Here is a 44,676-nt window from a genome sequence, read left to right as displayed (position 1 = left end):
TATCTAGTTTTGAGAGAATAATTTCAAAAAAACTCTTGCATTTTTGAAAATACATAGTATAATGATCTTTGTCACTAAATTGTCTGGTGATGATGGCGAAGAGGTCACACCCGTTCCCATGCCGAACACGGAAGTTAAGCTCTTCAGCGCCGATGGTAGTTGGGGGTTTCCCCCTGCGAGAGTAGGACGTCGCCAGGCAGACATCATTCCGCAGTAGCTCAGTGGTAGAGCTATCGGCTGTTAACCGATCGGTCGCAGGTTCGAATCCTGCCTGCGGAGCCATATGATTGGAGAGCTGTCCGAGTGGTCGAAGGAGCACGATTGGAAATCGTGTAGGCGGCCAACGCCGTCTCAAGGGTTCGAATCCCTTGCTCTCCGCCACTTTCAAATATATGGCCCGTTGGTCAAGTGGTTAAGACACCGCCCTTTCACGGCGGTAACACGGGTTCGAATCCCGTACGGGTCACCATTATTTTTTGGACAGCACGCTAAAAAGCATAAGGTTTGCACCGGAGCTTTTTAAAGGAAGTCATGCTAAGATCGCAATGTCCTGTTGCAACGCATGCACTTGTACGTCCTGTATTTCGGAGGATTAGCTCAGCTGGGAGAGCATCTGCCTTACAAGCAGAGGGTCGGCGGTTCGATCCCGTCATCCTCCACCATATCTACTAATATAAAACATTATCGCGGGGTGGAGCAGTTCGGTAGCTCGTCGGGCTCATAACCCGAAGGTCGCAGGTTCAAATCCTGCCCCCGCAACCAAAGTATTGGTCCGGTAGTTCAGTTGGTTAGAATGCCTGCCTGTCACGCAGGAGGTCGCGGGTTCGAGTCCCGTCCGGACCGCCATTTAAATAAAGGCTCGGTAGCTCAGTTGGTAGAGCAACGGACTGAAAATCCGTGTGTCGGCGGTTCGATTCCGTCCCGAGCCACCATTTGCCGGTCTAGCTCAATTGGTAGAGCAACTGACTTGTAATCAGTAGGTTGGGGGTTCAAGTCCTCTGGCCGGCACTGTTCTGGAGGGGTAGCGAAGTGGCTAAACGCGGCGGACTGTAAATCCGCTCCCTCAGGGTTCGGCGGTTCGAATCCGTCCCCCTCCACCATTTCTATAGGGGCATAGTTTAACGGTAGAACAGAGGTCTCCAAAACCTCCGGTGTGGGTTCGATTCCTACTGCCCCTGCCAATTACGTATTGAAACGTATGGCGGTTGTGGCGAAGTGGTTAACGCACCAGATTGTGGCTCTGGCACTCGTGGGTTCGATTCCCATCAACCGCCCTTTATGATCATATTGGGCTATAGCCAAGCGGTAAGGCAACGGACTTTGACTCCGTCATGCGCTGGTTCGAATCCAGCTAGCCCAGTTTTTCATCTTTTATCAATAAGTTGAATATGTTAAAATGAGTTCATGATTAAAATGCGGAAGTAGTTCAGTGGTAGAACACCACCTTGCCAAGGTGGGGGTCGCGGGTTCGAATCCCGTCTTCCGCTCCAATTTCTTAAAATGATGGCGGCATAGCCAAGTGGTAAGGCAGAGGTCTGCAAAACCTTTATCCCCGGTTCGAATCCGGGTGTCGCCTTAGTGCCCTTGCCGGGGTGGTGGAATTGGCAGACACACAGGACTTAAAATCCTGCGGTAGGTGACTACCGTGCCGGTTCAAGTCCGGCCCTCGGCACCATAGCTCACACATGCCGGTGTGGCGGAATTGGCAGACGCGCACGACTCAAAATCGTGTTCCTTCGGGAGTGTCGGTTCGACCCCGACCACCGGTATCACAAAACATCGTATTGCCAAGCGATGAAAGAGCGTTCCCTACAAAAGGAACGCTCTTTTTGTTAATTCCTCATCAAAGCAGAAAGCTATCAAAATAAACACAATGATCAAATGTTGTCCGCACTCTAACTCTTCATTCATCGCCATTGAAATTTATCCAATCAAATGATCACATTTAGTGAGAATGAGGCACCTTGTCATCGACAAGGTGCTTTTCTTTATGAAATGATATGTCCCGATCCTCCGATCGCCTTTTTACGTTTTGTTTACAAGTTGATCAAACTTTAGCGACATCTGCCCGCTATATTGAATACAGCTAGATCTCATCCAAATATAGACAAAGGAACTATGGAACACGTAAAGGATTAATTTTTTGAGGAGGAATACAGTTGTCGATTAGCATTAAACTGCCTGACGGGTCTGTCAGAGAATTTGAGGGGGAAGCAAGTATTGAAGATGTTGCTGCTTCCATTAGCTGTGGTCTGGAACATGCGGTTGCAGGTAAATTAAACGGAAAGCTTGTAGATTTATCAACTCCGCTTCAGGACGGTGCACTCGTTGAAATTGTCACCCGGGACTCAGCCGAAGGACAGAAGATCGTGCGTGAAAAATCGCGGGGGACAGGGCGTATTGTGGCACTTGACGCAGCACGGGGACTGGCGGTCATCGGGATGTATTTGCAGCACTTCGCCTTGAACGAAACGAACGGTTCGATCGTTTCCGGGAATACGACGCTTCTATTTGTTCTTTGCGGAGGAATCTCCTATTCGATCATGGCCGGGCGCATGATGGACAGAGGAATGGAGCCGGTCGCATTTCGGACGCGGATGCTTGCCCGCGCGGTATTTATCGATATTATAGGATATTTGCTCATCATGCTGAATACTCCGTTCGGGGTGATTTTGCCGGCTTATGCTGCACTTTTTGTGCTGGCGTTGGTGCTGGTTCGCCGTTCGACGCGTGTGCTCGTTACGACAGCAGCAGCTCTGATTATAGTGAGCCCGCCGCTGATGATTCTCGGAGGAAGCGTCTTGTCGGGAGCTTTCTTACTTAGTGATATTGCAGGCGGCCCGCTGTCCGCGCTCGCACTTGCACCCGCTTTCGTCGCCGGTATGGCGATCGGGCGCTTTGATCTTACCAAGATGCGTACTGCACTCTGGCTCGTGGGCAGCGGCGCAATCATGCTTATCGTCTCAAAGGTATTGGGCACTTTCGTTCTTCCAGGCCTGAGCCGTTCCTTCGAAGAGTGGCTCGTAAGTGTTCAAGGCACCGCCGCCGCTGAGCCGGATCAGTATGCAATCTGGCCGCACAACGTGGAACCGCCGGTGTGGCACAATCTTCTTGCGATAGCTCCGCACAGTGCGTCAACGTTCCAGACACTGCTGGGGCTTGGGGCCGCATTTCTGGTGCTTGGATTGGTATGTCTCGTGCCGCAGAAGACCTCTGCCGTGTTAAAGCCGTTCGCGGGAGTCGGACGCGTAGCGTTGACGATGTATGCAGCTCAGTTTGTTGTCATATGGGCTCTTGAAATCTCGGGGGCCGAGTATGATATCGGGGCAATTCCATTCGGTGATCTGCTCGTCGCGGCCGTGACGACGGTGACGGGGTGGCTTATTGCACGGTTTCCTACCGGTCCGCTCGAGACAGCGATGCGACGCTTTGACCGGGCATTCAGCGCCTTGGGACCCGTCACAGGGCCGACGCCACCGAGGTAGGCGGTCTTTAACATTTTGTCTGAAGGAACCGTCTGAGCAGGTAGCTCCTTCAGGCTTTTAGCCTATCGGGAATTCCGAAATATATCGGAGTATGCGGTGGATGAGTTCATGCTGAATCAGAGTGCGAGGAAGTTGTAGAACCCAAAGTTCTACAGGCTTATGTTATTCATCAATGAAATGCAGCTAGAACCCCTCATCCTTGTATCGGTTTTTCTCTTATCAAATTTGCAATTTGAAAATATCATGAAATGGGGATGGCATTCTTCTATGTTTAAAAAATCGTTCACAAAGCGTTATCTGATATTGGTTTTATCGCTTGCGATGTTGCTGGGAGCGATAACTCCAGGCGTTGCAATGGCGCAGGCGACCAAGGGGGCGGCGTCCGGCCAGCAGACAAAAGCAAAGACGCCAAATCCAAAGAAGGTTAAAACATCTCAAAAGATGAAACTGGACAAACATGTTGCTTCAATGACAGAGAAACGAACGCTTCATGCTACATTCAAGCTTCCGCAAGGTGTTGACGTGAAAAGCTTAAGCTGGACGTATGACGGCAAACCGCTGTCTCAATGGAAAAAATATAAGGACCGTGATTACACCGGTGCACCTTTCATTACTGTCAGCCATGTAAAAGTGACCAACGGAAAGGTTCATGCTAACATCAACTTCGATCTTCCATATGATACAGACAATCTGGCAGAGCCGCGATTGCAGCGTCCGCTTTACGCATCGCTGATGGGCACATATGATTTGGCAGCAACAGTGAACGGACGAGCAGTTGCCCATGCTCCCGTAAAATTGACGCCATATGACAGCTTCCACACTTACGATGAGCTGAAACCGGAAATCGATTCCATCACAGCAAAAGCGGCGCAAAAAAATAACAGATATATCAAAACGACTTCCATTGGAAAATCGGTCGAAGGCCGTGATATCTATTTGACAGTACTGGCCAAGGATAAAGCCTCTGTCGATAAGTATCAGAAGGTGACTCACCCTGCCATGCTGACTGACCCGAAGAAGTTGCAGGCCGACATTAAATCTGGCGCATTTGGCGACTATAAGGTGCCGATCTGGTTGAACAATATTCATCCGAATGAAGCGCCTGGAGTCGACGCGATCATGAATTATTTTAAGTCAATGGCATTGGATAAGAGCATTACGTATGATACAGTCCTGCCGAATGGCAAGAAAAGCAAGACAACATTGAATATAGACGATGCATTGAAAAATGTTTTCTTCCTGTTCGTTTATACTGACAATCCGGATGGCCGGGTTCATACAACACGTTCTAATGCCGAGGATTTCGATTTGAACCGGGATAATTCATACCAAACCCAGCCTGAAACGCGAAGTGTCACGGAACAAATCGCGAAGTGGTCGCCGCTGTCATTTCTGGATATGCACGGGTTCGATTCCAACTTCCTGATTGAGCCCTCTACTCCGCCTCATAACCCGAACGTTGAGTATGATCTTTTGATTGATCACATGGTGGAACAGGCAAAGGCTATGGGGGAGGCAGGGATTGCAAATACGAAGTACGACTACTATCACATCCCTTATGAAGAACATCGGAAAACTGCAGAAGATCCGAATTATGTGTCAAAAGGCACGGCTTCGGGATGGGATGATGCATCTGCAGCATATACAGCTGCATTTGCCATGTATCACGGTGCGATGGGGCACACGCTGGAAATACCTGAGTCGAATGAAGAGTCTACCAAAGCCCTTTATTATAGTTCTGCGGCAGCTACAAAATATGTAGCAGGGAAAAAAGAAGAACTGTTTCTGAACCAATTAAAAATATTTGAGCGCGGGGTGGACAATATCGATGACCGTGCTGTCGATCATTACTTGGTCAATGCCAAAAATGAAGAGATCGGCCGCCCGCGGCAGGGCAATCAAAACTTCTTCCCGGAATATTACGTACTGCCGGTCGATAAAAGAATTCAAAAGAATGCGTTGGAAATCTATAAAATGGTTGAGTACTTTCTTCGCAACGGAGTTAAGGTTGAACGTTCAACAAAAGCGGTAACCGTTAACGGGAAAACTTATCCGGCGGGATCATTTGTTGTAAACATGCATCAGGCCAATCGCGGCCTCGCAAACCTGGTCTTGTACGATGGAATAGATGTATCTGATTATGAAATGATAGCCGGTGAGTTTATTCAAAACTTCCATGATATGCGGGGATTTGACCGTTATGTGATTCGAGAAGCAGGAGTGTTTAAAGGCAAGACTTCTCCGGTCACATCCGCAGCGGTTCCGGGGACTCAAATGCCAAAACGCTCCGAGCATGTTCTGATCCGGAACACAAACAATGATGCAATAAAGGCAGTCAACGAGTTACTGGCAGCCGGCAAGACCGTTACGATGCTCACCAAGGGCGGATCAGGATATAAAGCAGGTGACTTCGTGGTTGCCTACAACGACCTGAATCCATTGGCCTCGAAGTACTATCTCGACGTGAGCACATTCAGCAATACGAAGCCAAGCGGCAAAGTTCTCAAGGCTTCTACTGTAGGAGCTCTTGGTGAAGCGGCTTATGTACTGAAAAACCTGGGCTTTAAAGTCACATCAGAACAGTCGGGCGCAGATGTGCTTGTCAATACGTTCGACTCTTCTAAATATGTTAATAAAGGAAAGCCTTACATTGCATTTGGAAATATGGGTATGACGAATGTTCGGAAGTGGATCCCTGGATTTTCTTTTAAAGGACCTGAATGGGAGAGATACGAAGGCGTCTTCTTGGCAAATGTCATGCAAGATCATGCCATTACAGCCCCTTACAATAAACAGGAATACTTCTACACAGTCACTGGCTCTTATATTACCGCTGTTCCTAAAACGGCAAAAGTGCTTGCAGTGATCGCTGATGAAGCCCATTTCTTTAAGGCAGGCTGGTGGCCGGGACATGATGCTGCCAAAGGGAAGATCATGGCTTTCACGTACAAAGGGAACAACAAGAATTTGACTGTTTTCGCTAACGATTTAACTAATGACGATCATTCGCAGCATCAATACCGGTTGTTGGCGAATTCGATTTTCAATGCCGCTCCGGGAAAAACTGAAAATGCTCCATCATCAAAACGATGAGAGGCTGGAAAGCTGAAGTGCAAGCGGCTGCTGCAGGGGAGGCGTCTCGTCTGCAGCCGGAAAGACAAGCTTTGAAACGAACATTGAATCATCGTTAGCAGTGCCATGTTTTATAGATCAGACTGCCTTTCTTTTGAAGGGCAGTTTTTTCGTGTCTGACGGGTCTTCGTCGAATGCTTTGCTTCTAGTCAAAGGGTCGGAGGTTTCCGTAAGTGCCTGCTTTTCATGTGCGACCATATGCTTCCAGCCTTTCTTGAATCCTTCCCATTTTTTTATGCAGAAACTTAAGGTTAAAAAAGACGATAAGTGTTCCGGATATGGCTGATAAGATCATTGCAGGAAAACTGAATTTTTCTATCTCTGCGGCAGCGGTCAGCAGATAGCAACAAAATGGCAGCATAAAGATCGATGTTAATATGCCGGGTACATAATGTTTAAATGTAAACCATAAGACGATGTGAACAAGGAAATGAACAGTAAAAGCAAAAAAGAAACCAAACCAGACGATATATTGATTAAAATAAATACTGATGACAGTTACACCAACAGCTAGTATAAATTCTTCGAGCACAGCGCAAACAAAAGAAGCGGTTTTGGCATGTCCGAATGGAGCTTTTTTCAGTTGTTTCAGTTTGCTTCGATATCTTTTGCTCCATGCCTCGACCATCACCATCTCTTCAAAATCATGCAGTATAAATAATGCTGGCAGCAGCCAGGAAATCAATTGCATCTTATCCATTTACATTCCCCCTCTTATGTGCCACAATTGTGCCACTTCGTGATGAGCAAAGTCAATAAGACAACGATAAGTGCTACATCGCAATAAAAAGTGAGACAGGAGCGAGAGCATGAATCGAATCCCCTCAAGAACAGCTCAGCAATCTAAAGACTGGCTGACCCTTTCACTGCTGGAGCTAATGAAGGAAAAAAACTTTTCAGACATTACCATTACGGAGATAGCGGAAAAAGCACAGCTTGACAGAAGAACGTTTTATCGGCATTTCCGTTCAAAAAAAGATATATTAGACCGCTATTTTGAGCAGCTTTGCAGTGAATATTCCGATTACATCATTCAGGAACAACATATTGACTTATCCAGTCTTGGGCGTGCATATTTCACCTTTTGGAGCCGGCATGCCGACTTTTTGCAAGCCCTTCATCAGAATCATTTGTTTTATTTGGTCGTTGAGAAATATAATGAACTACTCCCTGGTCTTCATGAAAAGTTTATAGAAGACACCTTTCATTTTAAAAATCAAATCAGTTTGGAGTACGGGCTTGCATTTAGTGCGGGGGGTTTTTGGAATATCCTTTCGAGGTGGTTTGAGAGAGGCCGGAAAGAATCGCCTGAAGAAATGAGTGATATTCTTCAAGGGATCGTAGATTCATTTGCTAAGCGATAAATGAACTTGGCCGCCCGCTTTCGTGCGACCATTATTGTGTTCTCTCCCAGGCGCCGACCTTGAATTTCTGCTTGCGCTTATGACCAATCTCCGGTACCGTTAATGCAAAGAACATTGTGATATAGAGAACAGGAGTTGAGGCCGTTGATGAATACGGTGAAGATCAGAGGGGTGACCATCGGAGAAGGAGCCCCGAAAATTTGCGTGCCGCTCGTCGGAAAAACGCTGGAACAATTGAAAGAAGAAGCTGCTTTTCTGCAGTCTGCTGATCCTGATCTTGCCGAGTGGCGGGCGGATTTTTTTGAGAGTGTGGAAGACGTTGAAAAAGTGAAAGAGGCGCTGGCCGACATCCGCGCGATATTGAAAGACATTCCGCTGATCTTTACGTTCCGCAGCAAAGAAGAAGGGGGCGAAAAAGAAGTCAGCAAGGAATTTTATTGTTCTTTAAATCATGCCGTTGTCAAAACAGGGCTGGCAGATGTGATTGATGTCGAGCTGTTCAATGAAGAGCAGGATGTTAAAAAACTGGTAGAAGCGGCTCATATGCATCGTGTCTTCGTCATTATGTCCAACCACGATTTCGAAAAGACGCCAAAAGCGGAAGAGATCGTGTCCCGTCTGCGCAGAGCGCAGGAACTGGGCGCCGATTTGCCCAAGATCGCAGTGATGCCTGAAACACCGGCAGATGTGCTGACATTGCTTGAGGCGACTCATACGATGTACGAGCGATACGCGGATCGCCCGATCATTACGATGTCAATGGCCGGAAAAGGCGTGATCAGCCGGCTGGCCGGAGAGGTGTTTGGGTCGGCGATGACTTTCGGGGCGGCAAAAAAGGCGTCCGCACCCGGCCAAATCGCGGCGGAAGATCTGAAACAGATACTTGACGTACTGCATCAAAATTTATGAATAAAAGAAGGAGCCGCTGCGGCTCCTTCTCCTTTTATCCGGCGTGCTGCTCAATGATCGCTTGAAGCGATGTTTTCAGCTTTTCTGTATGTTTCAGCTCTGCTTCGGCAAAATGAACGCGGACGAGCTGTTCGCCTTCGTTGTACATTTCCTCCAGCCATCCCCGCAACCCTCTGGCGCGGCGGTCGACTTCGATGATGACGTCCAAACCGTTATCTTCCAGAAGAAAAATAAGCTCTAATTCGTCAAACAGGCGGCGGTATTTTTGCGAGACCGGAACGAATTCGAATTCCTGAACGAAAGGCATCCGCCTTTTAAAGTATGGAGCATATTCACAATCCGCCTCTTGAAGCCTGAATCCGAGGTCTCCCATAGCTTCCAGCACAGATTCGATCCACGGGTGCGGTTTGACGGCAATCGGGTCTTTATCCGATTTATCGATGCCGCCTTGAATGTCCAGGTCTGTAAATAAGAAAACGCGCGTCTCTTTCATCGTCATCGGCGTATCAAGCGGCAGGATGAATGAAAAAGGAAAACGCCGCTCTTCCCCCGGACTGATGGTGAATGCTTCCGTTACCCGGCGGGATTCTATGGTGACGGTTTTCCGCTCTTTTTTATCATCCTTTACGATGGCGTATTCCGTCTCCAGCAATAATTCGATGTACCTGATGTGCTGTTCGGCGTTGCCGCCTTTTACATGAACGCTTCCGTTCACTTTCTCTCCCGGCAGAAATTCATTTTTTCCAAAATCGTATTGACCTTTGCCGCCCCGATGCCTGCGCTTGCCGCAAGCTTTTTAAACAGTGACATGTTTTGATCTTCTCCCTTTCCTGAAATAAAAGCAACTTTTATACGCCGTTTATAGTCAAAAGGATTCATTTATTTCTGAATCGTTTTAACTTTTCTTTTCACTGACAAATCGATGTGTTACCATAAGAAACGAATGTAATAGCTTTACTAGGGGTGCCCTGTCGAGGGCTGAGAGAGAAACAATCCGTTTCTTAACCCTTTGGACCTGATCTGGTTCGTACCAGCGTGGGGAAGTAAAAAGGTGTTTGCAGATGCCGGGCGATGTAATGCGGCCATCTGTCGATATTTTACTGACTGTAAACCAGGTTCATGAATATGTGCCTGGTTTTTTTGTGCTGGTGCTGTTCTGGAGTTTTGTCCTGATCATTTTGAAAGAGGGGAAGGATCAAAACATGAAACATGAGTCAGTGCAGCAAGCAAATATCCCGATTATGTCAAGCTTTTCAGGAAGCCGGAAGGTATATGTCGGGGGATCGCGGCCAGACATTCGAGTGCCGATGCGGGAAATCGCCCTGAGCGCTACGACGGGGTCATTCGGCGAAGAAGAAAATCTGCCCGTCCGCGTGTATGACACAAGCGGCCCTTATACCGACGCAAATGAAACAGTCGATATTCGGAAAGGGTTAAAGCCTTTGCGGGCGGATTGGATCAAAGAGCGCGGAGATACCGAGGAATACGAGGGGAGAGAAGTGAAGCCTGAAGATAACGGCTTTAAAAAACAGCATCACGCGAATCACAGCTATCCAGGGTTAAAAAGAAAACCGCTTCGCGCCAAGCCAGGAAAAAATGTCACTCAGCTTCATTATGCGAGAAAGGGAATCATCACGCCTGAAATGGAATTCATCGCGATCCGCGAGCATGTGTCTCCGGAATTCGTCCGGGAAGAAGTGGCCAGCGGCCGGGCGATTATTCCGTCAAACATCAACCATCCGGAAAGCGAACCGATGATTATCGGCCGCAACTTCCACGTCAAAATCAATGCCAACATCGGCAATTCCGCTGTCACCTCTTCGATTGAAGAAGAAGTGGAGAAAATGACATGGGCGATCCGCTGGGGAGCAGACACGATGATGGACTTGTCCACAGGCAAGGATATCCATACGACAAGGGAATGGATCATCCGCAACTGTCCCGTCCCCGTCGGTACTGTGCCGATTTATCAGGCTCTTGAAAAAGTAAACGGAGCGGCCGAAGATTTGACATGGGAGATTTACCGTGACACATTGATCGAACAGGCTGAGCAAGGCGTCGATTATTTTACGATTCACGCCGGCGTCCTTCTCCGGTATGTGCCGCTAACGGCGAAGCGCGTCACCGGAATCGTATCCCGCGGCGGGGCCATCATGGCGCAGTGGTGTCTGGCGCACCATGAAGAAAGCTTTTTGTACACGCATTTTGAAGAGATTTGCGAGATTATGAAAACGTACGATATCGCATTTTCGCTGGGGGACGGCCTTCGTCCGGGCTCGATTGCGGATGCGAATGATGAGGCGTAATTTGCCGAATTGGAAACGCTCGGCGAGCTGACGGAGATCGCCTGGAAGCACGATGTTCAGGTGATGATCGAAGGGCCGGGGCATGTGCCGATGAATAAAATCAAAGAAAACGTCGACAAGCAAATGGAGATATGCAAGGAAGCGCCGTTTTATACGCTGGGGCCGCTGACAACCGATATTGCGCCGGGCTATGATCATATTACGTCTGCGATCGGAGCGGCGATGATCGGCTGGTACGGCACGGCTATGCTTTGTTATGTGACGCCGAAAGAGCATTTGGGACTGCCGAATAAAGACGATGTCCGCGAAGGCGTCATTACATACAAAATCGCGGCTCATGCGGCTGATCTCGCTAAAGGCCATCCCGGCGCGCAAATCCGCGATGATGCGCTGTCAAAGGCGCGCTTTGAATTCCGCTGGCGCGACCAGTTCAACCTGTCGCTCGATCCGGAAAGAGCGCTAGAATACCATGATGAAACCTTGCCGGCTGAAGGTGCGAAAACGGCGCATTTTTGTTCGATGTGCGGGCCGAAGTTTTGCAGCATGAGAATTTCCCAGGATATTCGCGACTATGCCAAGGAAAACAATCTTGATGAAGAGGCGGCCGTTGAAAAAGGAATGCAAGAGAAGGCGAAGGAATTTAAAAAAGCAGGCGGCAAGATTTACAGTTAATACGGGCGGGTGCAGCAGATGAAAGGGGAACCTTTCGTCTGTTTTTTTATAAAATAGGGTTGACAGGTCAGAATAATATGAATTAGTATGTTATGTAATATTTCGGAACATTCCATCAGCGCTGATCGGTCAACCGAAGGCTCTTATCCCAATTTGGGATAAGAGCTTTTTATTTTCATAATGACAAAGAAAGGGGAACAAGATGTCTTTATCAATCCGTGTTAATGAAAAAGCATTTGCAAACGGCGGCCGTAAAACGAGCGTGCTTCAAGACGTGAAGCTTGCGGTCGAAAACGGCGAATTCCTGACTGTCATCGGACCAAGCGGGTGCGGAAAAAGTACGCTCCTAAAAATCGTTGCGGGCCTTGACGGGAATTATGAAGGGCGAATCAGCATGAACGGCAGAGAAATCAAGAGCCCGGGGATTCAGCAAGGCTTTATTTTTCAGGAGCATCGGCTTTTTCCGTGGATGACGGTTGAGCAAAATATCGCCGCAGATTTAAGCCTCAAAGAACCATCGGTACGCAAGAAAGTGGATGAATTGATTGAAACGGTACGGCTGAAAGGCGCGGAGAAACTGTATCCGCGCGAGCTGTCCGGCGGAATGTCGCAAAGGGTCGCGATTGCCAGGGCACTCTTGCGGGAGCCCGAGATTTTGCTGCTTGATGAACCTTTCGGCGCCTTGGACGCCTTTACGAGAAAGCATCTGCAGGATGTGCTGGCAGACATTTGGAGAGAGAAGAAAATGACGATGATCCTGGTCACCCATGATATCGACGAATCCGTTTATTTAGCCAACCGGATCGCGGTCTTTACCGCAAAGCCGGGGAGAATTCATAAACTGATTCCGGTTGATCTGCCATTTCCGCGCAGCAGAACATCGCCCGTTTTTCAATCGATCAGGCAAAAAGTGCTGAAAGAATTTGAGAAAACGGAAGAATTCAGCTTTCAAGAAGGTTCGGGGATTTAAGCAGAAAGGAGCGGAAACGGATGAAAAAATGGCCGTTGTATGTGCTGGGCTGCCTGCTGCTGCTTGCGGGCTGTTCAGCAGCAGGATCAAACGGAAGCGGCAAGGATTTGAAAGTGATTAACATCGGGGTGCAGCAAAGCTTGAGTCCGCTGCTGCTCGCAAAAGAAAAAGGCTGGTTTGAAAAAGAGTTTGCCAAAGAAGGAATCAAAGTGAAATGGACGGAGTTTCAAAGCGGTCCGCCGCAGTTTGAAGGAATCGCCGCAGACAAACTCGACTTTTCCCAGGTCGGCAATTCACCGGTGATCGCAGGACAGGCGGCAGGCATCGATTTTAAGGAAATCGGCCTTTCGCAAGACGGCTTAAAAGCGAACGGCATCCTTGTGAAAAAAGGAAGCGGCATCAATGACATCAAGGATTTGAAAGGAAAAAAGGTGGCGGTGGCAAAAGGAAGCAGCGGATTCGATTTTCTTTATAAAGTGATCGACAAGGCCGGTCTGAAGCCTTCCGACGTGAACATCATCCAGCTTCAGCCTGATGAGGCTATGCCTGCATTTGACAGCGGGGCGATTGACGCGTGGTCGATTTGGGAGCCGTTTTTGTCCCTTAAAACGATCAAAAGCGATGCCGAGATTTTGGTTGACGGGGAGCAAATTGACCGGTATTCTCCGGGTTTTACGCTTGTACGGAGCGAATTTGCCGAACAGCATCCGGAAGAGGTCGTCCGTTTTTTGAAGGTGTACGACAAAGCCGTGAAGTGGCAGAAAGCCCATAAAAAAGAAGCGGTTGAAGCGTATTCGAAAATCAAAGGCATCGACAAAGAGGTCGTAGAAAACGTGCTTGATAACACCGAACCGTTAAACGAACCGATCACAGACCGCATCATTCAAACGCAGCAGGAAACTGCCGATTTTCAATACGAGTTAAAAGCGATCAACAAACAGATTGATGTAAAAGAAGTGGTTGACAACTCGTTTATGAAAAAAGCGCTCAAAGGAGGAGACGACGAATGAGGGCTGTTTCATCAAACACCCCTGCAGTCGGGCCGAAACCAGCCGCCAAACATAAGCCGGCCGCTTTTCGGCTGGCCTGGGGAAAAGGATTTGTATTGCCCGTCATCATCATTTTATTATGGCAGCTTGTCGGGTCATTGGAGCTCATCTCAAAGACCGTGCTACCGGCGCCTTTTGACATATTGCTGACCTTCCGCGACCTTATCGCGTCGGGAGAATTCTTCGCTCATTTAGGCATCAGCATTCAGCGCGCCGCGCTCGGCTTTTTCCTGGGAGCCGGACTCGGGCTCCTATTCGGGCTTATCATCGGATTCTCCAAAATAGCCGAGGACTATCTCGATCCTTCTCTGCAAATGCTGAGGACCGTTCCGCATCTCGCCGTCACGCCGCTGTTTATCTTATGGTTCGGCTTTGATGAGCTGTCAAAGGTGCTGCTGATCGCTCTTGGCGCCTTCTTCCCGGTGTATATCAATACATTTTCGGGGATCATGGGCGTCGATTCAAAGCTGTTCGATGTGGCGAGGGTATTGGAGTTTCATTGGCTGAAACAGGTGACAAAGCTCATTCTCCCTGCATCGCTTCCGAACATCCTTTTAGGAATCCGCCTGTCGCTCGGCGTATCGTGGCTCGGCCTAGTCGTTGCCGAGCTGATGGGATCAAGCGCTGGAATCGGCTATATGATCATGGATGCCAGACAGTTTTCGCAAACCGATAAGGTGTTTGTCGGGATTTTGATTTTCGCAGCCGTCGGAAAGTTGACGGATTCATTTGTCAGAGTGTTGGAGAGAAAGTGCTTGGGCTGGAGAAACAGCTACCAAGGAAATCAAAAGTAAAGGGGAGATCGGTTTGGAAATCTTATGGTTTATTCCAACTCATGGTGATGGACGTTATCTCGGCACAAACACGGGGGGAAGGGCCGCTGACCATACGTATTTCGAACAGGTGGCCCAGGCGGCTGACAGGCTTGGATATACGGGGGTTCTTTTGCCGACGGGAAAATCGTGCGAAGACCCGTGGATTACGGCTGCCGCTTTAGCTGCGGTCACGAAAAACCTGAAATTTTTGGTCGCCGTCAGGCCGGGTTTAATGCAGCCGTCGGTTGCCGCGCGGATGTCTTCCACATTCGACCGCCTTGCAGACGGCAGGCTCCTCATCAACGTGGTCGCCGGCGGGGACCCGTATGAATTGGCGGGAGACGGCCTGTTTATCAGCCATGATGAGCGGTATGAAGCGGCAAATGAATTTCTCGACATCTGGCGTTCGCTTTTAAAAGGCGGGACCGTCAGCTACAGAGGGAAGCACTTGAAGACCGAAAACGGCAGGCTCCTCTTCCCGCCGGTTCAAGAGCCGCATCCGCCGATCTATTTTGGCGGATCTTCAAAAGCGGGCCAGGAGACCGCCGCCAGACACGCAGATGTCTATTTAACATGGGGAGAGCCTCCGCATCTCGTTAAAGAAAAAATTGAATCCGTCAAAAAGCTGGCTGAAAAAGAAGGAAGAACCGTCCGTTTCGGTATCAGGCTGCATGTCATCGTCCGTGAAACGGAAAAAGAGGCGTGGCAGGCAGCGAATCAACTGATCAGCCGTCTTGATGACGACACGATTGCTGCCGCCCAAAACGCGATGAAGCGGATGGATTCATCAGGGCAAAAGAGAATGGTTCAGCTTCATCAAGGAAAGAGAAGCCAGCTGGAAATCAGCCCGAATCTTTGGGCCGGCATCGGACTTGTCAGAGGCGGGGCCGGCACGGCGCTTGTCGGCGATCCGGAAACGGTCGCCCGCCGGATAAAAGAATATGCCGACCTCGGGATCGAGTCGTTTATCTTCTCGGGCTATCCCCATCTTGAAGAAGCGTATCATTTTGCCGAAAAGGTCTTTCCTCTCCTTCCGTTTCGGACGAAACTTGAAAGAGAAGCATCAGGCGAAGTCATCGGAAATGACCGCTTTCCGTCAACACATAAGGAAAAAACGCTGTAAACGAAAAAACTCCAGGCATTCTGGAGTTTTTTTTATCTGTGCTTATGAAAGGAAAGCATGTATGACAGATGCTGAATCGTAATTAATACAAAGATGACGATGATCGGGAAGTACGGCATTTTCGCCTGAAAAAACGGATAAAAGATCAATAAGAGCGCCGCGGCGGGCATCGCCACATACAGGACGATATAGGAGGTTCTGCAAGCTTTGGCGGTGATCATTTGCTCCCTTTCATCCTGCTCTTTAAATTCATCCGGTATGAGAAGAAGGCTATGCCTGCGGGAGTTCCCCCTTTTTTCCAAGTATGAATAAATCGCCAGTACAAAAACAAACAGCAGAATCGGAATGAGATTCAGAACGACATGCAAGTCTGCCCCGTCCGTTTTCAGAATGCCGGCAATCTGCTCGGCAGCATGAAAAAACGAAATAAACGTCCAGCAGGCAAGTCCGAACAGAAGGATGTGAAAAAAAGTTCTCGTTTTCATACTCATCTTTTGTCCTCCTCCAACCAAAAAACGTCTTCCATTTTTAACTGAAATACTTCGCAAATCTTTAATCCTAAAAGGAGAGACGGTATGTAATTGCCTTTTTCGATAGCCGCGACGGTCTGCCTCGTCACTCCAACCGCTTTTGCGAGAGTTTCCTGTGAATACCCGTACCTCGCTCTCAGTTCCCTGACCTTGTTATTCATGGTACCACCTGCAATTCTTTGTTTATATAGTATATTTGACATATTGTTAATTGGACTTAACATAATGTTAATTTTCTTTTACAAAGCAATCAAGATCTTTTGGGCTAGAAACGATGGCTTGTTCTCCACAATATTTTAATTTATACATAAAATTGAAAAAAATGGAACAATCAAATCGGACTATCCCAAGCTTCCAAAAAAGGGTCTTTAAGGTTGTTTTAGGCTTGGAATTTCGAGGAGAGATGAATCTTTTTTCTTGGTTCTTTTATCATAAAGCTCAAGTTTAGCACTGTCGTTCAAAAAAAGCCGGAGAAATGGGGGGATGGGAAAAAGTGATCAATTTCAGGGGAGGAATGAATGAGGCCTGAAGAAAAAGCCGGTTCCATGCAAAAATGAGTGGGAAAATAGATAGAAAAATCCGAAAAAAATTAAATAAATAGTTGGAATGTAATATTTGCGGAATAGGAAAATTCATAGATTTCAGTATGATTTTGGATATGTTACTCTGTGGGTACTTGATAGAAAGGAGGGGGAAAAATGACATACGCAGCACCGCAGGTTGATTATTCCGTAAGTCCTGCGATCGAAGATCAAGCGTGGTTTCTAGTATTTATCGCAGTACTGCTGGCACTGGGCGCAACGATTGTTCTCGGCGCAGCGGTATGGTGCGTGGCCAACGGAAACGGCAGCTTCACGGGAGCCGTCAAATGGGTCAACGGTCTAGAGGTTAAAATTGAGTGCAGGAAATAGCTATACTTAGGGTCATCTGTATACATCGAGACATATCATAACAGGGGCTTAACCGTCTGTGGGGGGCGGTTAAGTCCTCTACCATCTACATTACCCTGGAGGCATTATGTTTACAATCGATCACCTGTCTAAAACATATAAAAACAATGTGACTGCCGTAAGCGGGTTTCATATAAAGATTGATAGAAATCAAATTGTCGCGATAGCAGGTCCGAACGGTTCTGGGAAAACGTCTATCATCAATTCAATTTTGGGCATCATCAAGCCCAGTGAAGGAACCATTCTTTTGGACGGTCTGCCGAACGAGACGGCCGAATTTAAGCAAAAGCTCGCTTATGTTCCCGATGACCTGCTGCTGCCGGAAGCCCTTTCCGCTGCCGAATATATAGATTTTGTTTCCTCAATGTATCATTGTACCCCAAAGAAAAGGAGGAAACAATTAATTGAACTCTATGACATGGAGGAGGCTCTGCACGAGCCGATTGAAACGTATTCCCACGGAATGAAAAAAAAGACGCAGCTGATTTCGGCTTTTATGCTGGACAGCGAGTTTGTCATTATGGACGAACCGTTTCGGGGGCTTGATATTGAAGCGGTCATCAACACGAAAAAACTGATGAAGCGTTATGCCGCAACCCGGGGATCGATTCTGCTGTCGACGCACGATATGCTTTCAGCTGAAGAGCTGTGCGATAAAATCGCCATCCTTTCAAAAGGAGTCAAAATGGATGAAGGAAAAGTGGGCGAATTAAAGCTTAAATATAACAGCGATTCGCTTGAAGAAGTGTTTTTAAAAGCTTCGATGCTGAGTGATAGGGGTGCGCATTTTGATCAAATCATTCGAAATTTCTAAGATGATGCTAAAAATGTGGCAAAAGGAAATACACAAGCTGTTAAACACCGGTACGAAAAAAATGCTGGCCTTATCCTTTCTCCTTGTGGCAATCGGGGTAGGAGCCATGGTCGGATACAGCTTCACCGGGATGTTTTTAAGCTCGTTTTTAAACGGCGACAAGGGCCCGCTCGGATTGTTCGTCATTTCAATGCTGATGAACGCTTCGATTTTTACGTTTGTCTTCTTTATTTTGTTCACGGTACGGACGCCTGAGCAGAACAGTTTCTCGATGCAGCTGAGCTGGTTTCCGCTGACGCCCTTTCAGAGAAGCCTCGGCTATTATATTCCATTTGCCGGAGCAGTTGCGTGCCTGGTCTTATTTATCATGTTTATTTTGCTCGTGCCAAATTTTATTGCCAGTGGTGTAGGAATTCGATTTACGGCTGCGTTTTTTGCGGCGCTGTTTGTGCAAATCATTTTTTTCTTCTCAATTTTACATCTTGTTTACAACCTTGCGTACATCGTCATTTTAGCATTCGGCTTTCCGCTGCAAAAATTTTTTTCGCTGTTTGCGCTCATCGCGCTGGCCGTGTATTACGGTCTGTCCAGCTTTGATGTGGAAAGGATACAAAACGCCTATCTGTCCTTTGATTACAACCTGACGTATTTTGCAGTACCGGTGTTTCAGCTTTTGAACGGTCAGGAAGCGGGCTTTGGTGCCGCAGCGGTTTTGACCGTGATGGCAGCCGCCGTATCGGCCTCTTTTTTGTCGCTGAATCTTGTGCCGATCCTCACCGAAAAAAAATCGTCTAAGCTGTTTTCGTTTTTGAAAATCCCGTCGGCAAAATCGTTGGCGTTGACGGTGAAAGAAATCAAATCACAGGCCAGGAACGAGGAAAACGTGCTGAACTTCATTTTTCTGCTTTTGGCATTTTGCTTTTTAAAATACAAATTCCAGCTCGGGTTTACCGGGGAGAGCTACATCGTTCTTGGCGGCGTGACCGGAATCGTGGCCTTCAATTCCTTTGGCAATGATAAGCGGATGATGCCGGTGTACAAGGCGCTTCATCTGAAAATGACAACGGTTTTATGGTCGAAATATCTCGGCTTGTGTGCGCTGGGGCTTGTTCAGCTATGCACGTTTTCCCTGTTGACTTGGACCTTTCCGGACAGCTTCGCGGTCTTTTGGAAGACGATGGCCGTCCTTCTCAATTCGATTGCGGTCTTTTATTTAGCAGGCATCATGTTTCCGCTTGACCGAAATAATCCGTATATGGGAATCTTCTCGTTCGGGATGCTCCTTCTCTTTTTGATTCCGCTGTTTTTTATAGGAAATTACGTAATCGATAAGATTTTGGGGCATGGCTTGTTGTTTTTCGTCCCGTTTCTGGAACTGTTGTTAATCCTGCTCTTGCACGGCGGGTTTAAATGGAGGTACCATTATGATCATTAATATGCTGAAAACATATTTTGCGGTGAAAAAAATCCCCTATTTTCCGGAGCATGTGACGCTTAATGAAAAATACATTTCAGATCATGACCTGGGCGCCGATTTTCCGATCAATCCGACAGCTTACCGCATGCTGCAAGAAATCGACGGAAAAAAGGATGAAGCGGAGATTGCAGCCGGCCTTGCGGATGTTTTTCGCATCAGCGAATCGGTACTACAAAAAGATTTGCACGAATTGTTGACAGGACTTAACCGCCGGTATCTGATCAATTGGAAATATGGCGGGTTTCTCCAACAGTTTTTGAGTCAGTACCGCCCCGGCTACAGGGAAAGGTTTTCAGGCCGTTCTGATTCATTTTTGTTTCTTTACATAACATGCCTTCATATTATTTCAAGGAAAATCATTTTATTCTGGTTTATCTTTTTGGTACTGTCGATTGCAGCTTATATTGCGGTGCCGGATCGGTCGATTGTCAACATCGCCGTTTATTTTTCTATCATCTATGCCGGATTAATTTCGGGAACGGTGCTGCATGAGACGGTGCATGGAACCGTTCACAGGAGGTTCGTCGGAAAACAGGGGCCGGATGGATTTTTGGCGGCTGACATGATGTCCGTAAAATTTGTCAGGCCGGCGGTTTCTCCGTACAGGAAAAAAATGATTTGGATAACGGTGCTCGGTCCGCTCGTTCCGGGGATTTTGGGGGTGGCCGGCGTGCTGTTTACGATCCTTTGCCTGCGGGAAAACATGGTGTCAGCGGGCATACTCCTGTTCTTTGCGACCTATGCTCTGCATATGCTCTATTTGCTTCCGTTTATGGGGGATGGAAAATCGATAATGAAACAGCTGATGATCAGGGGAATTGGAGGGAAATCATCATGAATGCAAATTCTTTAAAGCAGGGACTCATATTTGCCAGTTTCTCAAGCTTCCTGGCATTTCCGATGGTAGCTGCTGCGCTTTTGTTCTACCACCTTTTTTCAAGTCAAACGAATACCGGTATTTTGTTTAACAGTCTGTCTATTGTGATGGAGAGCGAGTCGTCTTTTTCGCTGAAGGTGAAGCCGAATTTTTTCTTCATTATGTTCGGACTATTTATCGGCATCTTTATCATAGCGGCTGTCATATCCTTTTTTTACGGGAAAAAAAAGAAATGATAACTCATCAGGCTTGCTTTATGCAGGCTTTTTTATTTGCGGGCATAAGGGGATGTATGATATAGTCAAAACGTAATTATTACGATTTATCAAAGGAGGATAAAAAGTGGCGAAAAAATCGAAAATCGCCAAGGAAAAGAAACGGCAACAACTTGTAGAACGATACTCGGCCATCAGAAAAGAACTGAAAGAAAAAGGCGACTACAGGGCGCTCAGCCGGCTTCCGCGCGATTCAGCGCCATCAAGGCTGCATAACCGCTGCGAGCTGACAGGAAGGCCGAGAGGATATATGAGAACATTCAACATGTCGCGGATTGCGTTTCGGGAATTGGCTCACAAAGGACAAATTCCGGGAGTGAAAAAATCGAGCTGGTAAAAAGCACGATAATGAAAAAAGGCGCCGATTTTTCCGGCGCTTTTTTTCGACAAATTTTTAATATCCCCTTGACGAAAATTTAATAAACGTGTAACATTATAAAAGTCAAAACGATGAACGGTTTTGAATAGACTGCGCGGGTGTAGTTTAGTGGTAAAACCTCAGCCTTCCAAGCTGATGTCGTGGGTTCGATTCCCATCACCCGCTCCATACATACTGTTTATAACGCAGTGTTTCGTTTCTCAGATTAAACGAAGCATTGCGTTTTTTCATGTATGAAAAAAACCTGCTTCCAGAAAGCAGGTGTTAAGGAATGACAGCGGATATATGTTCTCCGCCGTGAATCTGTTCAAACATTTTTGTCAAAGCTTTTAGCAGCCGGATTGCTTCGTCTTTTGAGGTGGAAGGCCTGAAAAAAACGAGCTGGAGGGCATCCTTCGTCCCCGGCTTGACGGGGCAGCGGTTGATCTGATCTGAAAGGGATCCGAACGTTCTGGATTCGCCGGAAACATGGAGGATCTCTTCATTTCCGCCGATCTCGATACGGATCGGCCCTTTTAGCATCCGGGCGTCATAAATATGAATCGGAACCGAATATTTAAGCGAGAAAAAACGGCTTAAATCCGATGCCGAATCGGCGGATGGTATGTATCGCTGGTGCTTGATGTCCGTCAGCAGCCGTTCAAGGCTTGTTTGCAGGCCGGTATTCGACGGGTCAATCAAGGCAACGGTCTCCTGCCATTCTTTGATTGCCGGCTCATCGGAGAGATCCCTGTCGGCATAATCAAAAAACAGCGATTCCTGAAACAGGCGCAGCCGGCCTTTTAGCATTTGCGGCGAGTCTGCGATTTCAATTCCTTTATATAAAACAGCGCCGACCTTAAAGGAGGGGACGCGCTCTAAAACAGCGGGGGCGATTTGCAGGTTGATTTCCATTTCAGACTTTAACTCCCTTCGTCATGGTACACTTGTATTATACAGCGTCTGAAAATCAAAACAAAGAAAGGAGGTTTATCCGTTATGAACGTGAAACAGCTTAAAGCAGATGTGATTGAATTCGCGCAGCAAATCGGAATCGACAAAATACGCTTTGCCAGCGCTGATACATTCGAAACGTTAAAAGAGCGTTTAATCGAAAACAGAAAGCTTGGATATGAGTCCGGATTTGAAGAGCCTGATCTTGAAAAGCGGACAAATCCAAAGCTCCTATTGCCGAAGGCGAAATCGATCATCGCAATTGCGCTCGCATACCCTTCAAAGATGAAAAATGCGCCAAGGAGCGTAAAAGGGGAACGGAGGGGCATTTTTTGCAGAGCTTCCTGGGGAAAAGACTACCACCATGTGTTGCGGGAAAAGCTTGATCAGCTCGAAGAATTTTTGCAGTCCCAGCATGAAGATGTCAGAACGAAATCGATGGTTGATACGGGCGAGCTTTCAGACCGGGCTGTCGCCGAACGGGCCGGCATCGGCTGGAGCGGAAAAAACTGTATGATCATCACCCCCGAGTTCGGCTCATACGTTTATTTGGCAGAGATGATTACCAATATACCGTTTGAACCTGATGAGAGAATAGAGGATCAATGCGGTTCATGCAACAAATGCATTGAAGCTTGCCCGACCGGTGCGCTTGTCAATCCCGGACAGCTCAACTCCCAGCGCTGCATCTCTTTCCAGACGCAGACGAAAGGTTTTCTGCCCGATGAGTTCCGCACGAAAATCGGCAACCGGATCTACGGATGTGATACGTGCCAGATGGTTTGCCCGAAAAACAAAGGCGTGGACTTTCACCTTCACCCTGAAATGGAGCCCGATCCGGAGATTGCCAAGCCGCTTTTAAAGCCTCTGCTTACGATCTCGAACCGCGAGTTCAAAGAAAAATTCGGCCATATCGCAGGTTCCTGGAGGGGGAAAAAACCGATTCAGCGAAACGCGATCATCGCTCTGGCCCACTTTAAGGAAACGGGCGCACTGCCTGAGCTCATTTCTCTTATGCATCAAGATCCGCGTCCTGTCATCAGGGGAACTGCAGCATGGGCTATCGGAAAGATCGGGGAAGCGGATATGCTTGAGGAGCTTGAAAAAGCGCTGTCCCGCGAAGAGGATGACGAAGCAAAAGCGGAAATTCAAAAAGGCATTCAGCTTTTAACAGAAACCGCCATGACTAAATGAGGGCTGTCCTGACATATGTTTTGTAGCAGGAGCGAAAAACCGCTTGTTCTTCCGTTTTGGAAGGCGGGTATTTTTCGATCATCAAACATATGGTGGTGTAGCCTTTGAAAGAGATTATCGAACAGCTGTTGAAGGCAAGGCTGGACTATTTAATCAACGGCAATGATCAGCGAAGCTGGCGTGACGCCGGTGATGCCGAAGTCATTGAACGGAAAAAGAAGCTCTTTGAAAAACGCGGCGTCAAAATCGTCAAAGCCAGGATGAAGACGGCGATCAAAGATCATTGGCTTGAAGATGACGGAACGGCGCATGTCAATTATCAATCCCATACGGCATACTTGTGCAAAGATGGGGATGATATGTATATGGAAGAACAAATCGAAAAACGGACCGCTCTTTTATATGACCAGATGGTGGTCAAGGATACGGAAATTCCCCGTCCGTCCGTTCAGCCGATTTCTGATGATGAGTACTGCGCCGATGCCGAAAAGCGCGAACTATTGGGGCGGGCGTTCACCTATGACAGGCTGTCTGCCGTCCGCTACGCCGAAACGTTTTGGAATAAGCGGAATTCGGCTTATAAAAATTTTGAAGACAATTGCACAAATTTTATCTCCCAATGCATCCGCGCCGGAGATGCGCCGATGCGCGGCTATCCGAACAGAGGCGCAGGCTGGTGGATGCAGAATCATTCGTGGAGCTACAGCTGGACCGTCGCCCATTCGCTCAGAACATTTTTGAAGCGGTCAAAGACAGGTCTCCGCGCAATTCAAGCGGGCGCTGCCGAAGAGCTGACGGAAGGCGATGTCATCTGCTACGATTTCAACGGTGACGGAAGGTTTGACCACGTGGCGATCGTGACCGCGAAGGATAAAGGCAACATGCCGCTTGTAAACGCCCAGACCCATGACTGCCGGATGAGATACTGGTCATACGAAGATTCCCCCGCGTACACCCCGTCGATCCGTTATGCGTTTTTTCATATTGCAGATGATACGACAAAAGCGTAATGAGTGGTATAATAAACACGGATTCAGAAAAACAGAGGTGAACATTTTGGCATTGCATGTCGTATTATATCAACCCGAAATTCCTGCGAATACAGGAAATATCGCACGAACTTGTGCAGCAACAGACACAACTCTTCATTTGATCAGGCCGCTCGGCTTTTCAACAGATGATAAAATGCTTAAGCGCGCAGGACTTGACTACTGGGAGTTCGTCAATATCGTTTATCATGACTCATTGGAAGAGCTGTTTGAGGCTCATCCAGAAGGGAAATTTTTCTTTATTACAAAGTTCGGTCAAAAACCGCACACATCATTCGACTATTCAGATCAAACTGAGGATTATTTTTTCGTATTCGGCAGAGAAACGAACGGGCTTCCGAAAGATCTGATCGAACAAAACATGGACCGCTGCCTGCGTTTGCCGATGACCGAGCACGTCAGATCATTGAATTTGTCAAATACGGCCGCAATCCTTGTGTATGAGGCGCTTCGGCAGCAAAACTACAGAGATTTAACGTAATGGATGACATTTCCGTCCCCCATAAATGAAGGGGGGCGGTTTTTTTTGTTTAAAACGTAACAGTGTTATGTTACAATGAATCGGAAGGAGTGAAGCAAATGGACCGGGAAGATTTAATTTCAAAAAAAGAGCTGCTTGATGCAACGTCGATTTCCTACGGGCAGCTGTACAGATGGAAACGGAAAAATTTAATACCCGAGGACTGGTTTATTCGAAAATCTACCTTTACCGGTCAGGAAACGTTTTTTCCGAAAGAAGACATACTGAAAAGAATCAAAAAAATTCAAAGCATGAAAGAGAATCTGTCTCTTGATGAAATGGCGGAAATGTTTTCTCCAAAGCTCGATCAACTGGAGATCAGCCGCAGCGATCTGCTTGAAAAAGGGCTGATATCAGAGCCTGTCATGTCATTTTTTGAAGAGAATGCTGATAAACGGGATGACTCATTTCGACTGGAGGATGTGCTTGCGCTATATGTGCTGGAAGGATTGCTTCAATCGGGAGACATCAGTCTTGAGGAAGGGAAAATGGTACTTGAGGTGATGCTCTCCGGGGCACGCCCGGAACGCGGCAGACTGATCGTGCTGAGGAAGCTCGGCATTGCCACATGCTTTATTGCCGAGGGAGAAGTCGTCTTTGAACAGGCGGTGAAAGTGGTTGCAACTATCAGCCTCGCAGAAGCCGGGGAAGAATTGAAGACAAAATTGGTGTAATGGAGGAAAAGCGATGGACAGCTTAACGATAAACGGATTTGGAAGCTCGGGCGGAGGCACGTTTCAGACGGTCGAGCTAAACGGAAAAGGAACGATCAATGGAGATGTCGAGTGCAAACAGTTTTCCTGCAACGGAGCGGGGACGATGAAAGGACATGTGAAAGCAGAAACCGTGAAAATCAGCGGCCGTGCAAGCGTTCATGGCGGCATTGCTGCTTCATCCGTGCGGATCGACGGCTCGGCCAAGATCGAAGGGGATGTAGATGCCGATAAAGTAAAGATCGCCGGACATGCGTCTTTATCAGGTCATGTAAAAGGCGACGACCTGATCATCCGGGGAAAGGCTTCAATCGGCAAAGACTGTGAAGTGGAACATTTTACGGCAGAAGGCTGTTTTACGATCGACGGACTTTTGAACGCTGAACAGGTTGAGATCAAAATCCACGGGGGCGAAAGCAGGGCGAAGGAAATCGGCGGCCGGCGGATACGCTGCACGGCCCACCGGTCAAAGTTTCTTTCATTATTAAAGCCGTTTCTCCCCGGCCCGGCGCTGACTGCCGAATTGATTGAAGGGGATCATATTGAGCTCGCGAATACAACGGCGAAAATCGTCCGCGGCAATACGGTTATCATCGGCGAAAACTGCGACATCGGGCTTGTCGAATATAAAGAAGAGTTCAGGCAGGCGAAATCGGCAAAAGTCGGAGACAGTCAAAACATCTAGCGGAGGGTATGCGATATGGAGGGAAACAATTTAAAAATCAACGGGTCCGGGAGTGCAGCCGGAGGCACCTATCACAACGTCGTCATCAAAGGCGAAGGAACGATCGGGGCAGGTCTTGACTGCGCGAAGTTTCGCTGCTACGGCACAAGCGTCCTTTCCGGGGATGCGAAAGTGCAATCATTGCATATATACGGCGAGGCGGAAGTCGCCGGGCGGCTGAAAGCAGATAAAGCGAAAATTTACGGTACGGCTGAGATTTCCGGCAATGCCGACATCAGCGAAACGGCCGTGAAGGGCATTCTTACGGTCGGCGGAAACTTAACGGGAGATGAGTGCGACATTAAAGGGACCGTTGCTGTTAAAGGCGATTGTGAAGCAGAGCGTTTTACATTAAACGGAAACCTTGAAATAGACGGTCTCCTTAACGCAGGCGAGGTTGACGTCGCCCTGCGGTTCGGGGAGAGTTCGGTTGGCGAAATCGGCGGCACGGCCATCAAGGTGAGAAACAAACGGGGACTGTTTAAAAAAAACAGCGGTTTTTTATCAGCAAAAGTCATCGAGGGAGACGATATTTACCTGGAGAATACTTCGGCCGGGATCGTCAGAGGAAACCGCGTCCGCATAGGACCCGGCTGCCGGATTGAAACCGTTGAATACAACAGCGATTATCACGTTTCCGATAAGGCCGAGGTAAAAGAGAATCGACAAATATAATAAAACAGTGTTATGTTATGATAAAGAAAAAGGATGGCCGGATACCCGAGCCATCCTTTTTCTTTTTAGTGTTTCTTTCCGGGTTTGCTTTCATACCCGGCGGTGAAAATGGATACGAGAAACGTGAGGATGACCCCCATCATAATCAGCGTTTTCATCAAATCCCCCTCTCCATCCGTTTGTCCCTTGTTGTCTATTCGCATGCGGTGTATTCAGCCGGTCCGCGTGCAGCCTGCGATCCGGGCTTATCTGCTTTTATTATGACCGGTTTGTTCCGTCCTTGTCAATTAGAGGAAGTGCATTTCAAATTCAACCTAAAAAAGCATCGAAAGGGACATCTCCGCATAGATTGAATGTAACAGTGATTCACTTTTCACCTTGCATCAATCATCATATAGGAGGTTCTTATGGATATATTAAAAAAGATTGAACAGTATAGAGAGGAAGAGCAGCGTCTGAAATGGGAAGGAACCTTCGGTGATTACTTGGAAATCGTCAAAGAAAATCCGATTGTCGCTCAATCTGCTCATTCCCGTGTTTACAATATGATAAAAAACAGCGGCATAGAAGAAAAAGACGGAAAAAAAGTATACCGTTTTTTTGACAAAGAGCTGTTTGGACTTGAGGAGCCTTTGGAACGTCTTGTTGAAGAATATTTTCATCCGGCCGCAAAACGGCTTGATGTCAGAAAGAGAATATTGCTTTTGATGGGACCGGTCAGCGGCGGGAAATCGACGCTTGTGACGATGCTGAAAAGAGGACTTGAAGCCTATTCATTGACGGATGAAGGAGCCGTCTATGCGATTAAAGGCTGCCCGATGCATGAAGATCCGCTTCATCTCATTCCGCAGCATTTGCGTGAGGATTTTTATCAGGAATACGGCATTCGTATCCAAGGAAACCTCTCGCCGTTGAACATGATGCGCCTTCAGCAGGATTACGGCGGAAGAATCGAAGATGTAAAGATTGAAAGAATCTTTTTTTCCGAAGATAAACGGACGGGGATCGGAACGTTCAGCCCCTCTGATCCGAAGTCGCAGGATATTGCCGATTTGACCGGAAGCATTGATTTTTCGACGATTGCCGAATACGGATCAGAATCCGACCCGCGCGCATACCGCTTTGATGGGGAATTGAACAAGGCGAACAGGGGAATGATGGAATTTCAGGAAATGCTGAAATGCGATGAGAAATTTCTCTGGCATCTGTTGTCCCTGACGCAGGAAGGGAATTTTAAAGCCGGCCGGTTCGCCTTGATTTCGGCCGATGAATTGATCGTCGCCCATACGAACGAAACCGAGTACCGCTCATTTATCGCCAATAAGAAAAATGAAGCGCTCCATTCGCGCATTATCGTCATGCCGATCCCTTATAACCTCAAGGTATCTGAAGAAGAGCGGATCTATGAGAAAATGATCGCCGAAAGCGATGTGGCCGACGTGCACATCGCCCCGCACACGCTGAAGGTCGCTGCGATGTTTTCCATTTTAACGAGGCTGAAAGAACCGAAGCGTTCTGACATTGATCTTGTTAAAAAAATGAGGCTGTATGACGGAGAAAGCGTTGAAGGCTACAACTCGTCCGATGTCGAGGATTTGAAAAAAGAATACAATGACGAAGGCATGAGCGGCATAGATCCGCGGTATGTCATCAACAGAATCTCCTCGACGATCATCCGCAAAAACATGGAATCGATCAACGCCCTCGATGTCCTTCGCTCTTTAAAGGAAGGGCTTGATCAGCATCCTTCGATATCTTCTGAAAACCGCGAGCGTTATTTGAACTTTATTTCGGCAGCGAGAAAAGAGTACGACGAGATGGCGAAAAAAGAAGTGCAAAAAGCGTTTGTCTATTCGTATGAGGAGTCGGCTAAAACCCTTATGGACAATTATCTCGACAATGTCGAGGCTTACTGCAATAAAATCAAGCTGCGCGACCCGCTGACAGGCGAGGAAATGAATCCTGACGAAAAGCTGATGAGATCGATCGAAGAGCAGATCGGAATCAGCGAAAATGCCAAAAAAGCCTTTCGTGAAGAAATCCTTATCCGAATTTCCGCCTATGCGAGAAAAGGGAAGCGGTTTGACTACAATTCGCACGAACGCCTGCGGGAGGCCATTCAGAAAAAGCTGTTTGCAGACTTGAAGGACGTTGTTAAAATCACGACGTCGACAAAAACGCCTGATGAACAGCAGCTCAAAAAGATCAACGAGGTTGTCGCGCGGCTCATCGATGAACACGGCTATAACTCGACGAGCGCCAACGAGCTGCTGAAATACGTAGGAAGCTTGTTAAACCGGTAAATCAAGACCCGTCCGGAAAGGGCGGGCTCTTTTGTCCCATTTTCACAAATGTTTGTCAAGCGTCATCAGCATCCTGCATAGGATAAAAATAAACATTTTTTAAGACTTGTTTTACAGCGATTGGCTTTTCGGATTTATCAATAAGGAGGGGAATTCATGTCCCATAAAGACAACGGCCATTTTATTATTTCTCAGGAAGACTGGTCCCTCCATCGAAAAGGGTATGATGACCAACAGCGCCATCAGAAAAAGGTGCAGGATGCGATAAAAAACAATCTGCCTGACTTAATTACAGAAGAAAGCATCATCATGTCCAACGGCAAGGATGTCGTCAAAATTCCGATTCGGTCATTGGATGAGTACAAAATCCGCTACAACTACGACAAAAATAAACATGCCGGACAGGGAGACGGGGACAGTCAAGTCGGAGATATCGTGGCGAGAGACGGCGCTGATAAAAGGAGCGGCGCCGGAAAAGGCCGGGGAGCGGGCGATCAGGCCGGTGAGGATTATTATGAAGCGGAAGTGTCGCTGATGGATCTGGAAGAGGCGCTCTTCAGCGAGATGGAGCTGCCGAATTTAGAGCGGAAAGAGCGCGATGACATCGTCGTTGAAGACATTGAGTTTAACGATATCCGCAAAACCGGACTGACCGGCAACATCGATAAAAAAAGGACGATGCTTTCGGCGTTCAAGCGCAACGCGATGACCGGAAAACCGTCGTTTTATCCGATCTTTCCGGAGGATTTGAAATTCAAAACATGGAATGATTCCGTAAAACCGGAATCGAAGGCTGTCGTGCTGGCGATGATGGATACGAGCGGCTCGATGGGCGTCTGGGAAAAATATATGGCGCGCAGCTTTTTCTTTTGGATGACACGCTTTTTGCGGACAAAGTATGAAACTGTCGAAATCGAATTTATCGCCCATCATACGGAAGCGAAAGTCGTTTCTGAAGAAGATTTCTTTTCAAAAGGGGAAAGCGGGGGGACGATCTGCTCATCCGTCTACAGAAAATCGCTCGAGCTGATCGAGGAAAAATACCATCCGACCCGCTATAATATTTATCCGTTTCATTTTTCCGACGGGGACAATTTAACGTCTGACAATGTACGCTGCGTCAAGCTCGTCGGCGAAATCATGGAAAAAGCGAATTTGTTTTGCTATGGCGAAGTCAATCAGTACAACAGGCATTCAACATTGATGTCAGCCTATAAAAATATAAAAAATGAAAAATTTAAGTATTATATTTTAAAGCAAAAAGCGGATGTGTTTCAAGCGCTGAAGAGCTTTTTCAGCAATGAAGAACAGCACCAGTATACGTAATAGAAACAAGTCAGGCCTCTGTTTTCAGAGGCTTTTTTGTCGTGGAAAATATTTATATGAATTTTTTTGAACAATTTTATTGACATTTTTGATTACATTAACTAATATTTAATCTTGTTAACTATTTTGTTTTGTTGTGTAGGGGTAAAAATGCGTGTTGCGGTTTCCGATTTTTCTTGCTCAGTTTTGAGCAACTTTTACATAAGTAGCTCATGTACACGTCCGTAATGTTCTGGGCGGAAATTGGGAAACGTAATATGCAGGTATGTGTAAATCGCTGATCAATAAACGATCTGTGGTTATATGAAAAAATAGAAGGAACACGAAAGGAGAAAATAAAAAATGAGCAAAGGACGTTTAATTTTAACAAACATTATCGGACTTATCATCGTGCTTGCCATTATAGCAGGAGGCGCGTATTACTACTATAACAGCGTGAGCTACGTGACAACAGACGAAGCGCACGTTGCAGGAGACATGGCGGAAATCACCGCACCGGCTTCCGGAAAGCTGTCAGGATGGGATATTGATGAAGGAACAAAAGTGACGAAAGACGAAAAAACAGCAAAAATCAAAGGTGAACAAACGGTTGATGTAAAGTCTATCATGGACGGAACGATCGTGAAAAATGAAGCAAAAGACGGACAAATGGTACAAGCTGGACAAACGCTTGCCCAAACGATTGACATGGACCACCTCTACATTACAGCAAACATTAAGGAAACAGATGTGAAAGACATTGAAAAAGGGGACAAAGTGGATATCGTCGTCGACGGTGATCCGGGCGCGACATTTGAAGGAAACGTTGAAGAAATCGGATATGCGACAAATTCAACATTTAACCTGCTGTCCCAACAAAATACAAGCGGAAACTACACGAAAGTAACGCAAAAAGTACCTGTGAAAATTTCAATTAAAAACCCTTCTGACAAAGTGCTTCCAGGTATGAACGCATCAGTGAAAATTTCAAAATAACCGAAGGGGATAAAAAACAGCGAAAGGAGGATGTCATAAGTGGCTTCCCAAAACAAACAAAGTAATATGTCGCTGCTTGTCATATTAATGGCCGGTTTATTTCTGGCCATTTTGAATCAGACGCTGCTTAATGTGGCGATGCCGCATCTGATGACGGAATTTAACGTAAGCGCCACGACCATTCAATGGCTGACAACGGGATATATGCTTGTCAACGGCGTTTTGATTCCGCTATCGGCTTTCCTGATCTTGCGGTTTGGCGGACGCAGTTTATTTGTGACAGCCATGTCGCTGTTCACGATCGGAACGTTCATATGCGGAATCGCGCCCAATTTCTCAACGATGCTGATCGGCCGCCTCATTCAGGCTGCCGGGGGAGGAATCCTTCAGCCGCTCGTAATGACCACGATTCTGTTCATCTTCCCTCCGGAGAGCCGCGGGAAAGGGATGGGAATCTTCGGCCTGGCGATGATGTTCGCTCCGGCGGTCGGACCGACTTTATCCGGCTGGCTCATCGAAAATTTCAGCTGGCGGATCATGTTTTACGGACTTGTTCCGATCGGAGTGATCGTCATTGTTTGCGGATTGTTCCTGTTTAAAAACATGACAGAGCCTAAAAAAGTGAAGCTTGACGTCGCGGGTGCGATCCTGTCCATCGTCGGTTTTGCATCATTGCTTTACGGTGTAAGTGAAGCGGGCTCTGACGGCTGGGATGATCCGATCGTTCTTACGACTGTTGTGGTCGGTGCAATCGGCATCATTGCCTTTATCGTTCAGCAATTGAAATCAAAAGACCCGATGCTCGATTTCAGAGTGTTTAAATACGATATGTTTTCACTATCAAGCGTGATCAATGCGATTATTACGGTTGCAATGTTTGCCGGGATGTTCCTGCTCCCGATTTATTTGCAGAACCTTGTCGGCTTTACGGCGCTTCAGTCAGGGCTGCTATTGCTCCCGGGGGCTATCGTGATGCTTATCATGTCGCCGATTTCGGGAATCTTGTTCGACAAAGTCGGACCGAGGCCGCTGGCGATCGTCGGTTTATTGATCACCGCAGTTACGACTTACGAATTTACGACGCTTACCCTTGATACGCCGTATATAAACATTGTCGTGATCTATGCGATCCGCGCGTTCGGTATGTCGCTCTTGATGATGCCGATTATGACCGCCGGTATGAACCAGCTTCCGAAGCAATTGAACAGCCACGGAACGGCGATGGCGAATACATTGCGCCAAATCAGCGGTTCAATCGGAACGAGCGTACTTACGACGATTTATACGAACCGTACGACATTCCATTACGCGGCGATGGCGGATCAAACGAATACGGCCGATCCGACGTTTATGCACACATTGCAGTCAACGATCCAGTCAGTCGCGCAATCCATGCATATATCTGCCGCACAAGCACAACAATATGTGATGAAAAACTTGGCAGGACAGGCGCAGCTCAACTCCAACGTGCTGGGCATTAATGACGCATTTATGTGGGCGGCTGGGCTCTGCGTAGTCGGTTTGGTATTAAGTCTGTTCTTAAGAGACGTAAGAAAAGACAAGGAACGCAAGAAAAACAAGGCGGAAGAGCTGACTTTGCTGCCGGCTCCGAAGGAAGCGAAAGAGTCTTAAACCAGGAGGTTTTAACATGAAAATCTATGTTGTTTATGACAGTGAAGGCGAGCATACGAAAAAATTAGCTCAATCTATTGCCGAAGGCGCACGGGAATCAGAATCTGCAGAGGTGCTGATCGACCATGTCAGCGAGGCGGACATTAGAAAGCTTGAGGAAATGGATGCTATCGTTTGGGGTTGCCCGGGCCATTTCGGCACGATCAGTTCAGGCTTAAAAACCTGGATCGACAGACTGGGCTACCTTTGGGCGGAAGGAAAGCTGATCAATAAGGTCGGCGCAGTTTTCTGCACAACAGCTACGACGCACGGCGGACTTGAAGCGACAATGCTTAATCTGATCACCCCGATGCTGCATCAGGGCATGGTGGTTGTCGGTTTGCCGGGAAACGTGCCTGAAAATGCGTTATACGGTTCTTACTACGGAGTCGGCGTCACTTGTCCGGTAGACAGCGACGAATTGATTTCCGAAGAAGGGCTTGAGCTGGGACGGGCTCTGGGCAGACGCGTCGCACAGGTTACCGGCCGTTTCGTCAGCGGGCAGTAAAGGAGCGATTGCCATGGCCATAATCGTGACCGTTATCGCTGCAATTATCGTCATTATCGGACTCGTTGTGTTTAATGTACGATCCGCATCCCCGGACAGAGACGAGACTGTTGTGGAGGACCGCACCGAAGACATGGAAGCCCCTGAAGTACAGCGGGAAGAACACCGGCACCGGCTGCCGGAAGGCCCTTCCGAACCGGATGATCCATACGCCATGAATGATGAGACATACCGGAAAACGCTGAAAAAGCTTCATCAGCCTCAAGAACAGAATAAACTTGAAGAAAAAACGCAAATGGATGACATGGACTATCGGAATGCGTTAAAGTCCATGCAAAAACGTAAGCAGGATTAAGAGCAAATTCGCTGGGTATCAGCGGATTTGCTTTTTTTATTGTCATTCCCTCTGTATTAGTGTACTATATGAATAGTACACTAATACAGAGGAGGATATCGTTTGAAATCTTTCGGCGGTTTATTTAGAAAAGATTTGCTCATCTCAAGATTTTGGTCCGTCGTTGGGGTGCTGTTTACGCTGTTTGCGATCGCTGCCTGTTGTACGTTTGCCTATTACACAGGCGAACCGATGGCGATGTTTGGGGGATTTGTCGCCATCTTATTGTTTCAAAGTCTGTTTTGCCCTCTCATGGTGATCAGCCAGCTCCGTTTGGAAGGGAAGACCCAGCTGTGGCTGCACAATCCGAACAAGGGTGCGATTTTGCTGCTGTCAAAACTGGCGTCAGCCGCTGTTTATCAATTCGTTTCCCAAGCGATTCTATTTATGTTCGGATTGGTTATTAGAGGCATCCTCCAATCCGCAACCGACAGTATGTTTTCTGTTTGGGATCTGTTTTTGGCCAACGTTGCCGTTTTTTTAGGGTCTGTGCTCCTTGCCGTGTGGGTCATGTTTCTGTGGACGGTATATGAAACACTCAGAAAATATCCGGCGCTCAAGAATATCCGCTGGCTCGTCCCTTTGTTGATTTACAATGCCTATAGTTTGCTGGAGGGCTGGCTCATAATGAGTGTTTTGTTTGAGAATGTACAAAAATTATGGAGTATTCCGTTAAAAGCGATTTTCAAATTTCACTATCAAGATGCAAGATGGACCGTTGTATTTTCAAAAATTGATATTCCGATTGTTCTTATCGTGTATTACGCCGTTTTAGCCGCATGTCTTTTTTATGCCTCCGGCAAGCTGCTTGATAAAAAAGTCGAGGTGTGATCCTATGACAGATAACTTTTCATCATCAAAGCCGATATACCGGCAAATTGCCGAACAGCTTTTGAAAAGAATGATCCGAAACGAGATCGGCCCGGGAGATAAGCTGCCTTCGGTCCGCGAGCTGGCTGTCGAGACGCAGGTCAATCCGAATACGATTCAAAGAACTTACAATGAAATGGAAAGGATGGGAATCGTGGAAACGAGACGTGGACAGGGGACGTTTGTTGTTGAAAAGCCGGAGGTCATCGATCGTTTTAAACGGGAGATGCGGGCGGAGGTCACGGAGCAGTTTGTCCGGGGCATGGAAGAGCTCGGCTTGTCAAAGCAGGAGATACGTTCCGAGCTAGACCGCTATTTGCAGGAAGGTGATTCTAAGTGATTGAGCTAAAGAATGTGACGAAAAAATACGGTAAACAATTCGCTTTAAAGGATGCTTCGCTGTCGCTGTCTCCGGGCAAAATCTACGGAATAACCGGTCCGAACGGCAGCGGCAAATCCACGATGTTAAAGCTGATCGCAGGACTTGTATATCCCGATTCGGGGACGGTTTCAGTCGGCAATGATCCGGCCGCAAGAAGCATGAGCAAAAGCATCGCTTACTTGACAGAGCTTGACATGTTTTATGAGCCTTTCCGCGTAAAGGATGCCGTCTATTATTATGAAAGCCAGTTCGCCGATTTTCAGCTTGATCAAGCGTTTGACCTTTTGAAAGAAATGAAAATCGACGGGGAACAAAAAATCAGAAATCTCTCCAAAGGGAACCGCGGCAGATTGAAGCTGACGCTGACTTTAGCGCGCAAAGCCCCGGTCGTTCTGCTTGACGAGCCTTTGTCAGGCCTCGATCCGCTTGTGAGGGAGTCGATCGTAAAGAGCCTGATTTCGTATCTTGACCTTGAAAAACAGACGGTGCTCATCGCGACGCATGAGATTAACGAAATCGAACAAATTTTGGATGAAGTCATTGTCGTCTTAAACGGGCGGATCGAAGACAAGAGGAACGTCGAAGAGCTGCGCGAAGAATTCGGGGTGTCGCTTTTGCAATGGTTTAAAACGTTTCTCAAAGACAAATAAAGGAGGAGAAATCAGTGGAAACGCTGCTTCAGTTAAAAAACGTTTCAAAAACGATCAGAGGAAAGAAAATTATCGACGGCTTGAGCTTTGATGTGCGCGCCGGAGAGGTATTCGGTTTCCTGGGCCCGAACGGCGCGGGAAAGACGACGACGATCAGGATGATCGTCGGCCATATGGGCATATCATCGGGCGACATTATCGTATGCGGCGTCAACGTAAAAGAGAACTTTGAAAAAGCCGCCCGGCATATCGGGGCGATTGTCGAAAACCCTGAACTGTATAAATTTTTAACGGGCTACCAAAATCTTCAGCAATACGCGCGCATGTCAAAAGGGGTAACGAAAAGGAAAATCGATGAGGTCATTGAGCTTGTCGGCTTGAAGAGCCGGATTCACGATAAGGTGAAAACGTATTCGCTCGGAATGAGGCAAAGGCTCGGTCTCGCCCAAAGCCTTCTGCACGATCCGAAGCTGCTCATCCTTGATGAGCCTACAAACGGGCTTGATCCGGCCGGAATCAGGGAAATCCGCGATTATTTAAGAAGGCTGACAAAGGAAAAAGGCCTGGCTGTCATCGTATCAAGCCATCTCTTGTCAGAGATGGAAATCATGTGCGACAGAATTGCGATTATTCAAAATGGAACGCTCCGCGATATTCAACATGTCCATGAACCTGCTGCAGATGAGAAGAAGCGGTACTTTCTTCAAGCCGATGACAGAGATGCGCTGCTCCGTCATGCGTCAGCTTTTGGAGAACGGAGCATCGAACAAGTGAAGGACGGAATCGAACTCAGTCTTTTAAAAGAAGAAGTGCCTGATCTCATTAAGCATCTGACCGACAATGGCATCCGTTTATATGAAGCGAAAGCCGTCACCAAATCGTTGGAAGACAGATTCCTGGAAATCACCGAGGAACAGGAGGGGACAAAACTTGCTTAATCTGATTTGGAACGAATGGATCAAAATTTTCAACCGCAAAGGAACCTATGTCATGATCGGAATCCTGCTGATCGTCGTTATCGGTATGGGTATTATTACCAAGACGATCGGAGAAACAGATCCGAGTACGCACTGGAAAAAGGAACTGGCTCAGGAAAATGCCGATATGAAGAAAGAGCTGAAAGGTGTCAATAACCCGATGCTTGAAAATAAATACAAAGAGTCGATTGCCATTAATGAATACCGAATTAAACACGATTTGCCGGAAGACGGGACGTATTCGGCATTGTCATTCATTAGTGATGCCGGGGATATGATCTCTTTGATCGGGCTGTTTGTGATTACGGTTGCGGCGGGAATCGTCGCAAACGAATTCAGCTGGGGAACGGTGAAGCTGCTCGTCATTCGGCCGATCAGCCGCTTTAAGATTCTGTTATCAAAATACATTACCGTTTTGCTCTTTGCATTGGCCTTGATTGCCATTTTGTTTGCAAGCGCAGGTATTACGGGTCTCGTTTTGTTCGGAACGGGAGACGGGAGCCAGGTTCATTTGGCATATGCAAATGGAAGTGTTAAAGAACAAAGCATGATCTTGCACCTGGCCGGGAGCTATCTGCTTCATTCGATTTCTCTCTTGATGATGTCGACGATGGCATTTATGATTTCGGCGGTTTTCAGAAACAGCTCGCTGGCCGTCGGGATATCGATCTTTCTGCTCGTCATGGGCGGAACGGTGACCAATCTTCTTGCAATGAAATTCGACTGGGCAAAATACATTTTATTTGCCAACACTGATTTGACGCAGTATGTCGACGGAATGCCTCTTGTTTCAGGCATGACGATGGGGTTCTCGATTGCAGTGCTGGCGGTCTATTTTATTATGTTTCAAGTGCTCGCATTCGGCGTGTTTACGAAAAGGGACATCGCTTCATAAAAAGAAAAAGCACGGCACCTAAACGGCGCTGTGCTTTTTTATGCACATAAAAAGACTGCCGACAAAGTCAGCAGTCCTGAAGAAAAGCTTATTAAGCTTTTTCTACGTTAGAAGCTTGAGGTCCGCGGTTTCCTTCGACGATTTCGAAAGTTACGGATTGGCCTTCTTCCAAAGTTTTGAAGCCTTCGCCTTGAATAGCAGAGAAGTGAACGAATACATCGTCTTGTCCTTCAACTTCGATGAATCCGAAACCTTTTTCAGAGTTAAACCATTTTACTTTACCTTCTAGCATGAAATTTCCTCCTAAAGCGATAACGCTTAAATTCACTATTCTTGCTCTGAAACAAACTTCCAAGACGAAAACTCTTACAAAACTTTCTTCTTAAAGATAGTTCGAACAAAAATAATTACCTTTACTTTACCAGTGTTTAAGGGAAATTACAACTGTTTGAACGCAATTTTTTTAAAAAAGTGAAAAGCCGTTCTCCGCGCCTGAAATTGTGCGTTTTTTGAAGCGCATATGAGCCTGAAAATATTAAAAATTCCGATTGACAACATTGCAAAGAAGCTGTAAAGTTAGGTAAAACTTCACACTTTCATTACTTCTTATTAAGAGAGGCGGAGGGAATTGGCCCTATGAAGCCTCGGCAGCGGGTTCTGCATGATGCAGAATACTGTGCCAACTCCAACAAGCTGAAAAAGGCTTGGAAGATAAGAAGGTCGGATGCACTCTTTATTGCTAATGAGTCCAAAGGCTTCTTCTTATTTTCTAAGAGGAAGCCTTTTTTTGTTATCCAAAAAACAGCGGAGGGATCAACATGATTACATTCGAGGGCGTGGAAAAGGTCTATGACAGAAACGGGCAGAAAATCCGGGCGCTTAACGGCATTGACCTTCATGTCGAAAAAGGGGACATATACGGGGTCATCGGATTTAGCGGAGCGGGAAAAAGCACGCTGATCCGCTGCGTCAATTTTCTTGAAAAACCGACGGCGGGAAAGGTGTTCGTCGGCGGGCGGGACTTGACGTCCTTGTCAAAAAACGAAATCCGCTCGGTTAAACGGAAAATCGGAATGGTTTTTCAGCATTTTAATCTATTAAATTCGAAGACGATTTTTGCGAATGTGGCGGCCCCGCTCACGCTCGTCAAAACGCCGAAAGCCGAAATCAAGAAAAAGGTGGCGGAACTGCTCCGCTTTGTCGGTCTTGAGGATAAGGCGGACGCTTATCCGGATCAGCTTTCAGGCGGGCAAAAACAGCGCGTCGGCATAGCGCGTGCGCTTGCGACAAACCCGGAGGTTCTGCTTTGCGATGAAGCGACATCAGCCCTTGATCCGCAGACGACGGGCGATATTCTCAAGCTTTTAAAGCGTGTCAATGAACAATACAATATTACGATTCTTTTAATCACCCACGAAATGAATGTCGCAAGGGAAATCTGCGACAAAGTCGCGGTGATCGAAAAAGGGAAAATCATCGAATCGGGCAGCGTGTTTGACGTCTTTTCCGCTCCAAAAACCGAAACGGCGAAAAACTTTATCCGTTCGGAGATCGATTTCGAACTTCCTGAATCGATCAAAACGTTAAACATCAAGCACCTTTACCAATTTCAATTTGTCGGAGAATCGTCTGGAAGGCCGTTTCTATCCCAAGTATCAAAACGCTTTGACGTGGACGTCAATATTCTTCACGGCACGATAACAGAGCTGCAGGGAATTCCGTTTGGAAGCATTACGGTCGAACTCGCGGGCCAAGACGAAGAAATTACGAGGGCGCTCGATTTTATCAGGCAAGCAAACATTCAAGTCAAGGAGGTAAAGTGACATGCTTGTGACATATGACCAAATCATTGATGCCTTGATCGAAACGATTCAAATGACGTTGTTTTCGCTTTTGTTTTCAAGCGTGATCGGCGTTCCGCTCGGGATTCTCCTTGTGGTGACTAGAAAGGGGCACCTTCTCGAAAATACGGCACTGTTTACGGTTGTCAATGTTATCATCAACATTTTCCGGTCTGTTCCGTTTATCATTTTGATGGTTGCCCTTATACCGCTGACACGACTTATCGTGGGGACGTCGATCGGCACATGGGCCGCGGTTGTTCCGCTTACGTTTTATGCAGGGCCATATATCGCAAGGCTTGTTGAAAATTCGCTTTTGGAAGTCGATCCGGGAGTGATTGAAGCGGCTGAAGCAATGGGGGCGACTCCGCGGCAGATCATTTTCCGCTTTTTGATTCCAGAAGCGCTCGGTTCTTTAGTGCTAAGCTTTACGGTAGCGACCGTCGGCCTGGTCGGCGCTTCGGCGATGGCAGGTGCGATAGGCGCCGGAGGACTGGGAGATTTGGCGATTACATACGGCTATCAGAGATTTGATACTGTGACGATGATCGTGACGGTTGCGATTCTGGTCATCGTTGTCCAGGGATTGCAGTCATCCGGTAATGTGCTGAGCAAAAAAATAAGAAGACGATAAAAAGAGAGGTATCCAACTATGAAAAAATTTGCTTTCATCACGATTTTTCTTTTCATCTTGAGCGTGTTTGCAGGCTGTTCCAATTCAGAAAGCGGGACGATTAAAATCGGCGTCAGCGGAACGGATACGAGGGTGTGGGATTTTGTAAAGAAAAAAGCCGAAAAGGAAGGCTTAAAAATCGAAATCGTCAAATATTCGGACTATGTACAGCCGAATATGGCCCTGTCGAGCGGGGACATCGACGCAAACGCCTTCCAGACAATATCGTATTTCAATTCATTTAAAAAAGAGCGCAACCTTGATTTATCGCCGATCGGGACGACGATCATCGCGCCGATGGGCATTTATTCGGATCATTACAAATCGGTTAAAGACATTCCGGACGGCGCAAAAATTGCTGTGCCGAATGAAGCGACAAACATGGGAAGAGCGCTTCTCCTATTGCAGCAGGCGGGGTTAATTAAGCTGAAGGACGGCTTTGACGGGAACGGATCGCTTGACGTGATCAAGGAAAATCCGAAGAAGCTTCAGATCACGACAGTGGCTGCAGAACAAACGCCGCGGGTGCTCCAGGATGTCGCCGCCTCTGTCATCAACAACGGAATCGCCGTTGATGCCGGACTGAATCCCGTCAAAGACTCGATTGAGCTTGAAGACGAAACGGCAACGCCTTACATCAATATCATCGCGGCCAGAACCGAAGACAAAAACCGCGAAGCCTTAAAAAAGATCGTCAAGCTCTATCAGTCTGACGATACGGCTGAATTCATCAAAAAAGAATTTAACGGAGCCCAGATTCCGACATTTGTACCGTTAAAAAAAATCGGGGAATAAACTTATTGAGAGGACGGCAGACATTGTTAATTCCTACTTGACCAATAAGGTTTATTGTACTATAGTTTTATAATGTTAAAAAATTCTGGGGGGCATGTGTTTTATGGCATTTTTGGTTATTTTAAATATTTTCGTCCTGCTTTGCTTGATGGCGCTCCTCTATATCATGCAAAAAAAGCACGTTTCGTTTTCGAAGAGGGTGTTTACTGCGCTCGGAATTGGAATCGTCTTTGGGTTTGCTTTGCATTTTATATATGGTTCGTCTTCAGAAACGATCACTCAGACATCTGATTGGTTTAATATAGCCGGCAGCGGCTATGTCAAGTTTTTGCAGATGGTTGTCATGCCGCTTGTGTTCATTTCGATCTTAGGGGCATTTACAAAGCTTAAATTGACAAGTAATATCGGAAAAATCAGCAGTCTCATCATCGGGATTCTGATTGCAACGACCGCTGTCGCTGCGGCGGTGGGGATCGCATCAGCGCTCGCTTTCGATCTTCAGGCCGTTCAGGTGGACCACGGCAGCGCGGAAGCTTCAAGAGGCGCGGAGCTTGAGCAGAAATCTCAGGATATGGAAGCCAAAACGCTTCCGCAGCAAGTCGTCGAGCTGCTGCCGGGCAATCCGTTTTTAGACTTTACGGGAGCAAGACCGACGTCAACGATCGCAGTCGTTATTTTTGCCGCTATTCTCGGGATGGCATACCTTGGCGTCAAGAAAAAACAGCCGGAACAAGCCGAGCTCTTCAAAAAGTTGGTTGATGCTGTCTATGCGATCATCATGCGTGTCGTCACGCTGATTTTAAGGCTGACGCCTTACGGAGTATTGGCGATTATGACAAATACGATCGCAACAAGCGATCTCGACAGCATCGTCAAGCTCGGTAAATTTGTGATCGCTTCTTATGCGGCGTTGATCGTTATGTTCATCATTCATTTGCTGCTGATTACATTCAGCGGACTGAACCCGGTGACCTACGTGAAAAAAGTATTGCCTGTCCTCATCTTTGCATTTACGTCAAGATCAAGCGCAGGCGCTTTGCCTTTGAACATTAAAACGCAAAGAAGCCTCGGGGTTCCTGAAGGAATTGCGAACTTTGCCGGATCATTCGGGCTGTCGATCGGACAAAACGGCTGTGCGGGAATATATCCTGCAATGCTGGCGATTATGATCGCGCCGACTATCGGACAAAATCCGCTCGATCCGTCATTTTTGGTCACCGTTGTTGCCGTTGTTGCGATCAGCTCCTTTGGCGTAGCCGGTGTCGGCGGCGGTGCAACGTTTGCGGCGCTTCTCGTGCTGTCTGCTTTAAATATGCCGGTTGCTCTTGCAGGCTTATTGATATCGGTCGAACCGCTCATTGATATGGGACGTACGGCCCTCAACGTCAGCGGCAGCATGACGTCCGGTCTGATCACAAGCAAAGTGACGAAGGAGCTTGAAACAGACACGTATCAAGACCGGACTAACATCATCGAAGCTGAAGTATAAAAAAGAGCCCGCACCGCTTTTTAAGCGTGTGCGGATTTTTTTAATGCATATGGTTCGTATGGCTCTGCGCCTGTCCGTGATGATGTGCGGCGTTTGTGTGACTGTTCGCCATTTGTCCGGAAGCCCCCTGGCTGCTTGCTGTACTGTACTGGTTCTGGGTGCTCCCCTGATTGCTTTGCATTTGGTTTCCTTGAGTGAATGCCTGTTTAATGAAATCGGCCGGGTTCATCATCATGTTTTTCGCGGAGCTGTTTTGACGCTGTCCGCCCATTCGGCCTGCAAACATGCCGGTGACTCTCTTGCGAAGCTCCGGGGAAAAGGCGAGAGTGAGCGCAGCAGATCCGAGAACTAAAACGGCCGGGTGAATGCCTGTTTTTCTTCTGAACAAAGGGATTACCTCCTTTTTATGTATACCATCCCCTTAACGTCTTTGTTTTATTCTAAAGTCCCGGCGGCTGCGCATAACCGGTGTTTTTCAAAAAAGTTGAAAATCGCAGTAAACACCATCACTCTGTTTTCTTTTTTGGAAAAACCGTGCCCCTCATTTTCCATGACGATGTATTCAGGCGTCTTTCCCAAACGCTTCAGTTTATCTACGATCTGATCGGATTCTTCCTTTACGACGCGGGGATCGTTAGCTCCCTGAATGATCAGCATAGGCTTTGTCATTTGCTCCAAGTAGGTGATCGGTGAGTCGGCAGCCATTTTTTCCTGATCACGCTCCGGATGCCCGACCCACTTTTCCATAAGGGGACGCCAAAAGTCAGGCACCGACTCGACAAACGTAAACAGGTTGCTCACACCGAAAATATCGACGACGGCGCGGAAATACTCGGGATGCCTCCCGTGCAGAAGAAGAGCCATATACCCGCCGTAGCTGCCGCCCATCAAAAACAGCTTGTCCCTGTCTGCGAGCTTCTCATCAATCAGCCAGTCGATCCCTGACACCATATCGAGGCGCGGCCCTTCCCCCCAATCCTGCTCCACCATTTGATAAAACGTGTGGCCGTAGTTCGCCGAGCCCCGGAAATTCGGCGCGAAAACCTGGTAGCCCATTTTGGCTGCAATTTGAAAGATATCGAAAAACCTGAATCGTTCTGAATCTTGCGGTCCGCCGTGAGGCCAAATGATGGTATAGCCATTTGCCTCTTGTGGAACAGGTTTAAACAGCAAGCCCTCAATTGGCAGCCCGTCAAAGGACGGATATATGACAATTTCCGGATAGGAGAGCTCGTCTTCGGAAAAACCGGGAACTTGATGTTTTGTTAATTGCTGCCATTCGGATTCGTTTTTCGCCTTCATAAAAATGTTAGCCGGCTTCGTCGGGGTCGACCCGAGAACGTAAAGCGATCCGGATTTGGCGCAGACGACTTTGGTGATCGATGTGCACGGGCAATCGATGACGCGGCTTTCTCCGGTTGTTGTGTCATACTGATACAGCAGATCTAGGACGCCTTTTTTTCCGGTGACATAAAGGGTTGTTCCTTCACGGTCTGCATAAATCGATGTGATTTCTGTTTTGTCGAGCGAAAGAAGCGGGGTGAATGTGTTGGTAGAAATGGTGTATGACGCAAGATAGGAAAACTCGGAATCGTAATTCGTTGTCACATATAGTATGTCATCTGATTGAAAATATGATGAATGCACCATGTGCGGCTTTTTTTCATCGGGAACGACCGCTTTCGCGTGTCCGTCCCCGGTTTGAACCATACAGACGGAATGGCTGTTGACATATGACACATGGATGCTGACGGCTTTCTCGCCCGGACTTACATCACCCAGCTGCGATGAACCGTCTTTTCCTACAAAGACGAGCCGTTCTTTGCCTGTCTGCAAATCGTACTTGTATGTATTCAAAAATGTCCGGTTGCCGCTTTCAGATGAATAATAAACAGCATGTTTTACGGGGATCGGCGAAAAATGGCGGTCGAGCTGATTTCCGTTTAAAAGCCGCATCTCCCCGCCTTCGGATGGGAAGCGGTATAAACAGCT

At 47.3% G+C, this 44,676-nt stretch carries 41 protein-coding genes, 17 tRNA genes, 1 rRNA gene, 3 pseudogenes and 2 riboswitches (1 of these 64 cut by a window edge); of the genes and pseudogenes, 54 read left to right on the top strand and 8 right to left on the bottom strand.

Annotated elements, in window-relative coordinates; all coding sequences use genetic code 11:
- Positions 1-82 precede the first annotated feature (82 nt).
- The 19 genes from rrf to AB447_RS17830 all read left to right on the top strand — a co-directional run bounded on the left by rrf (position 83) and on the right by AB447_RS17830 (position 6,578).
- Positions 83-198: ribosomal RNA gene (gene rrf / locus AB447_RS17920) — 5S ribosomal RNA — on the top strand.
- Positions 199-207: 9 nt separating this feature from the next.
- A tRNA-Asn gene (locus AB447_RS17915) sits at positions 208-282 on the top strand.
- A 7-nt stretch (positions 283-289) separates the two neighbouring features.
- Positions 290-381, top strand: a tRNA-Ser gene (locus AB447_RS17910).
- 13 nt (positions 382-394) lie between these two features.
- Positions 395-469, top strand: a tRNA-Glu gene (locus AB447_RS17905).
- A gap of 117 nt (positions 470-586) precedes the next feature.
- Positions 587-662, top strand: a tRNA-Val gene (locus AB447_RS17900).
- Between the two features lie 23 nt (positions 663-685).
- Positions 686-762: transfer RNA gene (locus AB447_RS17895), tRNA-Met, on the top strand.
- Positions 763-769: 7 nt separating this feature from the next.
- Positions 770-846 (top strand) — tRNA-Asp (locus AB447_RS17890).
- 10 nt (positions 847-856) lie between these two features.
- A tRNA-Phe gene (locus AB447_RS17885) sits at positions 857-932 on the top strand.
- 3 nt (positions 933-935) lie between these two features.
- Positions 936-1,008, top strand: a tRNA-Thr gene (locus AB447_RS17880).
- A 7-nt stretch (positions 1,009-1,015) separates the two neighbouring features.
- A tRNA-Tyr gene (locus tag AB447_RS17875) sits at positions 1,016-1,100 on the top strand.
- 7 nt (positions 1,101-1,107) lie between these two features.
- Positions 1,108-1,181: transfer RNA gene (locus AB447_RS17870), tRNA-Trp, on the top strand.
- A 20-nt stretch (positions 1,182-1,201) separates the two neighbouring features.
- Positions 1,202-1,274, top strand: a tRNA-His gene (locus tag AB447_RS17865).
- Positions 1,275-1,288: 14 nt separating this feature from the next.
- Positions 1,289-1,360, top strand: a tRNA-Gln gene (locus AB447_RS17860).
- Between the two features lie 55 nt (positions 1,361-1,415).
- Positions 1,416-1,490, top strand: a tRNA-Gly gene (locus AB447_RS17855).
- Positions 1,491-1,505: 15 nt separating this feature from the next.
- Positions 1,506-1,576 (top strand) — tRNA-Cys (locus AB447_RS17850).
- A 10-nt stretch (positions 1,577-1,586) separates the two neighbouring features.
- Positions 1,587-1,675: transfer RNA gene (locus AB447_RS17845), tRNA-Leu, on the top strand.
- A 12-nt stretch (positions 1,676-1,687) separates the two neighbouring features.
- Positions 1,688-1,769 (top strand) — tRNA-Leu (locus AB447_RS17840).
- 390 nt (positions 1,770-2,159) lie between these two features.
- On the top strand, positions 2,160-3,485 hold the full coding sequence (locus AB447_RS17835) for a TGS domain-containing protein (RefSeq protein WP_048356079.1): 1,326 nt from the start codon (positions 2,160-2,162) through the stop codon (positions 3,483-3,485).
- A gap of 267 nt (positions 3,486-3,752) precedes the next feature.
- Complete coding sequence (locus AB447_RS17830) at positions 3,753-6,578, top strand: M14 family metallopeptidase (RefSeq protein WP_057957681.1); 2,826 nt, start codon at positions 3,753-3,755, stop codon at positions 6,576-6,578.
- Positions 6,579-6,801: 223 nt separating this feature from the next.
- On the opposite strand, the gene AB447_RS17825 is transcribed toward AB447_RS17830, so the two are convergent.
- Entirely contained in the window at positions 6,802-7,317 is a 516-nt protein-coding gene (locus AB447_RS17825) for an HXXEE domain-containing protein (protein ID WP_048356080.1), read from the bottom strand.
- 109 nt (positions 7,318-7,426) lie between these two features.
- On the opposite strand from AB447_RS17825, the gene AB447_RS17820 reads away from it, so the two are divergent.
- Complete coding sequence (locus AB447_RS17820) at positions 7,427-7,981, top strand: TetR/AcrR family transcriptional regulator (RefSeq protein ID WP_048356081.1); 555 nt, start codon at positions 7,427-7,429, stop codon at positions 7,979-7,981.
- A 147-nt stretch (positions 7,982-8,128) separates the two neighbouring features.
- Positions 8,129-8,890 (top strand): type I 3-dehydroquinate dehydratase, encoded by a 762-nt coding sequence (aroD, locus tag AB447_RS17815; RefSeq protein ID WP_048356093.1) that lies wholly within the window; start codon positions 8,129-8,131, stop codon positions 8,888-8,890.
- A 34-nt stretch (positions 8,891-8,924) separates the two neighbouring features.
- On the opposite strand, the pseudogene AB447_RS17810 reads toward aroD, so the two are convergent.
- A pseudogene (locus AB447_RS17810) lies at positions 8,925-9,700 on the bottom strand (sporulation protein).
- 139 nt (positions 9,701-9,839) lie between these two features.
- Positions 9,840-9,949, top strand: a riboswitch (TPP riboswitch).
- A 143-nt stretch (positions 9,950-10,092) separates the two neighbouring features.
- Between AB447_RS17810 and thiC the strand changes: the two are divergent.
- From thiC to ssuD, 5 genes and pseudogenes are all read left to right on the top strand, one after another.
- Positions 10,093-11,868: pseudogene (gene thiC, locus AB447_RS17805) on the top strand (phosphomethylpyrimidine synthase ThiC).
- 202 nt (positions 11,869-12,070) lie between these two features.
- A complete protein-coding gene (locus tag AB447_RS17800) occupies positions 12,071-12,838 on the top strand; it encodes an ABC transporter ATP-binding protein (RefSeq protein WP_048356083.1) in 768 nt (255 codons plus the stop codon).
- A 20-nt stretch (positions 12,839-12,858) separates the two neighbouring features.
- Positions 12,859-13,848, top strand: a complete 990-nt coding sequence (locus AB447_RS17795; protein ID WP_048356084.1) for an aliphatic sulfonate ABC transporter substrate-binding protein — start codon at positions 12,859-12,861, stop codon at positions 13,846-13,848.
- Positions 13,845-14,681 (top strand): ABC transporter permease, encoded by an 837-nt coding sequence (locus tag AB447_RS17790; RefSeq protein ID WP_048356085.1) that lies wholly within the window; start codon positions 13,845-13,847, stop codon positions 14,679-14,681. Before AB447_RS17795 ends, AB447_RS17790 begins: the two co-directional genes overlap by 4 nt.
- 13 nt (positions 14,682-14,694) lie before the next feature.
- Complete coding sequence (ssuD, locus tag AB447_RS17785) at positions 14,695-15,825, top strand: FMNH2-dependent alkanesulfonate monooxygenase (protein ID WP_048356086.1); 1,131 nt, start codon at positions 14,695-14,697, stop codon at positions 15,823-15,825.
- A 32-nt stretch (positions 15,826-15,857) separates the two neighbouring features.
- On the opposite strand, the gene AB447_RS17780 is transcribed toward ssuD, so the two are convergent.
- Entirely contained in the window at positions 15,858-16,316 is a 459-nt protein-coding gene (locus tag AB447_RS17780; RefSeq protein ID WP_048356087.1) for a hypothetical protein, read from the bottom strand.
- Entirely contained in the window at positions 16,313-16,516 is a 204-nt protein-coding gene (locus tag AB447_RS17775) for a helix-turn-helix transcriptional regulator (protein ID WP_048356094.1), read from the bottom strand. Before AB447_RS17775 ends, AB447_RS17780 begins: the two co-directional genes overlap by 4 nt.
- 537 nt (positions 16,517-17,053) lie before the next feature.
- Between AB447_RS17775 and AB447_RS17770 the strand changes: the two genes are divergently transcribed.
- The 7 genes from AB447_RS17770 to AB447_RS17740 all read left to right on the top strand — a co-directional run bounded on the left by AB447_RS17770 (position 17,054) and on the right by AB447_RS17740 (position 21,295).
- Positions 17,054-17,266 (top strand): hypothetical protein, encoded by a 213-nt coding sequence (locus tag AB447_RS17770; protein WP_048356088.1) that lies wholly within the window; start codon positions 17,054-17,056, stop codon positions 17,264-17,266.
- Between the two features lie 106 nt (positions 17,267-17,372).
- The gene (locus tag AB447_RS17765) at positions 17,373-18,119 is read left to right on the top strand and encodes an ABC transporter ATP-binding protein (protein ID WP_048407191.1); all 747 of its coding nucleotides are present in this window, start codon (positions 17,373-17,375) and stop codon (positions 18,117-18,119) included.
- Positions 18,085-19,554, top strand: a complete 1,470-nt coding sequence (locus AB447_RS17760; protein ID WP_053071290.1) for a hypothetical protein — start codon at positions 18,085-18,087, stop codon at positions 19,552-19,554. The genes AB447_RS17765 and AB447_RS17760 overlap by 35 nt, the downstream gene beginning before the upstream one ends.
- Positions 19,544-20,434: a PqqD family protein gene (locus AB447_RS17755; protein ID WP_048356089.1), complete on the top strand. Its 891-nt coding sequence runs from the start codon at positions 19,544-19,546 to the stop codon at positions 20,432-20,434. Before AB447_RS17760 ends, AB447_RS17755 begins: the two co-directional genes overlap by 11 nt.
- Positions 20,431-20,709, top strand: a complete 279-nt coding sequence (locus AB447_RS17750) for a hypothetical protein (RefSeq protein WP_057957680.1) — start codon at positions 20,431-20,433, stop codon at positions 20,707-20,709. The genes AB447_RS17755 and AB447_RS17750 overlap by 4 nt, the downstream gene beginning before the upstream one ends.
- Positions 20,710-20,815: 106 nt before the next feature.
- Positions 20,816-21,085 carry a 30S ribosomal protein S14 gene (gene rpsN, locus AB447_RS17745; RefSeq protein WP_048356090.1) on the top strand — a complete coding sequence of 90 codons (270 nt, stop codon included), beginning with the start codon at positions 20,816-20,818 and terminating at the stop codon, positions 21,083-21,085.
- 136 nt (positions 21,086-21,221) lie between these two features.
- Positions 21,222-21,295 (top strand) — tRNA-Gly (locus AB447_RS17740).
- Positions 21,296-21,391: 96 nt separating this feature from the next.
- Here the strand turns inward: AB447_RS17740 and AB447_RS17735 are convergent.
- Entirely contained in the window at positions 21,392-22,015 is a 624-nt protein-coding gene (locus AB447_RS17735; protein WP_411801447.1) for a B3/B4 domain-containing protein, read from the bottom strand.
- Between the two features lie 90 nt (positions 22,016-22,105).
- Here AB447_RS17735 and queG point away from each other — a divergent pair, with 90 nt between their 5' ends.
- The 17 genes and pseudogenes from queG to AB447_RS17650 all read left to right on the top strand — a co-directional run bounded on the left by queG (position 22,106) and on the right by AB447_RS17650 (position 37,886).
- Positions 22,106-23,254 (top strand): tRNA epoxyqueuosine(34) reductase QueG, encoded by a 1,149-nt coding sequence (gene queG / locus AB447_RS17730; RefSeq protein ID WP_057957679.1) that lies wholly within the window; start codon positions 22,106-22,108, stop codon positions 23,252-23,254.
- A 104-nt stretch (positions 23,255-23,358) separates the two neighbouring features.
- The gene (locus AB447_RS17725) at positions 23,359-24,264 is read left to right on the top strand and encodes an amidase domain-containing protein (RefSeq protein WP_048407189.1); all 906 of its coding nucleotides are present in this window, start codon (positions 23,359-23,361) and stop codon (positions 24,262-24,264) included.
- Positions 24,265-24,301: 37 nt separating this feature from the next.
- A complete protein-coding gene (trmL, locus tag AB447_RS17720; protein WP_096892067.1) occupies positions 24,302-24,784 on the top strand; it encodes a tRNA (uridine(34)/cytosine(34)/5-carboxymethylaminomethyluridine(34)-2'-O)-methyltransferase TrmL in 483 nt (160 codons plus the stop codon).
- Between the two features lie 98 nt (positions 24,785-24,882).
- Positions 24,883-25,497: a YhbD family protein gene (locus AB447_RS17715; protein ID WP_048407188.1), complete on the top strand. Its 615-nt coding sequence runs from the start codon at positions 24,883-24,885 to the stop codon at positions 25,495-25,497.
- Between the two features lie 13 nt (positions 25,498-25,510).
- Positions 25,511-26,221 (top strand): polymer-forming cytoskeletal protein, encoded by a 711-nt coding sequence (locus AB447_RS17710; RefSeq protein WP_048353504.1) that lies wholly within the window; start codon positions 25,511-25,513, stop codon positions 26,219-26,221.
- A 15-nt stretch (positions 26,222-26,236) separates the two neighbouring features.
- Positions 26,237-26,935: a hypothetical protein gene (locus tag AB447_RS17705; RefSeq protein ID WP_048353503.1), complete on the top strand. Its 699-nt coding sequence runs from the start codon at positions 26,237-26,239 to the stop codon at positions 26,933-26,935.
- 407 nt (positions 26,936-27,342) lie between these two features.
- On the top strand, positions 27,343-29,238 hold the full coding sequence (prkA, locus tag AB447_RS17700) for a serine/threonine protein kinase PrkA (protein ID WP_048353502.1): 1,896 nt from the start codon (positions 27,343-27,345) through the stop codon (positions 29,236-29,238).
- Between the two features lie 156 nt (positions 29,239-29,394).
- Positions 29,395-30,564, top strand: coding sequence for a sporulation protein YhbH (gene yhbH, locus AB447_RS17695; protein ID WP_048353501.1), 1,170 nt, complete (start codon positions 29,395-29,397; stop codon positions 30,562-30,564).
- A 322-nt stretch (positions 30,565-30,886) separates the two neighbouring features.
- A pseudogene (locus tag AB447_RS17690) lies at positions 30,887-31,539 on the top strand (HlyD family secretion protein); the annotation flags it as partial.
- Positions 31,540-31,605: 66 nt separating this feature from the next.
- Positions 31,606-33,171, top strand: coding sequence for a DHA2 family efflux MFS transporter permease subunit (locus AB447_RS17685; protein ID WP_096892212.1), 1,566 nt, complete (start codon positions 31,606-31,608; stop codon positions 33,169-33,171).
- Positions 33,172-33,187: 16 nt separating this feature from the next.
- Positions 33,188-33,718: an NAD(P)H-dependent oxidoreductase gene (locus AB447_RS17680; RefSeq protein WP_048353498.1), complete on the top strand. Its 531-nt coding sequence runs from the start codon at positions 33,188-33,190 to the stop codon at positions 33,716-33,718.
- Positions 33,719-33,731: 13 nt separating this feature from the next.
- Complete coding sequence (locus AB447_RS17675; protein ID WP_048353497.1) at positions 33,732-34,073, top strand: hypothetical protein; 342 nt, start codon at positions 33,732-33,734, stop codon at positions 34,071-34,073.
- Positions 34,074-34,175: 102 nt separating this feature from the next.
- Complete coding sequence (locus AB447_RS17670; RefSeq protein ID WP_053075373.1) at positions 34,176-34,943, top strand: hypothetical protein; 768 nt, start codon at positions 34,176-34,178, stop codon at positions 34,941-34,943.
- A gap of 4 nt (positions 34,944-34,947) precedes the next feature.
- Positions 34,948-35,322: a GntR family transcriptional regulator gene (locus AB447_RS17665; RefSeq protein WP_048353496.1), complete on the top strand. Its 375-nt coding sequence runs from the start codon at positions 34,948-34,950 to the stop codon at positions 35,320-35,322.
- Positions 35,319-36,014: an ABC transporter ATP-binding protein gene (locus AB447_RS17660; protein ID WP_048353495.1), complete on the top strand. Its 696-nt coding sequence runs from the start codon at positions 35,319-35,321 to the stop codon at positions 36,012-36,014. The genes AB447_RS17665 and AB447_RS17660 overlap by 4 nt, the downstream gene beginning before the upstream one ends.
- Before the next feature lie 14 nt (positions 36,015-36,028).
- Complete coding sequence (locus tag AB447_RS17655; protein WP_048353494.1) at positions 36,029-36,952, top strand: ABC transporter ATP-binding protein; 924 nt, start codon at positions 36,029-36,031, stop codon at positions 36,950-36,952.
- On the top strand, positions 36,945-37,886 hold the full coding sequence (locus AB447_RS17650) for an ABC transporter permease (RefSeq protein ID WP_048353493.1): 942 nt from the start codon (positions 36,945-36,947) through the stop codon (positions 37,884-37,886). Before AB447_RS17655 ends, AB447_RS17650 begins: the two co-directional genes overlap by 8 nt.
- Before the next feature lie 91 nt (positions 37,887-37,977).
- On the opposite strand, the gene cspD is transcribed toward AB447_RS17650, so the two are convergent.
- The gene (gene cspD, locus AB447_RS17645) at positions 37,978-38,178 is read right to left on the bottom strand and encodes a cold-shock protein CspD (protein WP_048353492.1); all 201 of its coding nucleotides are present in this window, start codon (positions 38,176-38,178) and stop codon (positions 37,978-37,980) included.
- Positions 38,179-38,489: 311 nt separating this feature from the next.
- A riboswitch (SAM riboswitch) is annotated at positions 38,490-38,604 on the top strand.
- 100 nt (positions 38,605-38,704) lie between these two features.
- On the opposite strand from cspD, the gene AB447_RS17635 reads away from it, so the two are divergent.
- From AB447_RS17635 to AB447_RS17620, 4 genes are all read left to right on the top strand, one after another.
- Positions 38,705-39,709, top strand: a complete 1,005-nt coding sequence (locus AB447_RS17635) for a methionine ABC transporter ATP-binding protein (protein ID WP_057957678.1) — start codon at positions 38,705-38,707, stop codon at positions 39,707-39,709.
- Between the two features lies 1 nt (position 39,710).
- Entirely contained in the window at positions 39,711-40,361 is a 651-nt protein-coding gene (locus AB447_RS17630) for a methionine ABC transporter permease (protein WP_048353490.1), read from the top strand.
- An 18-nt stretch (positions 40,362-40,379) separates the two neighbouring features.
- Positions 40,380-41,195 (top strand): MetQ/NlpA family ABC transporter substrate-binding protein, encoded by an 816-nt coding sequence (locus AB447_RS17625; RefSeq protein ID WP_048353489.1) that lies wholly within the window; start codon positions 40,380-40,382, stop codon positions 41,193-41,195.
- Between the two features lie 103 nt (positions 41,196-41,298).
- The gene (locus AB447_RS17620) at positions 41,299-42,684 is read left to right on the top strand and encodes an L-cystine transporter (protein ID WP_048353488.1); all 1,386 of its coding nucleotides are present in this window, start codon (positions 41,299-41,301) and stop codon (positions 42,682-42,684) included.
- Positions 42,685-42,724: 40 nt separating this feature from the next.
- Here AB447_RS17620 and AB447_RS26980 read toward each other — a convergent pair whose 3' ends face one another.
- Both AB447_RS26980 and AB447_RS17610 read right to left on the bottom strand, forming a co-directional pair.
- Positions 42,725-43,072: a hypothetical protein gene (locus tag AB447_RS26980; RefSeq protein WP_048353487.1), complete on the bottom strand. Its 348-nt coding sequence runs from the start codon at positions 43,070-43,072 to the stop codon at positions 42,725-42,727.
- A gap of 47 nt (positions 43,073-43,119) precedes the next feature.
- Positions 43,120-44,676, bottom strand: the 3' portion of a protein-coding gene (locus tag AB447_RS17610) for an alpha/beta hydrolase family protein (protein WP_231592032.1). The gene runs 258 nt beyond the window's last position; 1,557 of the gene's 1,815 nt are visible here — the last part of the coding sequence; the start codon falls outside the window, past its right edge; the stop codon is at positions 43,120-43,122.

This window comes from Bacillus glycinifermentans, from assembly GCF_001042475.2.
GTDB lineage: Bacteria > Bacillota > Bacilli > Bacillales > Bacillaceae > Bacillus > Bacillus glycinifermentans.
The sequence above is the reverse complement of the archived record's forward strand: the minus strand, read 5'-3'. Positions and strand labels throughout refer to the sequence as shown.

Excerpts from the sequence above, each read along its gene's own strand:
- AB447_RS17680 (WP_048353498.1), top strand. The coding sequence starts at position 33,188 with ATGAAAATCTATGTTGTTTATGACAGTGAAGGCGAGCATACGAAAAAA.
- AB447_RS17770 (WP_048356088.1), top strand. The coding sequence starts at position 17,054 with ATGACATACGCAGCACCGCAGGTTGATTATTCCGTAAGTCCTGCGATC.
- AB447_RS17685 (WP_096892212.1), top strand. The coding sequence starts at position 31,606 with ATGTCGCTGCTTGTCATATTAATGGCCGGTTTATTTCTGGCCATTTTG.
- AB447_RS17750 (WP_057957680.1), top strand. The coding sequence starts at position 20,431 with ATGAATGCAAATTCTTTAAAGCAGGGACTCATATTTGCCAGTTTCTCA.
- AB447_RS17820 (WP_048356081.1), top strand. The coding sequence starts at position 7,427 with ATGAATCGAATCCCCTCAAGAACAGCTCAGCAATCTAAAGACTGGCTG.
- AB447_RS17800 (WP_048356083.1), top strand. The coding sequence starts at position 12,071 with ATGTCTTTATCAATCCGTGTTAATGAAAAAGCATTTGCAAACGGCGGC.
- AB447_RS17830 (WP_057957681.1), top strand. The coding sequence starts at position 3,753 with ATGTTTAAAAAATCGTTCACAAAGCGTTATCTGATATTGGTTTTATCG.
- queG (WP_057957679.1), top strand. The coding sequence starts at position 22,106 with ATGAACGTGAAACAGCTTAAAGCAGATGTGATTGAATTCGCGCAGCAA.
- AB447_RS17620 (WP_048353488.1), top strand. The coding sequence starts at position 41,299 with ATGGCATTTTTGGTTATTTTAAATATTTTCGTCCTGCTTTGCTTGATG.
- cspD (WP_048353492.1), bottom strand. The coding sequence starts at position 38,178 with ATGCTAGAAGGTAAAGTAAAATGGTTTAACTCTGAAAAAGGTTTCGGA.
- AB447_RS17715 (WP_048407188.1), top strand. The coding sequence starts at position 24,883 with ATGGACCGGGAAGATTTAATTTCAAAAAAAGAGCTGCTTGATGCAACG.
- AB447_RS17755 (WP_048356089.1), top strand. The coding sequence starts at position 19,544 with ATGATCATTAATATGCTGAAAACATATTTTGCGGTGAAAAAAATCCCC.
- AB447_RS17790 (WP_048356085.1), top strand. The coding sequence starts at position 13,845 with ATGAGGGCTGTTTCATCAAACACCCCTGCAGTCGGGCCGAAACCAGCC.
- AB447_RS17825 (WP_048356080.1), bottom strand. The coding sequence starts at position 7,317 with ATGGATAAGATGCAATTGATTTCCTGGCTGCTGCCAGCATTATTTATA.
- yhbH (WP_048353501.1), top strand. The coding sequence starts at position 29,395 with ATGTCCCATAAAGACAACGGCCATTTTATTATTTCTCAGGAAGACTGG.
- aroD (WP_048356093.1), top strand. The coding sequence starts at position 8,129 with ATGAATACGGTGAAGATCAGAGGGGTGACCATCGGAGAAGGAGCCCCG.
- AB447_RS17780 (WP_048356087.1), bottom strand. The coding sequence starts at position 16,316 with ATGAGTATGAAAACGAGAACTTTTTTTCACATCCTTCTGTTCGGACTT.
- AB447_RS17675 (WP_048353497.1), top strand. The coding sequence starts at position 33,732 with ATGGCCATAATCGTGACCGTTATCGCTGCAATTATCGTCATTATCGGA.
- prkA (WP_048353502.1), top strand. The coding sequence starts at position 27,343 with ATGGATATATTAAAAAAGATTGAACAGTATAGAGAGGAAGAGCAGCGT.
- AB447_RS17705 (WP_048353503.1), top strand. The coding sequence starts at position 26,237 with ATGGAGGGAAACAATTTAAAAATCAACGGGTCCGGGAGTGCAGCCGGA.
- AB447_RS17630 (WP_048353490.1), top strand. The coding sequence starts at position 39,711 with ATGCTTGTGACATATGACCAAATCATTGATGCCTTGATCGAAACGATT.
- AB447_RS17775 (WP_048356094.1), bottom strand. The coding sequence starts at position 16,516 with ATGAATAACAAGGTCAGGGAACTGAGAGCGAGGTACGGGTATTCACAG.
- AB447_RS17665 (WP_048353496.1), top strand. The coding sequence starts at position 34,948 with ATGACAGATAACTTTTCATCATCAAAGCCGATATACCGGCAAATTGCC.
- AB447_RS17795 (WP_048356084.1), top strand. The coding sequence starts at position 12,859 with ATGAAAAAATGGCCGTTGTATGTGCTGGGCTGCCTGCTGCTGCTTGCG.
- AB447_RS17765 (WP_048407191.1), top strand. The coding sequence starts at position 17,373 with ATGTTTACAATCGATCACCTGTCTAAAACATATAAAAACAATGTGACT.
- AB447_RS17625 (WP_048353489.1), top strand. The coding sequence starts at position 40,380 with ATGAAAAAATTTGCTTTCATCACGATTTTTCTTTTCATCTTGAGCGTG.
- AB447_RS17710 (WP_048353504.1), top strand. The coding sequence starts at position 25,511 with ATGGACAGCTTAACGATAAACGGATTTGGAAGCTCGGGCGGAGGCACG.
- AB447_RS17635 (WP_057957678.1), top strand. The coding sequence starts at position 38,705 with ATGATTACATTCGAGGGCGTGGAAAAGGTCTATGACAGAAACGGGCAG.